Below are 57,671 nucleotides of genomic sequence, written 5' to 3'. Positions count from 1 at the left end.
GAGGATCATAAGCCCAAGTCCGAGGATTGTGCCAAATGTCAGGATCGTATGTACCATATCGTTGATCTTGTCACGCTGTTTCTGCCCGATCAGATTAGCGAGGACGGCATTTGGTCCCACAGCCAGACCGACGATCAGGTTGACAAAGATGCCGACCAGAGCCACACAGCTTCCGACTGCAGCGAGCGCATTATCTCCGGCAAATCTGCCGACAACAGCGACATCTGCGGAGTTGAATAATTGCTGCAAAATGCTGCTGAATGCAAGTGGCAGTGAAAAAAGGATCAGCTTTCCAACTAATCCCCCGTTTAACATATCCATTTCTTTTGACTGTATCGTTTTCATATCTATAATCCCAAAGTAGTATTTTAAAATGTTTTTTCACACATTAGAAGCAGAATCTATTTAAACACTATCGACAAATGTCGTCAAGATGGGATTATAAAAAATACGCTTTTCTGTAATGTTTTTTCAGTTGTGTTGTCATATAAGCGATGGAAGGTGAATAAGGAATTAAAAACACTTTGCAATACAACATTAAATATTATTAATGTGATATTAATGTCAGATTTAACATTTTTTTCAAACGTTGTGATATACTAAAACAGATATTGGCAAAGACATGGTAAAGAAACAGTAAAAATGCTTCATGCATAAGGCAGTGAAATTGGAAATGAGGACGTATGGAGAGTAAGAAAAAATGGATATTTAATATAATTTTTTTGCTTCTGATCTTTGCGGCAACTTTTTATGGTGTGTTTCATGGCAAGGATATGGGGCGGATCATCGAAATAATTAAAACTGTGAACCCGTTTTGGTTGATTCCCGGCGTTATCTGTGTAATAATCTTCATATGGGGAGAATCTATCATTATTCATTATCTGATGCATTCACTTGGTATAAAGGTAAAGAAATGGATCTGCTTTTTATTTTCATCCGTTGGCTTTTTCTTTAGCTGCATTACTCCGTCTGCATCAGGCGGTCAGCCGGCACAGGTTTACTATATGAAGAAAGAAGATATACCGATTCCAATCTCAACGATGGTATTGTTGATTATAACCATTATCTACAAGATGGTACTGGTACTGCTTGGTATTGCATTGGTGATCTTCGGGCAGGGATTTATACATCGGTATTTATCGGATGCAATCTTCTGGTTTTATCTCGGAATGGGATTGAATGTGGTGTGTGTAGCGATTATGGTTGTATTTGCATTTCATCCGAATTTTGCGAAGTCAATTATGATCAAAGGGCATATTTTGTTAGAACGAATCCATATATTAAAACATAGAAAGTCAAGAGCAAAGAAGCTGGTTCAGTCGATGGATCAGTATCGGGGGGCTGCTGTTTATTTGCAGGAAAATAAAAAGGTGCTGATCGTTGTATTCCTCATTACGATGGTGCAGCGGTTTGCGTTGTTTGCAGCAACCTGGTTCGTATATCTTGCATTTGGATTAAAAGGAACATCAGCGTTTACCGTGATACTTCTTCAGGGCTCGATCGCGGTTGCAGTTGATATGCTGCCGCTTCCGGGCGGAATGGGAATCAGTGAGAAGATATTCCTTGATATCTTCCTTCCGGTATTTGGAAGCATGCTTCTTCTGCCGGGTATGGTATTGTCCCGTGGCTTGGGGTATTATACAGAACTGATCCTCAGTGCGATATTTACGATTGTTGCAAATTTTACTATTGGAAGAAAAAAGAAAAGTGTGGTAGAGAAATGTTAGGTGTTTATGATTATACAGTAATTCTTACATATATCAGTCTGATGGTGTCCATTGGTGGTATGTTATTTTCATTAAATGGAGACTGCCGGATGGCGCTTGTATGTCTGGCAATTTCCGGTTTGTGCGATATGTTTGACGGCAAGGTTGCACGGACAAAGAAAGATCGTACAGAGGCTGAAAAACGATTTGGAATCCAGATCGATTCTCTGGCGGATATTGTCTGCTTTGGAGTTTCACCGGCAATCCTTTGCTACCGCATGGGAATGCGTGGATTGACTGGTGTTGCGATCCTGTTATTCTATGTGCTGGCAGGCCTGATCCGTCTGGCATGGTTCAATGTTTCTGAGGAAGTCAGACAGGATGAGACAGAGGAAAAACGTAAATATTATCAGGGACTTCCGATCACATCTATGGCTGTGCTTCTGCCACTTCTGGCAGTATTTAAGCCGATGCTTGGTAAGCGGGAATTTATGCTCAGCCTTCATGCGTTGGTACTGCTGGTCGGTTTGCTGTTTATTACAAATTTCAAATTCCGTAAACCAAAGAACCGCACACTGGTGATCATCGTTGGCGTTGTAACGCTGGCGGTGCTTCGAATGCTCCATATATGGTAGGAGAAGATTGGAGAAAAGAAAATGAGTATCATATATATAGATCGAAAAGGACATAAAAGACAGGGCGAGACCGGTCAGGATCGCCTGCTTGCATTTATCTATGGACATGCAGTGACGAGGTGTCTGATCCGTCCCTTTCTGTCACCGATAGTGTCCCGCATAGGCGGGACATTTTTGGATACCCGGATTTCAGGACTGGCAGTTCCGGGGTTTGTAAAGAAGAATGGCATTGATCTGTCCTTATATGAGAAACAGATATTTGATTCATATAATGATTTTTTCACTCGAAAGATCAGAGCAGAAGAACGACCGGTTAATCCGGATGCAAATGCGCTGGTCAGCCCAAGTGATGGAAAGGTCAGTGTGTATAAGATCCATGAAAACGGACATTTTCTTATTAAACACACCGAGTATACATTGGAACAGTTGTTGCAGGACAAGAAGCTGGCTAAGAGGTATCTGGACGGACATATTTATGTGATCCGGTTGACGGTAGATGATTATCACAGGTATTGCTATGCAGCAGATGGAAGAAAATCCGAACAGCGTAAGATAGCAGGAATTCTGCATACGGTGAACCCGGTTGCAAATGATGTCTGTCCGATCTACAAGATGAATTCCAGAGAGTATTGTCTGATAAAGACGGAGCGGTTTGGAACGCTTCTTCAGATGGAAGTCGGGGCATTGATGGTTGGTAAGATCAGTAATAATCAGCAAGGCTTGGGATTTGTTCATAAGGGTGTTGAAAAAGGACGATTTGAATTCGGCGGTTCAACGATCATTCTGCTGACACAGAAGAATGTTGTGATACCGGATCGGGATTTATTGGAACATACCGGATCAGGAATGGAAACACTGGTGAAAATGGGAGAGCAGATCGGACGATCAGCGAACCGTTTGGATGCATAATTGGATATGCAGATATATATCGAAAGAATAGTCAGGTGATCATAAATGAAACCAAGATCAGAAGCAAGTAAAAACCTATATCAGATGATGCTTGACCGGGGCTATCCGGTGGAATTCTGCGAGGTTATAACACAGAATCTGAATACAGATTTTACAGCCGGTCGTATGATCGGCTATTTGTCACATTATCAGACCCTTCCTATGGAGGAGGTCGTAGATGAGATGCTCGCGATCCTCACAGACCGCAACCGCATCATGCAGAAAAAAGAACTGGAGCGTAACAACGCCAAGTGGAATGAATACCTGGCAAATGGCATTCCTAATGACGAGGAGTAATGCCGAGATTCAGATATTTTATATTTATAATAATACCCCTATTGATATAACATGAACGAGATTTCGTTGTGAGAATGCACATTGCCAGTAAATGCGGGTGCATGTTTGAGCCCAAAGGGCGAGTTTGCACAGGAGCATTTACGAATCAGGCATGTGCATCGAACAGAAATCGTAGTGTGTTATTCAATAGGGGTATTGTTATAAATAGAAGTATCTGAATCTCGCATTATCCCTGTTTTAGCCGATTCCGCCTAATGCGATTCCAAGTATTAAAACCAGAATGCAGATAGGGCAATAGACATATTTACAGATTGGCAGGAATTTGTCTGTGAACTTCTTTTCACGTCCAAGGTTTACCTGCTCCTCTACATATTTCTTACCGCATACCCAGAAGAACATGATTCCGGCAAGTCCTGCACCAAGCGGGCAGATATAGATGGACAGAACATCCATCCAGCCGGATACGATTCCCTGAATACAGATGGATACGATCACGCCGATTCCTGCGATCACACCACAGGATAATTTACGATTTAATCCAAGCTTTTCCTGAATCGTTGCGATCGGAGCTTCGTACAGATTGATCAATGAGGACAAGCCTGCAAAGAATACTGCAACGAAGAAGATCATGGCGATGATATGTCCGCCCGGCATAGATTTGAACAGGGCAGGCAGATAGATGAACATAAGTCCCGGACCACCCTGGTCTAACTGCGCACCGGTCGTTGCCATAACCGGAATGATAACGAGGGCTGCAAGTAACGCAGCGATCGTATCAAATAAAGCAACCTGTCCGGCAGCTTCCGGTATATTTTCTTCGTCCGGCAGATAAGAGCCATAGATCAGTGTCCCATTTCCTGCAACAGACAGGGAGAAAAATGCCTGGCCAAGTGCGTAGATCCATGTCTTTGGATCGGCGAGAACCTTTGGCTCGATCCGAAAGATATATTTATATCCTTCGGCAGCACCCGGCTGGCAGGCGGTATAGATCGCAAGAATGATAAACAGGATAAAGAACAGAGGCATCAGGATCTTATTTGCCTTTTCGATTCCGTTTCCGATACCAAACATCAGAATGATAATGCCGACAGCGAGTGCAATGATCTGCCACAGGTTATTGCCGAATGCAGAAGCGGTTGAGCCAAATGCGGCACCAAAGGATTCTACATTTTCCGGTGCAAGTGTTGAACCGGTAAATGCACCGATCATATATTTTAAGATCCAGCCCATTACGACAGTATAGCCGATCGCCATGGCAAGTGCGCCAAGTACCGGTATAAAACCAAGAAGTTCGCCAAGTTTTTGTTTACCCTTTGTTCCACAGGCATAGCCGAAAGCGTCGACCGGACCGGATTTGGTAGCACGTCCGAAACTCATTTCGCCGATCACACCGGTGAATCCGATCAGGATAACGAATATGAAGTAAGGGATCAGATAAGAGCCTCCGCCATAGAGGGATACTCTGGTTGGGAACATCCAGATATTACCCATGCCAACCGCTGAGCCGATACAGGCGAGGACAAATCCCCATTTGTTGTTAAATGATTCACGTTTTTTCATCTTTTGATAACTCCTCCAAACAAATTACATACCCATATACTATACAGGAAAATATGGGATTACGCCAGCAAACTTTTCGAAAGTTTTCATGGTGTGGCAGAAAAGAATGTTTTTATTGTCATATTATTGTAGAATTTATATAATAGGGGCATCCGAGAAAAGTATAAGGGGAGGTATGTTATGAACTGGCCAATTTGGGTTATAATAGGTTTTGCTGTAGCGGGTATATTAGTTGGATGGCTGCAGGCAAAGGTTAAAGGAATAATCGGGGAAAAGAAAGTATCGGTGGTTTTAGCGACATTACCAGATAGTGATTATATTATTTTAAATGATGTGATGCTGCCGACAGAAAAGGGAAGTACTCAGATTGATCATATTGTTGTTTCTTTATATGGAATTTTTGTAATTGAGACGAAGAATTATAAAGGATGGATTACAGGAAGTCCATATGCTGAGCAATGGACAAAAAATATGTATGGTAAAAAATATAAATTTTATAATCCAATACGACAGAATTATGGTCATATAAAAAATTTGAGCACAATATTGGGATTGTCGGAAGAAAAATTTATATCCATTGTTGCTTTTTCAGCAAATTCAACAATAAAAGTAAAAAGTAGAGATTATGTGGTTCATATCTTACAGGTGAAAAAGGTTATAAAATCATATAAAGAACCTGTTTTTACACAAGATGAAATCAAACAGTTGGCGGATCGAATTAAGACAATTAATGAAGCATCTAGCGACCTGAGAGTTGGGCATGTTAAGAGAATTAAGGAAGCACAGAATATCAGAAAAAATAATAAGGAAGTTCAGCGGATCTGTCCTAAATGTGGCGGAAAAATAGTATATAAAAGAGGAAAATATGGTAAATTTCTGGGATGCACGAATTATCCCAACTGCAGATATACAAAAAAGATGAAATGACAGGAGGAAATACATGAAGATAAGAGATATTATAGGGCAGGAGAAAGCAACATTGTCATTTGAGGTTTTTCCACCGAAGAAGGATACAGATTTTGCAAGTGTGGAAGCTGCGGCACTTGGAATTGCGGCATTACGGCCGAGTTATATGAGTGTTACATATGGAGCGGGTGGCAGCACAAAAGGACATACGATCAAGCTTGCAAATGAGATTCAAGAAAAATACGGAGTTCCGACGATTGCGCATCTGACCTGTGTATGCGCAAATAAAGACAGCATCCGGACAGCACTTTCTGAAATGAAAAATGCAGGGATTGAAAATATCCTGGCACTTCGTGGGGATATTCCAAAGAATTATGATGGACAGGTATTTACTGATTTTGCTCACGCATCGGAGCTGGTAAAATTAATAAAAGAGAGCGGAGACTTCTGTGTGGGCGGAGCTTGTTATCCGGAGGTTCATCCGGATTCTGCAAACAAGCAGGATGATATTGCAAACCTGAAAAAGAAAGTGGAAGCGGGATGTGAATATCTGACTACACAGATGTTTTTTGATAACAATATTTTCTTTAATTTCATGTATCGTATCAGAGAAGCAGGGATTGCTGTGCCGGTGATTCCGGGAATCATGCCGATCACGAAGCGGGTTCAGGTGAAAAATGCCGTCAAATTATCCGGCTGCAATGTGCCAGAACGTTTCAAGAATATTGTTGACCGGTTTGGAGATACCGAAGCTGCAATGAAGCAGGCAGGTATTGCTTATGCGACTGATCAGATCATAGATCTTCTGGCAAATGGCGTAAAGCACATTCATGTATATTCCATGAACAAGCCGGAGGTGGCAGCAGGAATTCAGGCAAATCTGTCTGATATTTTGCTGGTTTAAAAGATGTACGATTTTTTGTGCATATAAAACTGTAATATAAAGCCATAAACGGGTTGACTGTATAAAAATACAGGAAATTCAAAGAAAATCGGAACTTTATAGGACAGAACAAATGTACAGGAGATCGGAATTATGATAAAAGGATATTTTGTAACGGAAGGTTATATGGGATATGTAGATGGAAGATACCAGCTTTTTGCGGATGAAACAGATTATATTGAATACATGGAAGAATAGAATCTGGAAGCGTCATTCTTGCAGAGACATTTCTGTATAATCAGCTACTCACTATATATAACTCGCTGTGGTTTCTATTCCATGCACATGCCTGATTCGTAAATGCTCCTGTGCAACTCGCCTTCGGCTCATACAAGCACTCGCATTTACTGGCAATGTGCATGTCATAACGAAATCCTCGCTGATGTTATATTATAGTGAATAGCTGGTTATACGGAAATGCTTTTGCAAGAATGCCGCTTTTTATAATTCTTTTATAATTGAACCATTGTTTTATGCGAATGCTAATAGTAACATGTGTAGTATATGAAAATAATAAGAATATAATTTTGAACTTGATGAGTGCAAGATTGCAAAATTGAGAAAACAGGAAAGGATGATGGTTATAGATGTGTACAGCAGCGACGTATAAAACGAAGGATTTTTATTTTGGCAGAACGTTAGATTATGAATTTTCTTATGGGGATGAGATTACGGTGACACCGAGAAAGTTCCCGTTTGAGTTTCGTCATATGGGAAAGAGGTATTCTCATTATGCGATCATTGGCATGGCGCATGTGGCAGGTGGATATCCGCTTTATTATGATGCGATCAATGAAAAGGGTGTTGGTATGGCGGGACTTAATTTTGTTGGAAATGCAGTTTATCAGGCAGTAGAAGCTGGTAGGGATAATGTTGCACAGTTTGAATTTATCCCGTGGATACTTGGACAGTGTGCGGATCTGGACGAGGTACGGGCATTGCTTGACCGGATGAATCTGGTCGGAACACCTTTCAGCGAACAGCTTCCATCGGCACAGTTACACTGGATCATAGCAGATCGAAATGCTGCGATCACAGTTGAGTGTATGGCGGATGGAATGCATATACATGAGAATCCGGTCGGAGTTCTCACGAACAATCCACCATTTGAGACACAGATGTTTTTATTGAATAATTATCAGGGCTTATCTCCGAAGCAGCCGGAAAATACTTTCGCAGAGCAGCTGCAGTTACAGTCTTACAGCAGGGGCATGGGTGCACTTGGTTTGCCGGGTGATCTGTCGTCAGCGTCACGATTTGCGAAGGTCGCATTTACAAAAATGAATTCGAAATCCGGTGACAGCGAGGCTGAGAGTATCAGCCAGTTCTTCCATATTCTCGGATCGGTCGATCAGCAGCGTGGATGCTGTGAAGTGGCAGATGGCAAATATGAGATCACACTCTATACTTCCTGCTGTAATGCAGATAAAGGAATTTATTATTATACAACATACGACAACCACCAGATCACAGGTGTGGATATGCACCATTGTGATCTGGACGGTTCCGAGCTTTTTAGATATCCACTGGTTCAGGGAGAACAGATCCACTGGATGAATTGATATACCTATTTGGTAGAATGTAAACTGGTGAGAGGAAAAATGTCATAAGGACATTGCGAGGTGAAAACACGGAATGAATTATTATATCAGCGATCTGCATTTCTGCTGTGCCAGTCAGCTTGCAGGCAGCGGAAGCGGATATGATGAGAGAGATTATAAGACACTGGAAGAAATGCATACCGATATGCTTGCCAGATGGAACCGGAAGGTGACAAATGGTGATACGGTCTATATCCTTGGCGACCTCAGTAAGCGGGGAAAAAGTGAAGAATTGATTGCACTCGTTGCGCAGTTAAAAGGACATAAGATTCTTGTGCATGGGAACCATGATGATCTGTCAGATTACAGGCTCCGGCAGTTATTTGAGGAGGTTTGTAATTACAAAGAGATTACAGACAACATTCGAGGAAATGCATATAAGCTGGTGCTTTGTCATTATCCAATCCTGTTCTGGAATGGTCAGCATAGAGGGAATATCCTGTTGTATGGGCATACACACCGATCCCCGGAGGATGTGTTTTTTCAGGACTGCATAAAGCGGCTGAATGAACGCAAGGATCTTCATGAGGAAGACCAGGATTTCCTGGCGATCAATGTCGGTTGTATGCAACCGTATATGAATTATGAGCCACAGTCATTGAAGGAACTGTTAGAAGCAAGAGGAATCGAGATCCCGGAAAAAAAGAAAAAAGGAAGGTAATTTCAGATGAAAAGTACATTAATTAAAGACACAACAAAATCAGAACGAATTGCACTTGTAAAACAGTGGGAGGAAGAAGAAGGCTGTGAGAATTCCGGTATGAATTTGATGGAATATTTCAGAGATTACATTGATGGCAAGAAAGAAATTGCAGAAGTAAATGCTGCATTTCGCACAAATTATGTAGTAGAAACACCGGAGACAGAAGAAAAGCCTATGTGTGGCATGGGCGGAAGAAGATTTTAAGTGTATAATTATTATTCTTATCAAAATGACCGGAACGGCAAAAAAATAAAAAATTGCCGCTCTGGTCATTGATAGAGATAAAATACAAAAACGCAACAGGATGGAATGAGTTTATGCAGAATGTATATAAGCAGATCGCGGACAATTTGATCGCATGGTATCCGGAGCATGCCAGAGATCTTCCATGGAGAAAAGATAAAGAACCGTATCATGTATGGTTGTCGGAGATCATGCTGCAGCAGACGAGAGTGGAAGCAGTAAAAGAATATTACAGAACGTTTTTGCAGGAGCTTCCGACGATTGAGGCGCTGGCAGAGGTAGATGATGACCGCCTGATGAAACTTTGGGAAGGACTTGGATATTATAACCGTGCAAGAAATCTGAAAAAGGCAGCAGGAGAAGTGGTGATAGAATGGCAGGGAAACTTCCCTGCAGAATACGATGAGATCCTGAGCCTGCCGGGAATCGGAGAATATACGGCGGGAGCAATCGGCTCGATCTGCTTTGATCTGCCAACTCCTGCGGTGGACGGAAATGTTCTCCGGGTATATACCAGAGTGATGGAAGATCCGTCAAATATCGACAAGCAGGCAGTAAAGAAGAAAATCCGGGAGGAGCTTCTGCAGGTGTACCGGTATGGACATTGCGATATGCTGACACAGAGTCTGATGGAGGTTGGAGCAACAATCTGTCTGCCAAATGGTGCGCCAAAATGTGAGGTATGTCCACTACAGGAATTGTGTAAAGCTCATAAGCATGATTCCTGGCAGCAGTATCCGGTTCGTGAAGCAAAGAAGAAACGGAAAGTGGAAGAAAAAGCGGTGCTGATGCTTCGGTATGAAGATAAGGTTGCGATACGGAAGCGGACAGAGAAAGGGTTGTTACATGGATTGTGGGAATTTCCGAATCTTCCCGGAAGCTACAGCACACAGGAGATCCTTTCGTATGTAACGTCAAAAAATCTCCACCCAAAAGAAATCTGGATGGAGACAACATATACACATATTTTTTCCCATGTAGAATGGCATATGAAAGCCTTTTATATGGAATGTATGGAACAGCAGGCGAAAGATCTTCGTTGGGTTACATTAGAAGAGCTGAAGCAGGAGATTGCGATTCCATCAGCATTTGCACCGTTTAAAGATCTTTTAAATTCCGGTGCCTGATGACCGGGCGTTAATAAAATCCAGAAGCAGACGTTTTACCTGAGTATATTTCTTTTCCGGGATTGGGATTACAAAGCCATCGGACATTGTAAGTTTAAAACGTTCAATTGATGATGCGAAATCAGGATTGATCAAATAACTCTGATGGCAACGCAGGAAATAATCCGGGAAGCGTTTTTCCAGAGAAAGCAGACTTTCTGTAATCTCGTAGGAATCGGAGATTGTATGGATATTGGAGTGTCTGCCATGGGATTCTATGTACAGGATCTGATTCCGATTCAGAAAAAGCAGAGATTTATCTGTACCCTTAAACGACAAACGTTCCGAGCGGGATACGCCGGCAAGCGGCATTCCGCGGAATTTGGAATCGTAATGCACCGGATAGATGGTATCTCGTTCATCGTAAGAGATAGCATTTGAGATATGGCAGAGCCGAATCTGAGGAACTCCGTTGTTCATGATCCAGGACAGATGAATCCTCTGATTAACCCGATTCATGCTGTTATCAGGCCATATCGTATCAACCATAAAGAACATAATGATCTCAACTACCCGGTTGCTGGTCGTAGCAAGAGGAGTAATAACCAGATCATGAAGAACAAATTTTAATTCGTGCTGTTCAGACAGAAATGTGTTGACCAGTACTTTTTTTGTGCGAATCACCTGTTTTTCGGCAGGACCGATCCACAGAATATCTTCATGGCATGCATCGAGAAATGGCGTAATGTTGTTGTCATAATATTGTGTCAATATCTCGCCTGAAAGAGAAACAAAATCCTGAATTGTCATGGGGTGCTCCTTTCTTTTTTTCTATTTTAATCAGAACTATATAAAAATACAACCCGCAAATTGGACAGTGCGTGTATGTTTGATTCGATAAGAAGAGGTAAAAAAGATAAAAATAAATGAAATAAATGGCAAATACTATCCGTTTGGTTAGTGTACAAAAAGTGGTGCAGGGTGATATAATTTGACTATGATCGATAATAGATCAGTGCATTTGGGAATTTAGTATAAAGAAAAGAGCGTGAGACCGATGTGGGGATATCGGTGATGACCGGCAGATTAGGGACTGCCGGTTTTTCCTTTTTATACAGCATGATTTTTCAAAAAGTGATTTGTGAAGTAATATCCGATTAAGCGATAATTAATTCTCAATATAATAGAAACAGAATTGACATATACCCATGTGGGGTATATATTAAATGCGACATAATGAATACGAAAGAAGGAATTGAGATGATAAAGACAACTTTAAAAATTGATGGAATGATGTGTGGTATGTGCGAAGCCCACATGAATGATGTGATCCGTAAGAATTTCAAGGTAAAAAAGGTAACTTCTTCTGCCAAGAGCGGGGAAACGGTGATCATCAGCGAGGACAATATCGATACTGAGGCTGCAAAGAAGGCAATCAAGGATATCGGTTATGAGATGCTTTCCGCAACCAGTGAGCCATATGAGAAAAAGGGCTTATTCCATTTTGGAAAGTAGCAAAAATTTCGCAATCAAAATAAACTGTTTATAAGCAGTATAACATTAGACAGATATATCCACTCTGAAAATATCAATGCATTTTCTATTCGATACACATGTCTGATTCACAAATGCTCCTGTGTGAACTCGCCCTTTGGGCTCAGACATACACCCGCATTTGTTGACAATGTGTATCTTATAACGAAAAATGCATTGAATTCTTTTCCGGGTGGATATATTTGTCTAATGATTAAATGTATGCGTACAGGCAGTTTATTTTGATTGCGAAGTTTTTTTGTAAATTTCAAATTGCATATAAAGATAGAATTTTGTCGAAAGAGATAGTATAATCAGGCTAACGCTTTTGATAGGAGATATGGAAATGTTAGTTTGTGATTATATTGTAAAACAGATTGATGGAGAATATGCGCATCTGCAGAATCTGGATGGTTCCGAAGAGATAAGCTGGTTGCAAGAGCCTTGCTGCCGAATGGGATCGCAGAGGGAACGAAGCTGCACTACGAGCTGTTACAGTATGAGATTATACAGTAAGCAGAGCTGGAGGAGAGCATAAGAATATGAACTGGAATCGAAAAGAACTGAGAAAAGGCGCGTGGAACACGGTGTTTAAGCGTGGAACGATGGCGTGGCTTGCACTGGTTGCAGTCTGCTTCATCTTTGCATTTTTAGGTGTCGATGAATTTGCACAGTCGACATTTGTAAATGGGATTGACAAGGCAATCGGACTGGATACTTCGCATGTAGCAAGTAACGTGGAAATCTTAAAAGACTATGCTGTAAATACACCGATTGTAAAGGATGTTCCGTTTATACATTCGGATTTTGTGATCGGACTGATCGATGTTGCTTCCAAGAGTCAGACATGGATCATTAAGCTGTTAGGCGCAAATGCCGCCTATCTGGAACGTAATACCGGAGAAGTGATCATTGCACTTCTGTTATCCGCATTTATTATGATGATCGTGCATTTCTTTATTCAGAGTGCAGCCATCGTTGGAAAGAATCGGTATGCGATGGAGTGCCGGTACAGTGATAAAGTATCAATCAACCGTATGTTTGCACCATTTCATTTTAAACATTTATTGAGATTGATCTGGACGATGTTCGTATATAAGGTGGTTCTGTTCTTATGGAATCTTACGATCGTCGGTGGTATATACAAATTCTATCAGTACCGGATGATTCCGTATCTGGTTGCAGAGAATCAGACACTTAGCTGGAAAGAGGCAAAAGCTTTATCCAAAGAAATGACAAATGGATACAAATGGAAGATGTTCGTAACAGATCTGTCATGCATTCCTGTTATGCTGTTAAAGCTTGTTCCGATTGCCGGTCTGTTAGTAGCAGTACCGTTTGATGTAGAGATCGACGTGGAGATGTATTTTCATCTTAGAAAGAGAATAGACAGTGAAGCATTTGTTGAGCGTGCATTTGACGGAGCACCATACTGTAAAGGTATAGAAACTGCTGTGCCGGTATATCTCTTGCAGGATGCAGCAGTAGAAGTACCAAAGGGAATCAAGATTAAGAGTGAATACCGGTTGACGGATTTCATCTTTTTCTTCTTCTCATTCTGTTTTGTCGGCTGGGTGTGGGAGGTTATGCTCCATATCGTCAGAGATCATGAGCTTGTAAATCGTGGAACAATGTATGGACCGTGGCTTCCAATCTATGGTGTCGGAGGTGTCGTTATCATCTTCCTGTTAGACCGATTTAAGGCAGATAAATTGAAATTATTCTTGATGTCTATGGGTATCTGTGGCGTGCTCGAATATATCGCAAGCTGGATCCTGGATTTCTTCTTTAATTCCCACTACTGGAATTATAAGAAATTCTTCCTGAATTTAAATGGAAGGATCTGTCTGGTCGGCTTACTTGCATTTGGCATCGGAAGTCTGTTCGGTGTCTATATCGCGGCGCCGAAGCTCAGCCGCTTTATGCATAAGAAGAGCCGGAAAACACAGATCCTGATCTGCGCTGTCTTAAGCACGGTCTTTATCATCGACCTGATCTGTTGTGCGTTATTTGGCTTCAATGCCGGATCCGGCGTAGGTGGAACCTATAACTAAGGAAACGAATCCCCTCCGACAGATAAAACCACATATATATAATCATCTGCCGGAGGGGTTTCTATGTTAGTGATTCTGGTCCCGCCAGTTTTTGGGGGAGACACCATATATATTTTTAAAAGCTCTTGAGAAATGCAGTTGGTTTGGATAGCCGACTGCATTTCCTATATCTGCAATTGATAATTTAGTCATTTTCAGCAGCTCTGTTGCTTTGGACATCCGATAGTTTATCAGGAATTCCTGTGGCGTTTTGCCAATGGAATCATGAAATATCTTTCCCAGATAGCTGCGGTTGATGCCGCAACAGGCAGCTATATCTTCGATAGAGATGTCATAAGGAAAATTCTGCTCTACGAAGTTGATTGCTTCTTTTATATAGTAATCGCTCATTTTACCGGTTTTTATCATCTGGGTAGAGGCGGTGGAACGGGTGAGTGCATCCAGAAAAAGGTAGGAATGACCGATCAGGTGAAATGGCGGTTCGTTTGGGTGATTGGCAATATAGAGCATTTCGTTCATCATGATTTCCCGGTATTCCTTTGAGGTAGCATGATAGATGGGCTGGTCTTTTGAAAAACCGGCAATGTCCAGTGCTTCTTTTACCCGTAATCCATCAAATTCCAGCCAGGTATATTCCCATGGGTTTGTCTCATCTGCGATATAGGTGCTGATCTGTCCCGGATACAGAAGAAAGCCCTGTCCGCTTTTGATCGAATAATTTCTAGTCTCTCCTTTTTTGTCCTGTGCCATTAAAAGTCCGGTTCCGGAGATGACATAATGAAACAGATAGTGGGTTCTGGCAGCCGGACCGAACTGATGGGCCGGTGCACAGCGTTCCCATCCGTACTGGTATAGTCCAAGATCTATAAATTTCTCATTTGGAAATATAGAAAAAAGGTATTCATGCATAAAAAAACCTCCCAAAATTAGAACAAATACACAATATAAACTCTACTGTTTTTTACTATATACCAAAATGCTAGATAAATGCAATAGTGAGACAAAAATAATGCATTTTGGTATAAAAATGGAATTATTACGATATTTTAACAAGCATTATGATATGTTAGAATGAAAATAACTTAAAAAAGCATATTATAAAAGAAGGGAGAAATGTATTTATGCTAAAAGGGAAAAAACTATTATTTGTACTTACAATGATGACTGGTTTCTGCTTACTGGCGGGGTGTGGCAAGAATAATAAAGACGGAAAAACAGTGATCGAACTGGTACAGTACAAGCCGGAAGCAACCTCTTATTTTGAAGAAGTTGAGGAACGGTTTAATGCCAGTCATGATGATATTGAATTGAAGATCAGTTCTCCGAACGATGCAATGACGGTGTTGAAGACCAGATTTGTTCGTGAAGATAATCCGGATATCATTGGTATTGGCGGTGACATCAATTATTCGAATTTTATTGATGCCGATATGTTGATGGATATTTCTGATTTTGATGGACTGGCAGATATAAAGGAAAATTATCTGACGATCTGTGAGAATCTGAAATTTATTCCAACAGAAGGAACATACAGTGTTCCATATGTGGCAAATGCTGCCGGTATCCTGTACAACCGGGATATGTTTGAGGAGCATGGCTGGAAGATCCCGGAAACATGGGATGAGCTTCTTGCATTATGTGATGAGATTAAAGCAGAAGGAATTCTTCCGTTTTATATGGGCTACAAGGATACATGGACCTGTCTTTCTCCATGGAACAGTGCAGTAGCTTCATTGACATCTTCGACCGTATGTAAGGATGTTAATAAGGGAGAAACGACATTTTCCGATCAGTATGTTCAGGTTGCGGAAGAAATGAAAACCCTGCTTCAGTATGGAGAAGCCAATCCGGTTGCATATTCTTATAATGATGCTTGTACAGCATTTGCAAAAGGTGAGTCAGCAATGTATATGATCGGAAGCTATGCTGTACCACAGATCCAGTCAGTAAATCCGGATATCAATATTGATTCATTTGTATTCCCGGCTTCTAACAATAAGGATGACATGGTTCTGACATCCGGTGTAGACCTTCAGTTCTGCGTGATGGAAGACTGTCCGAATAAGGAAGCAGCCTATGAAGTCCTCCGTTTCCTGTTAGAGGATGAAAATGTACAGGACTATATAGACAATCAGAATGCAGTACCTTGTAAGAAAGGTGATTTCAAGCTTGCATCTATGTTAGACGGTATGCAGGAATATCTGGACAACGGAATCGTGACTGATTATCAGGATCATTTTTATCCATCTGAGATGGCAGTAGATGCATTGATTCAGACTTATCTGTTAGATGGAGATACAGAAGCGTTTTTGAAGAAATTTGATACGGAATGGAAACGGTACAATCGTGACCTGATCACAAAGGTTCGCAAATATGAGCAGGAGCATTCCGGAGAGGAGGAATAGAAATGGATACAAAAAAGACAGAAGATATGAAGTTTGCTAAAAAGAAAAAGAAAATGTCCGGGAAATCCAGAACATTTATGTTGATCACAATTCCTATCGTAGCATTGTTCTTTACATTCAACACATTGCCTTTGATTCAGGGTGCGATTTACAGCTTTACCAATTTCCGTGGGTATGGCAGCTATGAGTGGGTTGGTTTTCGAAACTATATTGATCTTTTTCATGATGCCAGAGTTGGTTCATCCTATCTGTTTACATTTAGACTGGCTATAGTAACAACGATCATCGTAAATGTTGTCAGCCTGATCCTTGCGATGGCATTAAACAGCAAGATTCGTTTTAAGAGCGGTCTTCGTGGACTGTATTTCCTGCCAAATATCTTAGGCGGTCTGGTTGTTGGTTATATTTTTAACTATTTCTTTACTTATATTCTGCCACAGATTGCAATCATGCTCGGTTTTGAGGGAAACAGTATGCTGGCAAGTTCTAAAACGGCCTGGCTTGCGATCGCAGTAGTATGTGCATGGCAGTCGATCGCGATGAATACGATCATTTATATATCCGGTCTTCAGACAGTTCCGGAAGATGTATACGAAGCAGGATCTTTAGATGGTGCAACCGGATTTGCAAAATTCCGTTATCTGACATTTCCGCTGATCCTTCCGTTTTTTACAATTAATGTAGTCCTTTGTATGAAGAACTTCCTGATGGTATTTGACCAGATCATGTCATTGACAAAGGGTGGTCCTGCGCAGAGCACAGAATCCATTTCCTACCTGATCTACAACAATGGTATGAGTGGCGGACAGTTTGGATTCCAGAGTGCAAATGCAGTCGTGTTCTTTATAGTAATCGTAGTGATATCTGTATTACAGATGCGTTTCCTGGGTAAGAAGGAGGAACAGTTATGAAAAAATCGCAGAGACAGATCAGAAAAGAATATAAAGAAAAGGGGATTAAGACAGGAAAAGAACGATATAATATCGGGGTTACGATTCTGTTGATCCTTGGTCTTATAACCATCCTGTTCCCATTATATATGACGGTTATGATCGCATTTAAGCAGCCGTCTGAGATGACAAATGATATCCATGGAATCTTATCTCTTCCACAGCACTGGAGTCTGAGTAATTTTAAGGAAGCTATGGAGGTAACAGATTTCTGGCATTCTCTCGGTAACAGTTTATTTATCACACTGGCAACTATCGCATTATCGATCGTAATACATTCCCTGATCGGTTATGTACTTGGACGAAGCAAGAAAAAGAATCGGATCTATAATGGAATTTATCTTTATCTTGTCAGTGGTATGTTCGTGCCATTTGCTATTTTGATGATGCCGCTTGTAAAACAGACAGCAAAAATGGGACTGGCAAATATGATTGGTGTGGTATTACTTTATACAGTATTTTATCTTCCGATGAACACAATGTTATATGCAGGATATCTGAATAATCTTCCGCTTGAACTGGAAGAGGCAGCTTGTGTTGACGGAGCCACTACATGGACGACTTACTGGAAGATCATCTTCCCGAATATGAAACCAATGCATGCAACGGTTGCGATCCTTACAGCTCTTGGCACATGGAATGACGTTATGACACCGCTTGTAATTATGTCCGGTGATCAGAATACACTTCCGCTTGCACAGCTGAATTTCCAGACTCAGTTTGGAACAAATTACAATCTGGCTTTTGCATCTTATCTGTTAGCGTTACTTCCGATTCTGATCTTCTATATTATTTGTCAGAAACAGATCATATCAGGTGTGGCAAACGGAGCAGTAAAATAAAAGGAGACTTAATTTATGGCTATTATATATAACAAAGAGAAAAGAATATTTTCTCTCCATACGGAACATACCACTTATCAGATGATGGCCGATACACATGATTATTTGCTTCATCTGTATTACGGAAAACGCTTGGATTCGGAAATGGATTATATACTGACTTACTATGATCGAGGTTTTTCAGGAAATCCATATGATCTTGGAAACGATCGTACTTATTCCCTAGATGCACTTCCTCAGGAATTCCCTGTTCTTGGAACCGGTGATTACAGAACAACGGCAGGAAAGATCCGTGAAGCAAATGGCTGTATGGCACTTGATCTTCGCTATACAGGATATCAGATTCAGGATGGTAAGTATGATCTCCCGGGACTTCCGGCAGCACATTCTGAAGCTGCACAGACTCTGTGCATATATCTGAAGGACGAAAGAGTCGGTGTAGAGGTAACATTATTATATGGCGTATTACCTGACTGCGATGTAATAACCAGAAGTGTAAAAGTTACAAATGTCGGAAAGAATGAAATCTATCTGGAGAAGCTTTCCAGCGCATGTCTTGATCTTTTGTATGGAGATTATGATGTACTGACATTTTATGGACGGCATGCAATGGAACGGAATATGCAGCGAACACCGGTAACACATGGCAGACAGGTGATCGGAAGTAATCGTGGTACGTCCGGACATCAGTATAATCCATATATGATCCTTGCGGAACATGGCACAACAGAGACCGCCGGAGCCTGTTATGGTGTATCACTGGTGTACAGTGGAAGCTTTGAAGGAAGCGTAGAATTAGATCAGTTTGATCAGATCCGTCTGGTTATGGGTCTTCAGGAGGATTTCTTTTCCTATCAATTAAAGCCGGAGCAGACATTTTATGCCCCGGAAGCAGTTCTGTCATATTCAGCGTATGGAATGGAACAGCTATCCAATCAGATGCATCATTTGGTGAGAGAGCATATCTGTCGCGGGAAATATAAAGATCAGATCCGTCCGGTTCTTGTAAATAGCTGGGAAGCCTGTTATTTTGATTTTAATGGTGAAGCGATCGTTAATCTTGCGGAGCAGGCTGCAGCACTTGGTGTAGAGCTTCTGGTCATGGATGATGGCTGGTTTGGCACAAGAGATGATGATAATTCATCCCTAGGTGACTGGATTGTAAATGAAGATAAGCTGGGCTGTTCTCTTACGGAGCTGACAAAACGGGTTCATGACAAAGGTGTTCAGTTTGGTATCTGGATAGAACCGGAGATGGTTTCAGAAAACAGTGATCTTTACAGAAAACATCCGGAGTGGGCAATTCAGGTTCCCGGTAAACATCCGGTACACGGCAGAAATCAGCTTGTACTTGATTTTGCAAATCCGGAGGTGGTGGATCATATCTATGAACAGATTGCAGCTGTCCTCAGGCAGGGCGATATCAATTATGTGAAATGGGATATGAATCGAAGCTTATGTGATATATATTCCGACAGTATGGTATGGCAGGGAAATGTAATGTATGACTATATGCTTGGTGTATATGACCTGCTGGAACGTCTGACGCAGGCATTTCCGGATATGTTATGGGAAGGCTGCTCCGGCGGTGGCGGAAGGTTTGATATGGGTATGCTGTATTATACACCACAGATATGGTGCAGTGATAATACAGATGCCGTTGACCGTATCCGTATCCAGTACGGTACATCGTTTGCTTATCCTTTATCAACGATGGGAGCCCATGTATCTGCGGTGCCGAATCATCAGACCGGCAGAGTGACGGACATGAAGACCAGAGGTGTGGTTGCCATGACAGGTGCATTCGGATATGAACTGGATCTTGGAAAGTTATCTGAGGAAGATAAGACGGCAGTCCGTGAACAGATCAAAACCTATCATGAAGCAGCACCGGTTATTTTAAAAGGGGATTATTACAGATTAAGTAATCCGTTTGAGGCGGAATATGGAGCATGGATGTCTGTCGATGAAGAAAAAAAACATGCAGTTGTAGGTGCTGTTTTATTAAATACACATGGTAATCATCCTGTATTTTATATTCGATTGAGAGGGCTTGCGCCGGAACGTTCCTATCGGGATAAGAAAACAGGTACTGTTTATTCAGGAGCTGCTTTGATGGAGCTCGGTATGCCGTTTACGGTAGTATCCGGTAATTATCCAAGCTATCAGATCCTGCTTGATGCAGTAGAATAAGAATAAATAGGACTCCCCGGTTTCTGTTTGCAGAGATCGGGGAGTTTGGCAAAAACAATAGAATAAAAGATATATAAGATGATCAGAAATGAGGTGACGGACAGATGGATACGAAAGAAATTACAGTATCGGATCTGGCACAGGAACAGATCAAAAACGCAGAACGATTATTTCCGTTGATCCGGAAAAAAACAGAAGAAAGAAAAGAGAAAAAAACAGTCATATCGGTATCCGGAGGTTCTGGTGTTGGTAAGACCGGAATGGCTTTCTTACTTCAAAATATGTTTGAAAAACAGGGAAAGAAATCACTTATTATAAGCGGGGACAATTATCCGCATCGGATTCCCATATATAATGATGCAGAACGAATTGCGAGATTTCGTATGTCCGGGTTAAATGGACTTATAACTGAAAGGCTATATACAGATGAAATAAAAGAAAAATTATTAGAGCTTCAAAAAGCCGGAAGGGATGCAGAAGAACAAGAGGACATGCAGTGGTTATCCATATATCAGAAGTATGGAGACAAGGCTCTTATAGACTATCTGGGTACGGATCAGGAACTGGATTATGAAGCTATATCGAATCTTCTCATGCAGTTTCATGGAGGAACCTCACAACTGCTGCTACGTCATATGGGAAGAACCCCGGATGATATCTGGTATGATCGCAGGGATGTATCAGATACAGATATTCTGATCCTTGAATGGACACATGGAAACAGTGCATACCTGCAGGGGGTGGATGTATCTGTTGTATTGATCAGTACGCCGGAAGAAACACTTGAAAACCGAAAGAAGAGGAATCGTGACACTGCCATTGACAGTCCCTTTGTAGCCAGAGTATTAAGAATTGAGCAGAAGAAGATTAATGATGGATTGGATCGGGCAGATATCATTCAGGATATGCATGGCAGGATTTATACGGAATAGTAAGTGAACAGGAGGTTATAGAATATGAGGAAAACAGAGATAGAAGAAACAACTATGACAGATATAAATAAAATTGAAAATGGTCCAATGCTGAATCTGTATCCGGACAGTCTTGGCGGAGATCTGGAAGCTGTTGCGGATTTATTTGAAAGAGATGGATTTGCAGATGCATTTTCCTCAATGTATATACTACCGAGTATTTACCATTCTGATCTGGATCGTGGTTTTTCTGTAATCGACTATGATCTTGAGGAGACATTTCATTCTGAAAAGGCACTATTACGGTTGGGTAGACAGAATATAGATCTGAAGCTGGATTTTGTGTTAAACCATGCGTCTGTACAGTCGCCACAGTTTCAGGATCTGTTGGAGAATGGCAGTCAATCGGAATATCGTGACTTTTTTATTAACTGGAATACATTCTGGGAAAACTGTGGAGAAATGACAGAAGACGGCTATATACAACCGGAACAGAAGTATCTGGATCCAATGTTCTTCCGCAAACCGGGATTACCTCTGTTGATGGTGGAAATGGCAGATGGCAGTCGGATTCCATACTGGAATACGTTTTATCAGGAGATTCGGGATACTGATGATTATCATACCAGATATTTAGGACAAATGGATCTCAATATTAAATCAGAAAAGGTTTGGGACTTTTACCGTGAAACCATAAAAAAACTGGCAGGTTACGGAGCGAAGATAATCCGTCTGGATGCATTTGCATATGCCCCAAAAGCACCGGGACGCGCCAATTTCTTAAATGAACCGGAGACATGGGAATTCCTTGAACAGATCCATAAGCTTGCAAAACCATATGGAATCCGTCTTCTTCCGGAGATTCATGCCGGATATAAAGAGAAAAAGTATAAGATGATAGCAGAGAAGGGATATCTGACATATGACTTTTTCCTTCCGGGATTGATCCTGGATGCTCTTTACAGAGGCGATGGCTCTTACCTGGAGCAGTGGGCAAAGGAACAGATAAAAGAGAATATTCATACTGTGAATATGCTTGGATGCCATGATGGAATACCGGTATTGGATCTTGCCGGATTGTTGCCGGACAACAGGATTGAAGATCTGATCCGACTGCTTGTGGATCGTGGTGGTTTTGTAAAGGATCTTCACGGTAATAAAAAGATGTATTATCAGGTAAATACGACATATTATAATGCACTTGGCGAAAATGAACAGGCATTGTTATTAGCCAGAGCATTACAGATATTTATGCCCGGAAAACCTCAGGTCTGGTATCTGGATCTGTTTGCCGGATCTAATGATTATGAGGCAGTGAAGCGTGCGGGTGCAGGTGGACATAAAGAGATCAACCGGACGAATCTTTCACAAAAAGATATAGAGTCAGGCCTTGAAAAGGAGGTCGTAAAAAAGCAGCTTGAAATGTTGAAATTCCGGAAAGAATTTCCGGCATTTGGATTTGATGCGGAAATGACAATCCGGACAAAGCCTGCAGCGCAGATCTCCGCTCAGGCAGAAAATGTTTTGCATTTTGCAGAAGTACCGGCGGACCAGATGTATAACCGTATTTATATCACCTGGAAAAAGGACGGTTATCTTGCCCGTCTGTCCGCAGACCTTAAAGCCCATACCTACCGGATTCAGGCTCTTGATCCATCCGGTAACCTGGTCTGGCAGTCGTAATGTGTAAATCCCCTTCGACAGATGGTTATACATATGGGGCTTTATCTGTATTTCCTATCTGGCAGTCAGCCGTTTTTTACTATGACTTGCTATGATTTCTGTTTGCTGCATATGCCTGATTCGTAAATACTCCTGTGCCAACTCGCTCTTTGAGCTCGAACAGGCACACGTATTTACTGGCAATATGCAGCTCACAACGAAATCTTCGCAAATGTCATAGTTAGAAAACGTCTGATGACCATATAAGAAATACAGGTAAAACGTTACGCATATAACCATCTGTCGGAGGGGATTCTCTAATTTCATAATATAAATAATGGATTCGGGTGATCCGGGCAGACTGGCACTTCCTACATATGATATTAGCGTATTTTCGTTATGAGGTTTGCACTAGCTATCAGCATCAAGCCCATGTTTGAGTCCGTAAGGACGAGTTTGGGCGACTGCTGATGAATAAGCGTGCGAACCGAATAGAAAATAAAGCGGATCATATGTAGGAAGTGCCAGCCTGCTCGGATTGCTCGAATCCATTGTTTATACAGACTTATTTCTCTGGAAAAATCTTGCGAAAGATCAGACGGATAAATGGACCGCAGTAAAAAAGCTGCCAGAAGAAAGCTACCGGGAAGTTTAAGAAGGTGGTCTGGAGCCACACGGCTGCAAACTGACGACCGGCATGCTTGAATAAAATAGTGGCAACAAGGCTCATGCAAGGACACATAATACAGATGATCATGGTAGAAATTGCAAGCGTGATGATGATCGGGCGGTCATCCGGCTTCACGAAGCGGAATGCAAGAGCATGTGCAGCCTTATCTACAAACAGGAATTCAAGTAAAAAGGCAACCGGCCACATGATGATAAGCTCATGAAAGGCGGCTAAGAAAACGGAGTTTGACATTCCACCCGTGTTTAGGGAAATGTTGTAGCAGATCATGGCATAGACCATAAGAAAAGACATCATTAAAGTGAAAACAATGTTTTGAAATAAAGTTTTTGGCATAAAATAAATCTCCTTTTTGATAAATAATCTGAATAAATGCAGAACCAAAACTGCAAATATCTTAAAAATAAGCACAAAAAAGACACATGTGTTGTTCGTTATCAAGTGATATGCTCATCCGTCGGCAAACGAGGTGAAATATCAGGAGCACACTTGTGTCGTTTCCAATTTTATACCAAAGCTTTTTCTTCAATTTTTACAACGTCGGTCATTATACTAAGCTTTTAGTAAAAATGCAAGTGAAAATTTCATATTCAAATTTATAAAATTTCATATGCAGGTATAAAGAATATCATAGGTGAAAACAGATAATTGTATACGCAATAATACATGGATTTGTTTGACTTATAAATGGGTAGATGCTAGTATCATAGTTATGATCATTATGTGGGAGGCAGATGGATATGAACAGTGCACAGAAGATATGTATGATTGTCGGAGTGGGTTTTGCAGGAATAGGGCTTTTTATGACATTGATCTTTTTATTTGCATTTGGTAAGCCCGGGGCATTTATATTAATTCCATTAATGTTTGTGGTACTTGGATTATGTTTTATCGTGACGATCCTTGTTATGCTCCATAACAAGAAAATGATCCGTGTACATGGTGAAAAGTATACAGCGAAGATTTATGGTTATGTAAAAAATACATCTTATATGGTAAATGGCAGATTTCCTTTAAATGTAAAGGTGCATTATTTTGATAATTATGGTATCGAGCGGGAAGTGATCCTGCCGACTTCGATCAGTGGAGGAGCGGATTCCATGTTCCCGATCGGAATGACGATCGATATCTATGAATACAATGGTAAGTACAGTTATGATCCTGCTTCTGTCCGTGGAGAACGGCTCAGAAGAGAAGAAGAGCTGATGGACAACAAGCCGATCGATCCGGAACAGCTTCACCTGATCGCAGTCCGATGTTCGAACTGCGGTGCTTCTTATAAGGCAGCAACCGGATATGCCAGCCGCTGTCCTTATTGTGGTGGTTACCAGAATGTGTGATAAAGCACTGATGTTTGCCGGAATGTGTGATGAAGCTCTGATGTTTGCCGGAATGTGTGATGAAGCTGTTGCCGGAATGGGATGATGCCGACTGACTGTTTAGCTGCGCCCGAGGATCGCATCCATATCCTGTTCAGGAGCCGTGATCGGCTGCAGGTTGTAGGTGTCAACCAGAAAACGGACAACGGTTTCTGTCATAAATGCCGGAAGGGTTGGACCGAGATAGATGTTTTTGACACCGAGTGCAAGCAGAGTTAAAAGGATGCAGACAGCCTTCTGTTCATACCATGAGAGAACGAGGGTCAGAGGAAGTTTGTTGATATCACAGTTAAAAACTTCTGCCAGTGCAAGGGCAACTTTGATCGCGCTGTAAGAATCATTACACTGCCCCATATCTAAGATCCTTGGAATTCCATCGATCTCACCCAGGTCGAGATCGTTGAACCGATATTTGCCACAGGCAAGTGTCAGAACGAGAGAATCCATAGGAGTCTGTTTTACAAATTCCGTATAATAATTTCTGCCCGGATGGGCACCATCACAACCGCCAACTAAGAAGATGTGTTTGATATCACCATTCTTGATGGCGGTTGTAAGTTTATCTGCATGGGAGAGGACTGCGCCATGAGCAAATCCTGTTGTCAGGATATGACCGCCATTGATACCGCTCATGCTGTGATCGTGTTCATAGCCGCCCAGCTTTAGGGCATGCTTGATGATCGGAGTAAAATCCTTCTTGCCATCCTTTGTTCCCTCGATATGCACCATTCCTTCATAGCCGACAACAGAGGTAGTGTAGATGCGATCCTCATAGCTGGGGCGTGGCGGCATCAGGCAGTTGGTTGTAAAGAGGACGGGTGCAGGGATATTATCAAATTCCGTCTGTTGGCTCTGCCATGCAGTTCCGAAGTTACCGGCAAGATGCTTATAGGCGGCTAATTTTGGATAGCCGTGAGCCGGAAGCATTTCGCAATGTGTATAGACATTGACACCGGTTCCTTCGGTCTGTTTTAAGAGCAGATCCAGATCGCGGAGATCATGACCGGATACAACGATGAAAGGTCCCTTTCGGATATCGGTGTGAACCTTTGTCGGCGTTGGTGTGCCGAAGGATTCGGTATTTGCCTTATCGAGCAGTTCCATGCACTGATAGTTCACTTTTCCAAATTCCATAATAAGCTCGATCCATTCTTCTACCGAGTGTTCGCGGTTCACTTCACACAAGCCCTTATAGAACCAGGTTGTTACATTATCATTTTGATAGCCGAGATTCATTGCATGATGCGCATACGCCGCCATTCCCTTTAAGCCGAACAATAACGTGGAGCGGAGTGACACGATATCGTCCGTACCATCCCACAGGCTGATTACCGGTATATCATGTGGATCTTTCAATCCACAAGTCAGAGGATTGATATTTGCTGTTGATAAATTCTTATCTGTATCTGAGAAGTTACTGTTTGTAGTTGGTGAATTCATATTTGTATCTGAGAAATTCATATTTGCAGTTGGTGAATTCATATCTGTAGTCGGGAAGTTCTTGTATGCGATATCTGATATGTGACATATGTCTGTAGGCATACAGCGCATGATATCCTTCTGGTTTTTCTGCACTTCGTTGATGTAATCTTTGATTGATTTATCATCAAAATTCACATTTGTAAGTGTTGTAAATAAACCATCGATCAGCAGACGGTCAGCGGATTTTCGGTTGTTCAGGTATCGGGACAGAAGTTTGGGATCTGTCTCTTTTTTCTGTTGTATGGATTTCTTTGTAAGCTCGGCTGCTTCGGCAAGTCGTATCAGTTCACAGATTAATTCGTCCTGCAGATTGGATGTCGAGGGCTGCTTACCGCAGACTCCGGTATTCACACAGGCTTTATTGCCAGCCGTCTGCTGGCACTGAAAACAAAACATATTTGACATGGGATAACCTCCTGATGGAATTTTATTGATGATTGCGGAAGTGCATATATACTGTGCTGGTAAGGCATGCTGTTCATGTATATGCACTGTATTAATACTGCAATTATCTTTTTAAACATATATATTATTGTCGTGTATTTCTGGAATTATACAGGCGAAACCTTTCATTCAGTGTAAGTGTTATTTGAGGAAGATATCTGATAGTATAAATATTGTCAGATATGGTGGGTATGAAATTAAGAAATAAATTATGATACCCACAGGAGCCGGGCAGCAGCGGGTATGAGAGAGCGAAGGAAACCATGATACCCCAAGAAGTCAAACAACAGCAATTAAGAAAGTACAAGGAGGCGGCAGCATGGATGCATTATTAGAGATAGAAGATTTGAAAAAATATTATGGAAAGGAACCGAACCAGACAAAGGCATTGAACGGAATCACATTTCAGGTGATGCCGGGCGAGTTTTTAGGAATTATGGGAAGCAGCGGTTCCGGTAAGTCAACGTTATTAAACTGTATCGCAACAGTGATCCAGCCGGACAGCGGCAAGATCCGGATGAAGGGTACAGAGATCCAGAGGTTGAAGGGCAAGAAGCTGGCAGGATACCGTGGCAAGGAGATCGGATACCTGTTCCAGAATTTTGAACTGCTAGATAATCTGACCGGACGTGAGAACATCATGGTTCCATTGTCGATTCATAACATATCGGAGGCAGAGGGCGGAAAGCGTCTGGAGCAGTTAGCGAAATATCTGGAGATCACCGAGGTACTGGATAAGTTCCCATCGCAGATGTCAGGCGGACAGAAGCAGAGACTGGCAGCAGCCAGAGCACTGATCCTGAATCCGGGCATCATTCTGGCAGATGAACCAACCGGAGCGCTTGATTCCAGAAATGCTAAAGCCTTAATGGAGAAATTAGCCGGTCTGAACCGGGATGAGAAGGCAACTGTTTTGATGGTAACGCATGATTCCAATGCAGCAAGCTATTGCAAGCGTATCCTGTTCATTCAGGATGGCGTGATCTTCCATGAATTAAGACGGGATCTGCTCGCAGAGACACAGCAACAGTTCTATGAAAGAATCCTGCAGGTCATGGCACAGTTGGGAGGGGGCAGCGCAAATGTTCTTTAAACTGATCCGAAAAAACAGTAAACGAAACAGAAAAGAAAACGGTTTGTTTTTCTCTTCGTTAGTAATATCCATCGTGGCATTCTATATTATCCTGTCACTTTCTTCACAGGATGTTATGGTATTCCTTAAGAAAATGGAGAGTGATGCGGTAGATCGTCTGTTCCAGATCATACCTGCATTTTTTGTAATGACACTGGTGATCTTATTCTTCCTGATCTACTATGCAAGCAAATTCCAACTGGAACGAAGAAAACACGAATTTGGTGTTTACCTGATGATGGGAATGCGGAGAAGCAAACTTTTCGGGATGCTTCTTGCAGAAGATATAGGAAGCAGTCTGGCAGCACTTATAACAGGACTTCCGATCGCTGTTTTATTATCCGAACTGATCAGTCTGATCACAGCCAAATGTGTAGGACTTGGTATCGTCGGACATCAGGTAACATTTTCCATTCAGGCAATCATAATAACTGCTGTTGGATTTTTTGTGATCAAGCTGGTTGCATTCCTGATCTTAAGCGGGAAGATCGCAGGACAGGAGATCGGTGCATTATTAGTTGATACACCGGAGGGAACAAAGAAGCAGTTCCCGGCTGGTGTCTATGCGGTAAGCTTCGTCCTCGGTATTATCTGCCTGGCTGTGGCATACAGCATGGCGATCGGAGGAATATCATGGACGACACTTTGTAAGATGTCTGAGACAGTATTGATCGGTTTTGTCGGTATGCTGCTTTTATTCTATGGCATGCGGTTTTTTATCGACCGTCTGGTAAGACACAGCCATGGGGGAGCTGCCCTTCGGGTATTTAATTTCCGTCAGGTGCAGGAAAATGTCATAAGAAAATCCAGTACCTTATCGATCAGTTCCGTTCTGATCCTTGCAGCCCTCTGCTGTTTTGGAGCAGGAATTGTGATCGCATTTTCCTATGGAAATGAAAAGGGAAATATCCATATCATGGATTATACATTTGAAAATTACGAAGAAGATCAGAAACAGGGTGTGGAAAATGTAAAAAAGCTTCTGACAGACAACGGACTGGAACAGGATTTTTCCGATCTGTTTGAGGTGCGGGTCGGTCATCTTATTCCGGGTGCAAATGATGATTATGATGTATTTGATCTGTCATCCGTTATGAGCCGGGTAGAACAACTGCCGGATTCAGAGGATAAAGATATTCTGCTTAACAATCTGGAATATGTGTCATATCCATATCTGATCTCTTTGAGCGGATATAATCATGTACTCGAACTTGCAGGGAAAGAACCTCTTGCATTGTCAGACGATGAGGCGGCAGTATTTAAAAGTCTGGAATTTACATCGGATAGTATGAATCAGAATATAAATGATATTCTGGCAGACCGCCCGGAGGTGGCATATCTGGATCATAAGATGTATCTGACCGGTAAGATACAGAACACACCGCTTATTACCGACCGGGCAATTACATTATCCTTTGCCCTGATCGTGCCGGATGAAATATTTGACAAATATACATGGGACAGCACGATCTATCTGAATGGTGTGCTGGATCAGTCAAAGGTCAAGGGAGATAACCTGCTTCAGTCGGTCATGCAGATGAATGATAAACTTGCGCAGATCGATTTTGCAGCAAAAAATATTGAATATGAAAGTTATCTGAAAAATATGGGACGCCGGATGTTCTATATCGTAGCAGCAAGTTATATCACGATCTATCTGGCGATCATTTTCCTGATCATTGCAAATACTGTGATCGGGGTACAGTTCCTGATGGGACAGCAGAAATCCGGCCGCAGATATAAGACACTGATCCGGCTTGGAGCAACCTATGAACTGCTCTGCCGTTCCGCAAGAAAACAGATCAACTGGTACTTTGGTATGCCGGTTGTCGTTGCAGGCATCAGCAGTATCTTCGGTGTGCGCGCCGTCCTTACACTGGTTTCCGGTATGATCTCAAATAGTATCCGAGATGCCATGCTGCTTGCTGCAGCTATGATTTTGTTGCTCTGTGTGGTAGAATGCATTTATATGGCATTTGTAAAACGGTCAAGCAACCGGTATCTTCTGACACTGATGGTACCGGAACGTGAGGAGTAGATTCAGAGCAGATGAAGATCAATGGCGATGGCGTGAAACCTTGACTGATAGATGAGGAGTAGATATGAAGCATATAGCAGTGGTAGAAGATGAAGATATGATGCGGGAAGAACTGGAAGCTATATTGCAGAAGGCGGGCTATCAGACCAGCGGTATCACGGATTTTGAGAATGCGGCAGCAGCTATTCTTGCGGCATCCCCGGATCTGGTGCTGCTCGATCTGAATCTGCCGGGCATGGGTGGATTCCAGATCTGCCGGGAACTGAAGCAGAAAAGCTCCATACCGGTTCTGGTTCTGACGTCGAGGGATCAACTTCAGGATGAACTGCATGCCCTGGATCTGGGCGCAGATGAATTCCTGACGAAGCCGTGCAGAAAAGAACGTCTGCTCGCCAGAGTATCCAATGTGTTGAAACGGTACGAGGGAAGAAATAACCTTTTGGAAGGAAATGGATTTCTCCTTGACCGCCAGACCTATACTTTATACATTCATAACCAGTCTGTTATCCTGCCGCAGAATCAGGGAAAGATTCTTGAGATATTCTTAGAGCACGGATCGGATATTGTGACGAAAGAAGAGCTTTGTATCGCCTTATGGGGAACGGCAGAATTCATCGATGAAAATGCCTTACAGGTGAATCTTACAAGACTGAAAAAGACAATGGCAAATCTTGATATGCCACAGCAGATCATTCCTGTGCGTGGCGTCGGATATCGTTTTGTCGGACAGACATCGGAGAGGTAGAGATGGAACATATATCCATAAAGGAGATCGGACAGATCATAAAACAGAATAGATTCTGGCTGGGGATCATCGGACTGCTTGATCTGCTCAGTATCCTGCTGTTATGGCTGATCGATGCACAGGCATTTCAGGTGATCGCAATATCGGTAATTCTGTTCAGCCTGCTGGTATTTGTAACGGCTGTTCTTTATCTGGCAAAGAAAGAGAGAAAACGGAAGAAAGCATTTGATGAATTCCTTGCAGTGCCGGATTCCTATCATGAGGAACAACTGTTTCATGATGCGGAGAATCTGCAGGCAGAGATCAGAAGCTTCAGTCAGATATTACATGAACAGATGGATCAATGCGCACAGACGAAGTTACAGCTAAATGATTATGAGGAATATGTGGAAGCATGGGCGCATGAGGTAAAGACGCCGCTTGCCCTGTTGACATTTATGCTGGACAATCACAGAGACGAGCTGTCAGAAGATGTGGTATGCAAGCTTGACCGGATCAACTGTCAGATGCAGAGATATATCGACCAGATGTTATACTATGCCCGTTTAAAGGGGGCGAGAAAAGATTACAGGTTTGAGTCGGTCGATACGGAAACCTGTGTAAAAGAAGTGCTGGAGGATTTCACACCACTGTTAGAAGAACAGAAGATACAGGTTCAGCTTGATATAAAGGAGAACACATTATTTACCGATAAACGTGGCTTTGCTTTTATGCTTGGACAGTTTATCAGTAATTCAATCAAATACAGCAAAGGAAAGGATAAACAGCTCCGGATCTCCTGTATCAGAGAACATGAGAAGATTATTTTATCTGTCCGGGATAATGGCATGGGTATTAAAGCCTGCGATCTTCCGTATGTATTTGAGAAAGGCTTTACCGGAGATTCCGGTGACAGGCGGAAGAAAGCAACCGGGATGGGACTTTATCTTGCAAAAGAAATGGCACATGACCTAAATGTGGAACTGGATGTTTCCTCTGATGAAACTGCAGGCGGCTGTGAGATAAAAGTATATTTTCCGGTGGTAGAAGAATAAAAGTAAAGAAACCAAATGGGAATCCTGTAAGTTGGGATTTTCATTTGGTTTCCTTGCTTTTCTCTAAGATAATGTTCCGGTTTTGGAACATGACAGAGTTGGATTAATGTTCCTCTTCATTTGCTGTTGTATCATCATATATATCAGATGGTTCTAGTGCTTCTTCTGCTGAGGATGTTTCCAATTCTTCTATTACTGTGGTGTCATATGCAATTTGGCTTTCCTGAGCATGCAGATAGTCCAGATGAGCAAGAAACATCTTGAATCCGGTTACCAGTAAAATCGCAAGAATGCCTGTGATAACAAGTGATTTAATATAATGTGAAATATGTAATTCTTTTCGAATTGTATCAATGTCTTTTTCAGAAATATAATTGTTTACAAGTTCATGTGGGTCACCAAATTCAGTTACTAACGCCTCATAGGATATAGAAGATCTGGTCTGAGCCATTTCTTCTATATCCTGGCGTAAGTTGGTGATAAATTTACGTTCTGCTTTGTGCATGGTAGGCAACAGATGGCGCACTTTGCGCATATACCTGTTAATTTCCCCTTTTTTCTTCGTGTTCATCTGTTTGTTCATCTCCATTAAATCTTAAAATGTCCTGAATTGCCTGATTGGTCTGGTAGTAATCATGTAACAAAAGATCTAATCGTGTTTTCCCGCTATCCTCTAAGTGATAGTATATACGAATCATTCTTTTTCCCACTTGTTCCTTATGATCAGAGATATATCCGGCATCAATTAATTTGTATAATGCCGGGTATAATGAACCAATCGGAATATCAATGACGCCATTCGTTTCCTGTCTTATGATCTGTGTCAGCTCATATCCATAGTAATCCCGTAAGCTTAACAGATGTAAGACCATTAGTTCGACGGATCCACGTCGAAAGTTGCTTTTTCGATCCATTAGAACACCTCAATTTCAAGGTTTTAATATAACATATATCATTTATTTTGTAAATATACAGAAAAACTAAAATACTATTGACATATACACTTTGTGTTATTAATATATAGATAAAGCAAAACTGTATAGGGTATGAGGGGGAGATGACGATTAACCTTCTCGCTTCTTAATGTTACACGAATTATAAGTTGAAGTTTATGCTTGTATGTGGCTTTGACTGGTATCGTGGCAGCGTGGAAAACATGTAAAAAGTTTTTCATAGTTTATACAATCAGGAGGAGAATAAAATAATGATCAAAAAAAGAATTGGTAACAAAATAATTCTTGCTACAATTGCTGGTATGCTTGTTTTAACTGGTATGGGAATATCGGAGTCAGTATCAAGTGCAGCTAATACATCGGATACAAAATGGGAGGCCGTGCTAGATGAAAATTCTACGCAGGTAAAATATACCAATAAAAGGAGAAAGGATACTAATTCAAAAATTTATATCTACTGGAGTCTAACATATGGGTCTGGTCTTAGTGCAATTTCAGTAGGGGTTTATGGATGCACTGGCGATAGTGCAAAGAAATATCCTGCGGGTAGATTGGATGGAGACAGGAAACGTTTTTATGGTATAAATGGAATGGGAAAGTATGCAATGACTAACTATGTAAATGAATTAAAGTATTCTTATGCCAAGCTAGGTTTTAAGTCACTTTCGGGGTCAGGTGTAGCAAAAGGTGTATGGAGTCCAGATTGTGCTGGATCATATACAGTATTGAAATAGAAGAAAAATATTCTAAAATATATTTTCAACGAGAATTAAAAGGTGAAAAAGTTATGGACAGTTTGTAAAAGGATGTTAACTAGATTCCTATTTCAACTGGAAAAATTGTTGCTCATGAAGCTAATAATTTAATTATTCAGTTAAATCTATCTACCTATTGTCATGAATTTATGGAGAATATATAACGACTGAGCAGCATTTAATGTGAACAAGAATACAAAGCATATCTTTACCAGGATTGACTCATAGCATTATGAAAGAGATGGTTTTCTGCGGGGGACAGGAGACCATCTTTATTCATTTATTTATGCAGGTAATAAATCAGATATCTGCCAGGATGAAAGGAAAAAGGACGAAGTGAATAAAAAGAAGAAAATAGCAGGTATTGTATTGGCAATTGCTGTGTTTTTAATAATTGGAGCCCGGATCTGTTATGTAACTGCACATGCCAGACTGCCGGAACAGAATGTGATCGCACAGGGAGAAAATCTGACATACAGAGGATTAACTTATCAGATCAAAGACGCTGTTTTATGGAATTATGAGGATTATTTCAAAGAACATCCAGAATATCAGAGTTATCAGGAATCGCAGCTTACAGGAGAAAATACGAAGTTATTGATGGTCGCATATACAGTGGAGAAGATTCAGGACCAGAATGTGCTGGAAACGATGCCTTCAATTCAGTATTTCCATGTATTTAATCAATTTGATCCATTCTTTTTCAGTGATCTGAATCCGTCATTATCGGATGGAACATTTGTATCGGGGGATACCCTTTATATTCCTTATGAAATATATAAGGCGAACCTGACAAAGGAACAATGGGAACAGGTGGAGAATAATCAGGTGATATATGAGATGGTTCTCGGAACATATCCGGTGAAAAACAGATTACAGATCACAGATATTGAAATGGAGGGAGAACAGTGAGACAGGTTGTAAGCTTGGAATTAAAGAAAGCGTTCCGGACAAAGGGGTTTTATATTGCACTGATGGTTGGATTGTTGATCAGTCTGTACCATACAGTGTGGATTTACAGAAATGTGTACGCTCCGAATAATGTTGAATACGAAAAGGTTACGGAATTGGGGGAAATGGATAAGGAATATGGATACTGGTATGAGATCGGTGTTCTGGATGGATGGTTAGGAACAGAGCTGCTGTCGCCCTGCAATCAGCTATTCTATCTGTTGCTGCCATTTCTGGCAGTACTTCCATATGGAAGCCAGTTGTTTTCTGAATGGAACAATGGGTATGCCGGGCAGATGATCATACGATGTGGACGACGCAGGTATCTGACAGCCAGAGGAATTGCAGCATTTGTAAGTGGAGGATGTGTGATAGCAATACCATTGCTTGTTAATTTTCTGTCGATTGCCTGTTTTATGCCGATTATTGGAACAGACCCAATGGCATTACAGTCGGTTGTGCCGGGACGGGCACTTCTGGGTGACATTGTGTATGAAGCACCGGCGTTGTATGCAGCATGGTATATTTTTATAGATTTTATCTATGGCGGTTTATTTGCACTGATGGCGCTGGCAATCACACAATTCTGTTACAACCGGTTTGTATTGATGATCCTGCCACTGATGTTTAACTGCTGTATGTATTATGGAATCCACAATCTGATCCCGGATATAAATGCATATAATATCAGTCTGATCCCAAATCCTGCACAACAAGGCATGAAGCTTACCTGGCATTCTCTGTTCTTATCAATGTCAGGAATGTTTCTGATCCTTATAGTGCTGTTTGCTGCAAGTAACTATAAAAAAGATGTATTAAGAACTGGAGCAATGGAATGAAAATAGAAATTACTAATTTGAAAAAAGTGATAAAGGGAACTATCGTACTGGATGATATTAATTATACATTTTCTGGTGGCAGGATCTACGGCTTATGCGGGAAGAATGGATGTGGCAAGACTATGCTGATGCGTTTAATAGCAGGTCTGATCTATCCAAGTTCCGGAACTATACGGATCAAGGATAAAGTGCTTGGTAAAGATATTTCATTTCCGGAAAGTGTTGGTATGTTGATTGAGAATCCATCATTTCTAAATGATTATACAGGGAAACAGAATCTGGAGATGTTGGCTGGTCTTCAGAAAAATGTCGATAAGGCAGAAGTACGCCGGGTGCTGGAACAGGTGGGACTGGATCCGGATGATAAGAGAAAATTTTACAAGTATTCACTTGGTATGCGGCAGCGTCTTGGAATCGCAGCAGCGATCATGGGAAGTCCGGAACTGATCTTGTTAGATGAACCGATCAATGCGATCGATACAGATGGAGTGCAGGAGATCCGTGCAATTATTCGTGGGCTTTCGGCTGAAAACCGTATCATTATCGTTGCCAGTCATGATAAATCTGAAATGGATTATCTAGCAGATGAGAAAATTTATATGTCAGAGGGAAGGCTTATAAAGGAGACGGAGAATGATCGTTAAGTTTTTTCAACATGATATCCGGCAGGGGCTGGTAAAATATATTGGACGATATATTCTGGCTGTGCTGATTGGTGCGATCGCCTGTGGGATGGTCGATCAAGCTGGCGAGTACTTCTAGCAGTGGTATGGACAGAACCTGTCAATATGGGAATATGGTTTGAATCTGTTTCAGGGACAGAGTCCTTTTGTATTTACAAAAGGAAGCAATAATTCATTTGAGGTTCCAATGACGTGGTTTATGCTGTATCTGTGTCTGATGTTCTGTGTTGGAGATTATATCCGGCAGGATATGCATGGATTTGGTATGTATATGATGGTTAAGAGCAGGAAACGTTCAATCTGGTGGTGCTCGAAATGTGTCTGGTGTATTTGTGTGAATCTTCTGTATTTTGCATGTGCATGGCTTGGAACACTTGCGTATGCGTGGGCACGGTATGGAGAGATATCATTCAGGGATCATATAACATTGGCTAACATGATATACGGAACAGATTTTATAGGAGTCGGGGCATCAGATCTGCTTGTGAATCTGCTTGTTTTACCATTAATGGTTGGAATCATACAGTCTCTTCTTCAGATGATACTTACAGTACAGTACAGCAGTTCAGCAGGTATGGTTGTTGTATTTATGATGTTGGTCGTAAGCAGTTATTATGGCAGTCGTTATCTTCCGCATGGATATGCTATGATCACCCGTTTTTTCAGTAGTGATGGAGCAGATGCACTGTCTGTCAGGTTTGGATTATTGTATCTGACCATTTGGATCATTGCTTTGTGGGTGATCGGCTATATCATTGTCCGGAAAAAAGATGTATTTGGCAGGGAATAGGGAGCAATTTTGTATAAACGAAGTTGAATTTGTCCGTTTTCTGCAATATTTGTCCGTTTTATGCAAAGGAGGGTTGTTGGCGGAGTCGGCATACAGTATAGTATATAAAAAAGAACCCAATATGAAGGAGGAAATCAAATGAAAAATGTATTAAAAACTTTAACTGGTATCCTGTTGGTTTTTGCCATGGTGATAACAACAGGTATCAACAGCAATGCAGCGGGTATCAAAACGAATGATGGAGTACAGGCTGCGGAACAGACAACAGAGGCAGTATTGTGCGGAAATAATGTGCATGGAGGTGTTACAACACATGCATGGAAATTATGGATGGGTACAAACACAAAGGTAAGTTTTGATAACCTGCATGCTGTATATGGTGTATCAAATAAGCTTCGGAAGGCAGACTGGAAAGTATCCGATAAGAAAATTGCCAAGGTTGTAAAAACGAAGAATGGTATGCAGATTAAAACAGGCAAGAGGGCAGGTTCTGTAGTTTTACAGGCAAAGTACAGAACATCATCAGAAACGGTTGTTTATAAGCTGAAGATCAAGGTTGTGAAATCAACCTCTGCATACAAGGGAAAAGCTGTGAAAACAGAACTTGTTGAATTTGATCCGGAGTATATGGTAGTTACTTATGTATTGTACAATGGAACAAATAAAGAACGTACATTCAGCAATATGAGAGAACTCAGAAAATATGAAAATGGCAAATGGAAGAAGGTAGACGAAAAGAATATAACGATATCAGAGGGATATGTTCTTCCGGCACATAGCTGCAAGTATTGGACATTCAATCTGGCAGGCCGGTATGATCTTTCAAAGTTAGAGAAAGGTCAGTACCGTCTGTATGTTGGATATAGCAACAAGTATGTATCATTTAAGATAAAATAAACAATGCAGGGAAACGGTTTACTACCGCTTCCGGTATGCTCCCGGAGTGATGCCATATTTCTTCTTGAAGCTCCGGTTGAAGTAGGACAGGTTAAAGAAACCGCAGCTTTCTGCGATGGACAGGATGCTGTCATCGGTTGTGACAAGAAGTCTGGCTGCGATATTTAACCGGAAGTCACACAGATAGGTGGTAAAGGATACACCCATCGTATTCTTAAAAAAACGCATAAAATGGGATTCAGAGAATCCACAGTAAGAAGCAATGTCCGCAATGGATATTGCTTCTTTGTAGTTTCGGTCGATATAAGACAAGATCGCTTTGGTACGATCCAGATTCTTTGCATGATTCTTTCGGTCTGAGGTCTCTGCCTTTTGCTCTGCATGGGCATACAGGGTATAGAAGAATTCAAAATAACAGCTTTTTAGAGCAAGCCGGTATCCTTTTGGAGTAGATGAGCAGAGCACATCCACCCGGTTCAGGCAGGAGGACAGGGCTTCATATAAAGGATCGTCGCGATCATAGATGCTTTTGATATTTAGTTCATCAGAGAGCAGAGGCAGAAAAAACTCACTGTCCAGAGTATCGTGGTTTCTGGATCGGAACAGGTCAACTGAAAAGATGATATTCTCATATTCCATTGAATAGGAGGCATACTGGGAGATGCCGTGGATCCTGCCCGGCAGGATCAGAATGATATCCCCTTCCTCTACATAGTGCGTCGTGAAATCCAGCGTTACATTTCCTTTCCCTTTCTTAATATAAATGATCTCCATATATGGATGCCAGTGAAGTGGGACGGCATTGAAGTCCAGTGGTATGGAGCACAGATAGGTGTTGTAAGGAAACAGTGGATCCACATGTGCTTTGGTCTCCATGTAATTTTCATATTCTAAGCTGTTCATATATAACCTCTCTTTCCTGCCTTTTCTGCTATTTTATTCCTGACAAACAGGTGGAGATGTATGATCGTATCCACTCCATGTAACATTAAATGAATCTTGATAAAATCAAACATGATAGAATAGTATCATAAAATGCTCTTATTATGCAAGAAAGAACAGAAAAAAGATACTAGAATACAAACCAGAACAGACATTCCGTATATAAGACCTTTACCTTACCTTTACCTTTATTAAATGCAGGCAACTGGATAGCTGTTCAATAGAAAATTTAATAAAGAGGTATCAGATATGAAGAAAGCGTTAGAGCGTGGTGCAGGAATCCTACTGCCGATCAGCAGTCTCCCATCCCCATATGGAATCGGATCTCTGGGGAAAGAGGCATATGAATTTGTTGACAGGTTGAAGGAGGCAGGCCAGCGTTACTGGCAGGTGCTTCCGATCGGACCAACCAGCTTTGGCGACAGTCCGTATCAGTCATTTTCAGCATTTGCAGGCAATCCTTATTTTATCGATTTCGACATTCTGATTCATGAAGGTTTACTGACACAGGAGGAGGTAGATGCATACAGCTGGTACGATCAGCCGGATGACATCGATTACGCCCGTCTGTACAGACAAAGGTTTGAGGTATTGAGAAAAGCATATGGTAGATCGAAGCATGAGGCATCAAGGCAGTATGCAGAATTTCTTACGGAAAATGAAAACTGGCTTCCGGATTACGCCCTTTATATGGCGGTCAAGGCAGACCATGAGAACAAAGAATGGTTAAGTTGGGAAGAACCGGTTTTAAAGAGAGAAGAAACAGCACTTTGTAAGTGCAGGGAACAGTTACACGACGAGATCGGATTCTATATGTTCCTTCAGTTCAAATTCGATGAGCAGTGGAAGACACTCAAATCTTACGCCAACCATCATGGTATCAGTCTGATCGGCGACATTCCAATCTATGTAGCACTGGACAGTGCAGATGTATGGGCAAATACAGAACAATTTCAGTTAGATCATGATCTACAACCTGTGTGTGTAGCCGGTTGTCCACCGGATGCATTCTCCGATTACGGTCAGAAATGGGGCAATCCTTTATATAACTGGGATCGTATGGAACAGGATGGGTTCTCCTGGTGGAAGAACCGGATCCGTAAATCAGCCAGTCTCTATGATGTGATCCGTATCGATCATTTCATCGGCGTTGTGCGGTATTACAACATTCCGGCAGACGGAGAGCCAAAGAACGGATTCTATCTGGAAGGTCCGGGAAAGAAGCTTGTAGATGTGATCGACAGTGCCAGAGGAAATGCAAAGGTGATCGCAGAAGATCTGGGAGTCGTTGTGCCGGAGGTACAGAAGCTGGTGAAGGAATCCGGATATCCGGGAATGAAGATCTTACAGTTTGGATTTGACGGAAATGCGGAGAATGAACATGCACCGCATAATCACGAAAAGAATTACGTTGTCTATATCGGAACACACGATAATGACACATTAAAAGGATATATCGAGAATGCATCAAAGGACAATCTTACATTTATGATGGAATATCTGGGAGCGGCAAATGAACAGGAGATCCCGGAGAAGATGATGCAGGTATTATATATGAGCCCTGCCGATACCGTTATCGTTCAGATGCAGGATCTGCTTGGAAAGGATAACGAAGCACGGATGAATCTTCCGTCTACGATCGGTACAAACTGGCGCTGGCGGATGAAGAAGGGTGAATTTACAGACGAGATCAGAGACAGATTAAGGGAATTAACAAGAGTATATGGAAGAAATGCTGTGAAGCAGTATTTTTGTAAGGAGGATATAATGTTAACAGAGATTTGTAAGAAGAAATATAATAAAACGATCAAGGAATGCAGCAATGAGGAGATCTATTTTGCGCTGCTTGATATGACAAAGGAATTAGCAGAAGACAAGGTTACAGAAGATGGTAAGAAAAAGGTTTACTATATATCAGCAGAGTTCCTGATCGGTAAGCTGTTATCCAATAACCTGATCAATCTTGGAATCTTTGATGAAGTAAAACAGGTGCTGGCAGAAAACGGCAAGAGCATCTATGATATCGAAGAAGTAGAGCCGGAACCATCCCTTGGAAATGGCGGACTTGGACGACTGGCAGCCTGCTTCCTTGATTCGATGGCAACACTCGGACTTCCGGGAGATGGTATCGGGTTAAATTACCATATGGGTCTGTTCAAGCAGGTATTTGAGAATAACTACCAGAAGGAGACTGCAAATCCATGGATCGAGGCAGACAGTTGGCTGACAAAGACCGATGTAAGCAACACGATCCGGTTTGGAAACTGTACCGTACAGTCCAGAATGTATGACATCGATGTGACAGGTTATGAGAACCGCACAAATAAGCTGCATTTATTTGATATTGAGAGCGTGGATGAGAGCATCATGGAGCCGGATGGCATTAGCTTTGATAAGACAGATATCAAGAAGAACCTGACACTCTGTCTCTACCCGGATGACAGTGACGAAGCCGGCAACTTACTTCGTATCTATCAGCAGTATTTCATGGTTGCAAATGGTGCAAAGCTGATCCTTGCAGAGGCAAAGGAGAAAGGCTCGAATCTGCATGACCTTGCAGACTATGCTGCCGTTCAGATCAATGACACACATCCGTCTATGGTGATTCCTGAATTGATCCGTCTGTTGATGGAAGAGGGTATCTCCTTTGATGAAGCAACAGAGATTGTAACCGATGTATGTGCTTACACAAATCATACGATCCTTGCAGAAGCATTGGAGAAATGGCCGGTCGCTTATCTGGAGAAGGTCGTTCCACAGCTTATGCCTGTGATCCGTATGCTGGATAAAAAGGTCAGAAACCGTTATAAGGATGAGCGTGTTTATATCATAGATGGAGATTCCCGTGTGCATATGGCACATATCGATATGCATTACAGCCACAGTGTAAATGGTGTTGCTTATCTGCATACCGAGATCCTGAAGAATTCAGAGCTGCATCCATTTTATGAGATCTATCCTGAGAAATTCAACAATAAGACAAACGGTATCACATTCAGAAGATGGTTATTACACTGCAATGAAAAGCTGGCAGCCTACATCACAGAGCTGATCGGACCGGACTACAAGAAGGATGCCGATAAGTTACAGGAGCTGGCTTCTTACTATAAGGATAAGAACGTATTAGAAGAGATCCTTGCGATCAAGCAGAGCAATAAGGCAGTCTTAAAGGACTACCTGAAAGAGACACAGGGAATCGACATCAACGAGAATTCAATCTTTGATATCCAGGTCAAGAGACTGCATGAATACAAGCGTCAGCAGATGAATGCCCTCTGGGTGATCTACAAATATTTTGAGATCAAGAAGGGACATCTGCCTGAGACTCCGATCACAGTTATATTTGGAGCAAAGGCTGCACCTGCTTATACGATCGCAAAGGACATCATTCATCTGATCCTCTGTCTGCAGGAGCTGATCGACAATGATCCTGAGGTAAGTCCGTACTTGAAAGTTGTCATGATCGAGAATTATAATGTATCAAAAGCAGCAAAGATCATTCCGGCATGCGATATCTCAGAGCAGATCTCACTGGCATCCAAGGAAGCATCCGGAACAGGAAATATGAAGTTCATGCTAAATGGTGCGGTTACTCTTGGAACCCGTGACGGTGCAAATGTAGAGATCGGAGAACTGGTGGGCGAGGATAATATTTATTTCTTTGGTGAATCCAGTGAAGAAGTGATCGAGCACTATGCAAAGGCAGACTATGTGGCAAGAGAGTATTATGAGAAGCCGGAGATCAAGAAGCTGGTAGACTTTATTGTGAGTGATGAGCTGCTTGCGATCGGTCAGAAGGAATCACTTGCCAGACTTCATAACGAGCTGATCGTAAAAGACTGGTTTATGACGCTTCTTGATGTCTGTGATTACATTCAGACAAAGGAACAGGTGCTTGCCGATTATGAAGACCGTATGGGCTGGGCTGAGAAGACTCTGGTAAATATCAGCAAGGCAGGCTTCTTCTCCTCCGATCGTACGATTGCAGAATATAATAAAGATATCTGGAAGCTGTAAAATGTGTTAAAATAAGATATATATTTCCACCATAGAAAGGCGTTGATAGATATGTACAAGATATTGATCGTAGATGATGAGAAGATAGAAAGAAACGGTATTCGGTTTCTTTTAAAAAAACTGAATCTGGAATTTGAGATTGCAGAGGCGGTAAATGGTGTGGATGCACTGGAGAAGCTGGAGAAAGAAGATTTTGATATCCTGCTTACAGATGTAAAGATGCCTTTCATGGATGGAATCCAACTGATCGACCATGTTGTGAAGGAAAAGAAAAAGCTGCGCACAGTCATATTCAGCGGATGCAATGAATTCGACTATGCAAAGAAAGCGATCCGGCTGGGGGTTGTTGATTATATCTTAAAACCGGTCGATCCAAATGAATTCAAGAATACTCTGAATAAGGTTGTAAATGAACTGGAAGAGGCAAAGGCTTCGGACGAGCTGAAGAACAAGAGCATGGAATTCTTATATGAGCATGCGCTCTATATGCTGTTGAACGGAACGGATGTTACGAAGCTCAGACAGGAATACAGCGGATTATCGCTTGATCTGGGTAAATTCAAGAATATGCTTTTGATGGAATTCAATCATGATTTCTTCGGCAGACGTGGAGTGGATTTCAAAGAGAACGAGAACTTAAAGTCAATTGGAATCCTGCAATATCTGAACCTGAACCAGCAGCAGGAGATCTTATTCTTAGGGGATGAGATGAATATTCTCCGTAAGGCAAATGAGATCGTAAAGATCATCAAAGCCGATTATGATGCTGACTGTTACATAGCGATATCCTCTGATATCGGTGATCTGTCCGAAGTGGCAGATAAGATGGAAGAGCTCGAAGTGCTGATGGAGAACAAATTCTACCATCCGGAGATCCATGTATTTTATCCGAACATGGAGGGCGAGACTCCGGGTATTATCCAGTTCGATGATGATACCTTTATGAAGCAGATGAAACAGGATATCAAGATGAAGGATGTGGAAGCACTCCGGGAGCATTTCCAGAGATTCTGTGAGAAGTACAGACATAAGACAGAGTACTCCCAAATCTATATCAAGTTCCTGTTCTCGAATCTGATGAAGGATATCTACGGAAGCATCGATGAGACTGACGAAGCAGAGTTAAATAAAGACATTGAGAAATTATATATGGCGACAGATTTTCAGGTGTTGACGGATCTTGTCGAAGAAGCGATCCGGAGACTGGAAAACTGTTTTGCAGGAAAAACACAGACAGCTCATCGGGAAGTAGAATTGGTGAAGCAGTATATTTACCGGAACTATGGAAGCGAGCTTGGAATCGATATGCTGGCGGATATGGTACATCTTGCACCGAGCTATCTAAGTACGGTATTTAAGAAGGAGACCGGACAGAATCTAAGCAAATTCATCAAGGCATACCGGATGGAACAGGCAAAGGATATGTTAGAGAACAGCATGACGAAGATCGTAGATATCAGTGTGGCATGCGGATATCCGAATGTGTCTTACTTCTGTTCCAGCTTCCGTGAGTTCTTTGGCGTGAGCCCGCAGAAATTCAGAGAGAGCGGAGGACAGGCGGATGCATAAAGAACGGATAGATAAAAGGGTAAAAAGAGGGTTCCAGAATCTGCGATTATCCGGCAAGCTGTTGGTTATTTATATACTTGCCGGGTTTCTGCCGATCATGATCACGCTAACGATCACCTACCATGAGATGAAGAAGATCCTGTGGGATCGTGAGACAATGATCCTGGAATCGTATCTGACACAGACGACAGATGCGCTTGATAATGAGTTAGAGATTTATAACAATCTTTCTAATTATATATCCTATAATCAGTCGATCGCGAAGATCTTAAGCTCAGATCAGAGTACATATCAGAATTATGAGCAGGTGGCAAGTGTTATAGATCCCCTGCTTTCTTCTATTATGTATTTTCATGATGATGTAAAGCAGGTAACGATCTACACGGATGCCTGTCAGGTGAAGCACGGCAGTACGATCGCCCCCATTACCACGATTGAAAATGAAGAGACGAACTATGGAATAGTTGACGATAACCAGATCCACTGGATCGTGAATGCGAAGGATAAGACTGCGTATTCGTTAAACCGCATGGCCATGCTGGAGCAGAAAAAGGCGAAGGGTCTGCTCTATGTAGGGGTGGATTATGACAGCGTATTCCAGCCGTTTAATAACGAAACGGTATTTGATAATTATGGCGTTGTGATAGAGGATGCAGAAGGTAACTGCATCTTTAAAAAGAGTGTATTTACAGAAGAAAAACAGCCGTATGAATTATCAGAGGAACAGTTCTTTGCAACAGTAGGGCAGAAGGATTCCGGTTATCAGTTTATTAAGCGGGAGTCGAAGGCATCCGGCTGGAAGATCTGGATCTATAAGCCGGATCGACTGATCATTTCTTCGATTCAGCCAATCTTAATAATTGCTGCAGCAGCAATCCTGGTCAGTCTGATCGCAGCAGTCGCATGTATCCGTATAATTTCCGAGTTCATAACGAAACGTATCAGTAAGCTTCAGAAGAAAATGCGTAATCTGGAAACCGGGAATCTTGGTATGGAGATTGAGAATGACAGTACGGATGAGATCGGTGATCTGATCAATGGTTATAACAGTATGACGAAGCGTCTGGATGCAACGATCAATGAAGTATACCGAAGCAAGATCAAAGAAAAGGAATATGAGATGCGGGCGTTGCAGGCGCAGATCAATCCGCATTTCCTGTATAATTCCCTGTCTATCATTAACTGGAAAGCATTAGAGGCAGACCAGGAGGATATCAGTCGTATCACGTTGTCGTTGTCCACCTTTTACCGGACAGCGTTAAATAAGGGAAAGAATATCCTGCTTGTCCGGGATGAGATCGCGAACATCAAAGCATATCTGGATATCCAGCTTACGATGCACGATGACAGTTTCGATGTTATCTATGATATCGATGATTCCATTTTAAAATATGAAACACTGAACCTGATCTTACAGCCGATCCTCGAGAATGCGATCCATCATGGCATAGATCTGAAACAGGATGGCAGAGGAGAGATCTGCATCAGTGGAAAAGAGGACGATAAAGATATCCGGTTTGCGGTATCCGATAATGGTGTCGGTATGACCCAAGAACAGGCGGAGCTGATACTGACTGCCGATTCGAAGGGCTATGGTGTGCGAAATGTCAATGAACGTATCAAACTGTATTATGGCGCGGAATATGCGGTTTGTATCGACAGTGAAGTTGGCAGGGGAACGACTGTCACGATCCATTTTCCAAAAGAACTGCATGCAGAAATCAAACATTCATAAAAAACCAACATGTTTCTGAAATTATTGATATATACGGTGAAACGGTTCCTTTTTATAATAATGTCATAAGGTAAAGGTACTGCAAAAGTATTAAAAAACAAAAAAACATGATTTATTTAAAGGAGGAACGGTTATGAAGTTTAGAAAGTATGCAGCGATTGCACTGGCAGGAGCTATGTGCATGTCATTACTCGCAGGATGTGGAGATAAGAAGGATGATACATCTAAGGATTCCACAACAGCATCAAATGCAGAGGCAACATCAGGAGAGAGTACTGATGCATCTGCAGAAGAAGAAAACATTAAAGCAACAATTACAGTATGGGGACCTGCTGAGGATCAGTCACCGGATTATGGTGAATGGCTTCAGGGAAGATGTGAAGCATTTAATAAGGAACATCCAAATTGGGATCTTTCATTTGAATATGGTACATGCAGCGAGGCAGATGCAGGAAAGACCGTAACACAGGATGTATCCGCATCAGCAGATGTATATATGTTCGCAAACGACCAGTTACAGACACTGATCGATGCAAATGCAATCTCGGAGTTAGGCGGAAGCACAGCAGACTATGTAAAGTCAACAAACTCACAGGCAGTTGTGGATTCTATCACAGTAGATGGCGGAATCTATGGTGTTCCGTTTACAACAAATACATGGTTTTTATACTATAACAAGAAAGTATATTCAGACAGCGATGTAAAGAGCCTTGATACAATGCTTGAAAAAGGAAAAGTTGCTTTTCCTCTTACAAACAGCTGGTATGATGCAGCATTTTATCTTGCAAACGGATGTACATTATTCGGTGATGGTACAGATAATGACGCAGGAATCAACTTTGGCGGAGATAATGGAAAGGCTGTTACAGATTACCTTGTAGATCTTGTAGCAAATAAGAATTTTGTAAATGATGAATCCGGTGTCGGTATTTCCGGTATGACAGATGGATCTATCGCAGCTATGTTTTCCGGTTCATGGGATTATAAGGCATTACATGATGCACTTGGTGATGATCTTGGAATCGCAGCTATGCCTACAGCCAAGATCGGCGGATCTGACAAGCAGTTACTTTCATTTGCCGGTTCAAAGGCAATCGGTGTAAATCCAAACTGTGAATATCCACAGGTAGCAGTAGCACTTGCCCTGTACCTTGGTAACGAAGAATCACAGCAGTCACATTATGAAGCAAGAAGCATTGTTCCTTGTAACACAAATCTTTTAGAGAGTGATACGGTAAAGAATGATGCATTAGTAACAGCTCAGAACGATACCTTCAACAAGACATCTATGATCCAGCCATTTGTACCTAAGATGAGTAACTTCTGGACACCGGCAGAGAATTTTGGTAAGGCACTCTTAAACGGTGAAGTTACACATGATAATGCTGCTGAGCAGACAGAAGCATTCAATACATCATTGAACACAGATGTAGCAGAGTAAAAATAAACAGATCATAAGATAGAGTGTTCCATTTCCACAGGGGTGGTGGAACACTTTATTTTATGAAAGAGACGTAAAAACGCAACATTTACTTTGAGACGGAGGTGTCAGGATGGCTGAAGCGACAGTAAGCAAAAAGAAAAAAATAAGACGAAGTGATTATCCATATACTGTTTTCAAGGCCATGAGAAATGGTGACTGGATCACCAGATTATCGTTCCTGATCATGGGATTCGGAAACATTGTCAGAAAACAGTTTGTAAAAGGTGTATCATTTCTGGTACTTGAAAGCATATTTATTTATTTCATGATAAAAAACGGTGCATCTCTTCTGACCGATTTCTTCCATCTGGGAGGAGCAGAACAGGAGAAGGTGTGGAATGATGCAAAAGGCATATTTGAATATACACAGGGTGACAATTCTCTTTTGATGTTATTATATGGAGTAGCCACGGTATTTATCATATTTGCATTTGTATGCCTCTGGGTAGTCAGTGTCGAGAGCGCATATCGTGCACAGTGCCTGCATGATGCAGGGAAGAAAGTTCCGGGATTCACAGATGATATTAAGAGTTTATTTGATAAAAATCTTCATATGTTTCTGCTTCCACTTCCGGTACTCGGGATTGTTGTCTTTACGATCCTGCCGCTCGTATTCATGATCTGTATGGCATTTACAAATTACAGTAAGCTGGATTCACATACGGTATTGTTTAACTGGGTAGGACTGAAAAACTTTGCTAAGATTTTGAATTTTAATGACGCAGTCGGTAGTACATTCTGGTCTGTTCTTGGATGGACACTGGTATGGGCGGTTGCTGCGACATTTACCAACTATATCTTCGGTATGATCCTTGCAATGGTCATCAATCGAAAGGGAACAAGATGTAAGGGTGTGTGGAGGTCGATCTTCATGTTATCCGCAGCCGTTCCACAGTTTGTATCCCTGCTTTTGATGCGTACGATCTTCAGTCAGAATGGTATCGTAAATACCTTATTACTGAATCATCATATCATCGACAATGCAATTCCGTTCTGGAGCAACGCAACCATTGCCCGTATCATGGTTATCGTGATCAATATCTGGATCGGTATTCCGTTTACCATTATGCAGGTGACCGGTATCTTACAAAGTATACCGGAAGATATCTATGAGGCCGCAAAAGTAGATGGAGCCGGACCGGTGAAGATCTTCTTTAAGATCACACTTCCATATATGTTATTTGTAACAGCTCCGTATCTGATCACGACCTTTGCAGGTAATATTAATAACTTTAATGTAATCTATCTTCTGTCAAACGGAGCACCGATTCCGGTTGGAAAGACAGCAGGAAAGACCGATCTTCTGGTTACCTGGCTCTACAAGCTGACAGTTGATAATCAGTATTATAATCTGGGTGCGGTTATCGGTATCATGACATTTATCGTTCTTGCGATCGTATCTCTGATCACCTATCATAATACAACATCTTATAAAGACGAGGAGGGATTCCAGTAATGACTAAAACAGGTAAGAAAATAAATGGAAAACAGAAGCTTACACCATCGGATATCGTTGTTCATATTATACTGGTAATTCTTTCCGTGATCTGGGTGATCCCGATTCTGTGGATCGTTCTGATCAGCTTCCGTGGAGAAAAAGGACAGTATGTTTCTACATTGCTGCCAAAGGCGTATACTCTTGGCAATTACACAAAGTTATTTACAGATACCGGTATCCTGAATTTTCCGAAGATGTTCATGAATACTTTGATTATTGCGATCTTCTCCTGTATAATATCTACAGTATTTGTATTGGCGATGTCATACTGTATGTCGAGAATGCGTTTCCGACTGAGACGCCCATTTATGAATGTAGCATTGATCCTTGGTATGTTCCCGGGATTCATGGCTATGATCGCAGTTTATTATATCTTAAAGGCGATCGGACTGTCAGAAGGATCCTTGATCCGTGTTGCACTTATCCTGGTTTATTCCGGTGGTGCAGGCTTACAGTTCTATATTGCAAAAGGCTTCTTTGATACGATTCCGAAGTCGATCGAGGAAGCAGCTTATCTGGACGGAGCAACCAGATGGCAGTCGTTTACTAAGATCATTATTCCGTTAAGCCGTCCGATCATTGTATATACGGTTCTGAATTCCTTTCTTGCTCCTTGGATTGATTTCGTATTTGCAAAGGTTATCTGCCGTGCAAATAAGGATTACTATACCGTATCTATCGGACTTTGGAATATGTTAGAGAAAGAATATGTGTATCCGTGGTTCAATTCCTTTGCAGCCGGTGCGGTGCTGATCTCAATTCCGATCATCATTCTGTTCATGTTTATGCAGAAGTGTTATCGTGAGAGCTTCTCCGGTGGTGTAAAAGGTTAAGGGATCATATGATTATTTGCTTATAGTTTGGTTGAAACAGAGGAATGTATATGATTACAGGTTCGTATTTAAAAAAGATTATTTCATGTGTGCTGATTATAAATTTATTGATCTTATGTGGATGCGGTGATTCCGGGGCTACCCCCTCCACCCGGGAGAATGCAGAGACAAAAGAAGAATATGAAGCTGCGTTATATACAGCCCGCACGACACCTTACGGAAAATATCCGGAACAGCTTACCTACACATTGGGTAAGCTGTCCGGAGCAAATAATTCCAATCTCCCGGATGGCGAGACGTATGAAAATAATGCTTATACAAGGCTGTTGAATGAAAGGCTAAATGTTCAAAACCAGGATGTGTTTGAGGCTATGGATGAGCAATATACCGATAGTGTGACCATGGTGATCGCACAGAATGATCTTCCGGATGTGATGATCGTGGAGGATCTGGATGAGCTTCAGTATCTGGTGGATAATGATATGATCGCAGATCTGACAGACAGCTATAATAACTGTATGAGCGATACGATCAAGAATATATATGGAAGCTATGGTCGGGATATCCTTGATGTTGTAACCTTTGGCGGGAAGATCATGGCGATACCGGAAACGAATATCTCAGACGGACCGAATCTGATCTGGCTTCGTAAGGATTGGATGGATGCACTTGGGCTGTCCGCACCGAGAACACTCTCGGATGTAGAAGAGATCATAAGACAATTTAAAGAAAAAGACCCCGGACATAATGGGGCAGGAAATACCGTAGGGCTTGTATGTGATACCAGTCTCTGCGGCGGTTGTGGTTATAGCAGCGAATACACATTAGATATTATATTTGCTGCATATGGTGCATTTCCGAAACAGTGGATTTATGATGAGGACGGCAATGTTGTCTATGGTTCGGTTCAGCCGGAGGCGAAAGAGGCACTTGCCCATATCCATGAGTTGTATAAAGAGGGAATTCTGGATCAGGATTTTCTGATGCGGACGAGCAGTAACCTGATCGAGCTGATCGTGGATGGTCAATGCGGTTCTTTCTTTGGCCCTTGGTGGGCGCCGAATAATCCACTGATGCAGGCAGTGGAACAGAATAAAGATGCCGAGTGGCAGCCTTATCTGATCGCAACAGAGGAATCCGGACTTACCAGTTATCATACACAGAATCCTTCCAGTAAGTATATTGTAGTGCGTAAGGGTTATGAATATCCGGAGATTGCATGTAAGATTGTTAGTGTATTATTTGACTATTTGCGGTATAATGACAGAGACAATCAGGAGATTGTCGATTATTATAAAGAAAATGTAGACCCTACCGCCAGACCGTTTGCGATTAATGTAGATTACAACAATGCTTTGCAGATCTGCTATGGAGAATTGAATCATGTATTTGCGGGGGACAAATCCGCAGATGATCTGAACGTACTGGAATATTCCTATTATGAGGCATGCGAATCCTATCTGAAGGATGCGGAGAATGCCAGTGCGGAAGATTGGGCGGCGTACGCTTCCCGTATCACAGCCTGTAAGATCTTAAACGATGGAAGGACAAACAAAGTAGAGTCGTTATATTTTGGAGAAACGGAAACGATGGTCACAGACTGGTGGAGCCTTGAGAATCTGGAAAGTGACACCTATCTAAAGATTGTAACCGGCGAGAGCTCACTCGATGAATTTGATCGTTTTGTCGAGAATTGGTATCAGAATGGCGGGGAAACGATTACAAAAGAGGTACGGGCTGAGATCGAATAAGAAGTTTCCAGTGCTTTTATACGGAGGCATATTAAGATGACAGAAAGAGAAAAAATGATAGCAGGATTCGTTTATGATCCATCTGATGATGAATTAATACAATTAAGACAGAATGCGCATCGGTTGAGTAAGGAGTATAATGACTGCTTTGAGACGGATGAGAAACGCGAGAAGATTCTGGCAGAGCTGATTCCGAATAAGGGTAAGAATGTATATCTTCAGGGACCGGTTCAGTTCGATTACGGCTGCTTTACCGAGATAGGCGAGAACAGTTATGCGAATTTTAATTTTACCTGTCTGGACTGTGCACCTGTTAAGATCGGCTGCAATGTATTTATGGGACCGAATGTTTCTCTGCTGACACCGATGCATCCGTTTCGTTTTCAGGAGCGTAACATTTATAAGAGGGAAGACGGCGCGTATACAGACCGGGAGTATGCGAAGCCGATCACGATCGGAGATAACTGTTGGCTGGCAGGAAATGTAACAGTATGTGGCGGTGTAACGATTGGCAGCGGTTCTGTGATCGGAGCGGGAAGCGTGGTTACGAGAGATATCCCATCGGGAGTACTGGCTGCCGGAAATCCATGCAGAGTCATTCGCGAGATCACGGAGGAAGACTGTTTAAAGTAGAATTATATTGTTGAGAAAAAGAAATGGGAGTCTGTCAATGAAAAAGTTGACAGGCTCTTTTTGAATCATTAAACTGAAAGAAGAGTAATTTTTGTAAAGGAGTATGAAACATGAAAATAGGTATTTTAGGATATGGAAATCTTGGACGAGGTGTTGAGTGTGCAATCAAGCAGAATCCGGATATGGAGCTTGCAGCGGTATTTACCAGACGTGCACCTGAGACAGTATCGATATTGACAGAGGGAGCAGCCGTTTGTTCTGTAAATGATGTGGAGCAGTGGAAGGATAAGATCGATGTTATGATACTCTGCGGCGGCAGTGCTACCGATCTGCCGGAGCAGACACCAAAGTATGCAGAGATGTTCAATGTTGTAGACAGCTTCGATACACATGCAAGAATTCCGGAGCATTTTGCAAATGTAGATGCTGCCGCAAAGAAGAATGGTCATGTCGGCATCATCTCAGTAGGCTGGGATCCGGGTATGTTCTCTTTAAACCGTATGTATGCAAATGCAATCTTACCGGAAGGCCGTGATTATACATTCTGGGGAAAAGGTGTCAGCCAGGGACATTCCGATGCAATCCGTCGTGTAGAGGGTGTTAAGGATGGCAAGCAGTACACGATCCCTGTAGAAGCAGCACTGGAAGCAGTCAGAAATGGTGAGAATCCCGAACTTACAACCAGACAGAAGCACACAAGAGAGTGCTTTGTTGTATTAGAGGACGGTGCCGATCCTGTAAAAGTTGAAGAAACGATCAAGAACATGCCAAACTATTTTGCCGATTATGATACAACGGTTCACTTTATCAGTGAAGAAGAATTAAAGGCAAACCACAGTGGAATTCCTCATGGTGGATTTGTGATCCGTTCCGGTAAGACCGGCTGGAATCTGGAAAATAATCATGTGATCGAATACAGCCTGAAGCTGGATTCCAATCCGGAATTCACATCCTGTGTCATCGTGGCTTATGCAAGAGCAGCATACCGCCTGTACAAAGAAGGACAGAGCGGATGTAAGACCGTGTTCGATATAGCACCGGCGTACTTGAGCGCAAAAGACGGAGCGGAACTCCGCAAGAGCTTGTTGTAATAAGGAGGATTTTGAGATGAGCGTTGTTTTGGATGAGATGAAGACGAGAAGAAGTATCCGGAAATTCAAACCGGATATGGTTCCGGCAGATGTTCTGGATCAGATCATTGAAGCAGGAACATTTGCTGCAAATGGCAGAGGCTTGCAGTCTCCGATCATTATTGCGGTAACAAATAAAGAGATGCGGGATAAGATCATGGAGATGAACCGTAAGATCGGCGGCTGGGAGGAAGGCTTTGATCCGTTTTACGGAGCACCTGTTATATTGATCGTACTGGCAGATGCATCCTGTCCGACTGCTGTCTATGACGGAAGCCTGACGATGGGAAATCTGATGCTTGCCGCACATGATCTTGGAATCGGAAGCTGCTGGATTCATCGTGCAAAAGAAGAATTCGAAAGCGAAGAAGGAAAGCAGATCCTTGAAGGCCTTGGAATTACCGGCAACTATATCGGTGTCGGACATTGCGCACTTGGATTTACGGATGGAGCGTATCCTGATGTTATTCCAAGAAAGGATAACAGAGTATACTATATTCGCTAAGCAGTTATTGACATTCTGAAAAAATATGGTAGAATACCAACGAAAACGAATGAAGTGGATTTTTCCGGATAATAAATAAGTCATCTTTTCGCCACACAGCTATAAGTGAAACCATTTATAACTGTGTGGCGTTTTTATGTAGAGAGGGAGAAATGTATGAACGAAGAATTTATGAAAGAACGACCGGTGCTGCCGCTGCTTTTGTCAATGGCACTTCCGATGATATTATCGATGTTGGTCAATTCTCTGTATAACATTGTGGACAGCTTTTTTGTAGCGAAGATCAGCGAGGATGCAATGACAGCTCTGTCGCTTGTTTTTCCGATCCAGAATTTTGTAAATGCGGTAGCCATCGGTTTTGGCGTGGGAATCAATGCGGTGATCGCGTTCTATCTCGGCGCAAAGGAACCGGACAAGGCAAATGCAGCAGCGTCAAAGGGTACTCTTCTTTCTGTTGTTCATGGTGTGATCATGACAGTAGTCTGTATCCTGATCATGCCGGGATTTCTGCGGATGTTCACATCGAATGAGACAGTTGTTCAGATGGGAATTCAGTATTCGATGATCGTATTTGCATTTTCTGTTATTATTTCCATTGATCTGTCATTTGAGAAGATCTATCAGGCAGTTGGAAGAATGGTTGTTACAATGGTCGGACTTGGCGGTGGATGCCTGATGAACATTGTATTAGATCCCCTATTGATCTTCGGTATCGGACCATTTCCGAAAATGGGAATCCGGGGTGCTGCACTTGCAACCGGACTTGGACAGGTGTTTACCCTGTTGATCTATCTGTTTGTCTATGTGTTCCGTCCAATATCCGTAAAGATCGGCAGACGATATCTGCATACGGAGGATTATCTGACAGGGAAGTTGTATGCGATTGGTATTCCGGCTATTCTTAATATGGCACTTCCGTCCCTGCTTACGACTGCACTGAATGCGATATTAAGCACCTATTCACAGATCTATGTTGTGATCCTTGGAATCTATTATAAATTGCAGACATTTTTATATCTTCCTGCAAACGGCATGATCCAGGGTATGCGTCCGGTAATTAGCTATAATTACGGAGCGGGAGAGCATAAGCGTGTCCGCAGCATTTATAATATTACACTTACGATCATTGGTCTGATCATGGTATTTGGAACAGTGATCTGTCTGATCTTCCCGGCTAAATTGATCGGAATGTTCTCGGATAATCAGGTAACGATCACGGAGGGCGTGACGGCACTTCGGATCATCTGTGCCGGATTTATTGTTTCTTCGGTATCCGTGACTTCATCCGGTGCATTAGAGGGACTTGGCAAGGGTACGCCATCATTGATGATCTCCCTGCTTCGCTATGTGGTTGTCATCATTCCGGCTGCATTTGTACTCAGTCGTATCTTTGGTGTTGTCGGTGTCTGGAATGCGTTCTGGGTAGCAGAACTGATAACAGCAGTTGCCGCACTTTTCATTTACCGACAGGCAGTTAAGAGAAAAAGTTAAGATTTCATAGATTGCACAGTTGCATGAAAAAGAAGATAATAAAAGAAGAAAGAAGGATTTATATGTGGTTTGTATTTGCATTGTTGTCGTCTGTATTTGCGGCATTGACATCAATTCTTGCAAAGGTAGGTATTGACGGAGTAAATTCGAATCTTGCAACAGCGATCCGAACAGCAGTTGTGCTTGTGATGTCATGGGGTATGGTGTTTCTGACACATACACAGTCCGGAATCAGCGCGATCGGGAAGAAAAGCTGGTTGTTCCTGATTTTATCAGGACTTGCAACCGGAGCATCGTGGTTGTGTTATTATAAAGCACTTCAGATGGGAAATGCATCCAAGGTAGTGCCAATCGATAAATTAAGTGTCGTTATTACATTGATTCTTGCATTTGTATTCCTGCACGAAGAATTCACGATGAAGTCGATCATTGGCTGTGTACTGATCGGACTGGGAACTTTGATGATGGTGTTATAAATAGATTAAGATAAGAGCGCAGACGGCACAGATAAGGTGTATATTTTAGTAGAAGTCCGGATATGGCAGAAATGCTGTATCCGGAATTTTTTATGGTTAAACTTGTTTTCCGTTCGGATATCCGTTACAATCAAACTTGGAGAGACGGAGGCAATATACAAAGCTAAAATATGCATGATATTCTGTTCTATCGGGAAAGGAGATGGGACATGGATAACGAAATTGTATATTCCTCCAAGGCTACTGATCAGAAAGCACAGTATGATGCCAGTGCCAAGCGCCTGCTTGGACAGAAAATCATATTGGCGCATATACTGATCAGGGTAGTAGAAGAATTTAAAAGTATGGATGCAGATACGGTTGCATCATTGATTGAAGGTGAACCGTATATCAGCCAGATTTCGGTTGAACCCGGACTAACGAACAAAGATATGGTGGATGCCAGAACCGGTGAACGGATTGTCGGGTTGAATACTGAGAATTCTGAGATTGATGAAGGAAAGATATATTTTGATATTATCTTCTATGTACGGATGCGGGATGGACTGGCGAAAATGATCATCAATCTGGAAGCACAGAAAAATGAACCGACAAAGTATCATATCTTAAATCGGGCAATCTTCTATACGGCAAGGCTGGTGTCATCCCAGAAAGAGCGGGAATTTATCGGTTCTGACTATAACGAGATCAAACAGGTATATTCGATCTGGATCTGTATGAATATGGAGAAGAACAGTCTGAGTCATATCCATATGGTGAAAGATGATCTGGTAGAGGAACAGGACTGGAAAGGCAATCTGGATATTTTAAATATCGTAATGATCGGACTGGCAAAGGAGATTCCGCCAAAGGAAGAACAATATGAACTGCATCGCTTGCTTGGAACGCTATTGTCACAGACAATGACGGCAGAACAGAAATTGAAGCTGATGAAACAGGAGTATGACATACCGGTAGATAGACACAGTATAAGGGAAGAGGTGAAGATCATGTGCAATCTGAGTGAAGGCGTAGAAGAAATGGGATATGTAAAGGGCGAAGCCGCGGGCATAGTCAAAGGTGAAATAATAGGCGAAGCACGAGGAAAATCGGAGATTATCCTGAAAATGCATAAGAAAGGCTATTCCTTAGAGCAGATCATGGATGTAACCGATATGAGCAAAGCGGAAATTAAGGCAATCATAGGATAAAGACATAAGCAGAACAGATAACATGTATATTTTAGTAGAAGTCCGGATATGGCAGAAATGTTGTATCTGGATTTTTTTGTCGAAATTTAAATAATTAAGAAATATTTTGTGAACTATTGACAGTTATTTTTTTTTTATAATGTTTATGCTTTTTTAGAGACATCAAACAAAAAGTGTCAGATACAGATAAAATTGTGTTTATTTGTACCTGGCACTGTTTCTAAAAATGGGAAAAAGCAATGTAACTTATAAAAACAAGGAGCGTAAGAGAAAAGGAGAGATGAATGAAAATGATGCAAAGGAAGATAAGAAGCCTGATCTATGCGGGCTTGGGATTGATTTTATGTGTGTTGCTGTGTGGCGGGGGCGGTATGACAGCACAGGCGGAAGAGTCAAAGACATATGGTGAT

General features: G+C 41.8%; 54 protein-coding genes and 1 pseudogene (2 of these 55 only partly in view). 46 read left to right on the top strand and 9 right to left on the bottom strand.

Annotation, left to right across the window (positions count from 1 at the left end; genetic code table 11):
- Positions 1–345, bottom strand: the start of a protein-coding gene (locus tag DWY07_RS03135; protein ID WP_117822179.1) for an MATE family efflux transporter. Its footprint begins 1,020 nt before the window's first position; 345 of the gene's 1,365 nt are visible here — the first part of the coding sequence; its start codon is at positions 343–345; its stop codon lies beyond the left edge, outside the window.
- A gap of 338 nt (positions 346–683) precedes the next feature.
- Between DWY07_RS03135 and DWY07_RS03130 the strand changes: the two genes are divergently transcribed.
- Genes DWY07_RS03130 through DWY07_RS03115 form a run of 4 tightly spaced genes read left to right on the top strand, consistent with a single transcriptional unit; the run spans position 684 to position 3,586 of the window.
- Positions 684–1,727 carry a lysylphosphatidylglycerol synthase transmembrane domain-containing protein gene (locus DWY07_RS03130; RefSeq protein WP_117822178.1) on the top strand — a complete coding sequence of 348 codons (1,044 nt, stop codon included), beginning with the start codon at positions 684–686 and terminating at the stop codon, positions 1,725–1,727.
- A complete protein-coding gene (locus tag DWY07_RS03125; RefSeq protein ID WP_117822177.1) occupies positions 1,721–2,341 on the top strand; it encodes a CDP-alcohol phosphatidyltransferase family protein in 621 nt (206 codons plus the stop codon). Before DWY07_RS03130 ends, DWY07_RS03125 begins: the two co-directional genes overlap by 7 nt.
- A 21-nt stretch (positions 2,342–2,362) precedes the next feature.
- Entirely contained in the window at positions 2,363–3,250 is an 888-nt protein-coding gene (locus DWY07_RS03120) for a phosphatidylserine decarboxylase (RefSeq protein ID WP_117822176.1), read from the top strand.
- A 45-nt stretch (positions 3,251–3,295) separates the two neighbouring features.
- Positions 3,296–3,586, top strand: a complete 291-nt coding sequence (locus DWY07_RS03115) for a hypothetical protein (protein WP_117807107.1) — start codon at positions 3,296–3,298, stop codon at positions 3,584–3,586.
- A 237-nt stretch (positions 3,587–3,823) separates the two neighbouring features.
- Here the strand turns inward: DWY07_RS03115 and DWY07_RS03110 are convergent, their stop codons facing one another.
- Positions 3,824–5,146, bottom strand: a complete 1,323-nt coding sequence (locus tag DWY07_RS03110; RefSeq protein ID WP_117807108.1) for a sodium-dependent transporter — start codon at positions 5,144–5,146, stop codon at positions 3,824–3,826.
- A 180-nt stretch (positions 5,147–5,326) separates the two neighbouring features.
- Between DWY07_RS03110 and DWY07_RS03105 the strand changes: the two genes are divergently transcribed.
- From DWY07_RS03105 to mutY, 6 genes are all read left to right on the top strand, one after another.
- Complete coding sequence (locus tag DWY07_RS03105; protein WP_117822331.1) at positions 5,327–6,073, top strand: NERD domain-containing protein; 747 nt, start codon at positions 5,327–5,329, stop codon at positions 6,071–6,073.
- A gap of 13 nt (positions 6,074–6,086) precedes the next feature.
- Entirely contained in the window at positions 6,087–6,956 is an 870-nt protein-coding gene (gene metF / locus DWY07_RS03100; RefSeq protein ID WP_021943305.1) for a methylenetetrahydrofolate reductase [NAD(P)H], read from the top strand.
- A gap of 626 nt (positions 6,957–7,582) precedes the next feature.
- A complete protein-coding gene (gene bsh / locus DWY07_RS03095) occupies positions 7,583–8,557 on the top strand; it encodes a choloylglycine hydrolase (protein WP_021943306.1) in 975 nt (324 codons plus the stop codon).
- Positions 8,558–8,630: 73 nt separating this feature from the next.
- Positions 8,631–9,257 (top strand): metallophosphoesterase, encoded by a 627-nt coding sequence (locus DWY07_RS03090; protein WP_021943307.1) that lies wholly within the window; start codon positions 8,631–8,633, stop codon positions 9,255–9,257.
- Positions 9,258–9,263: 6 nt separating this feature from the next.
- Positions 9,264–9,503, top strand: a complete 240-nt coding sequence (locus DWY07_RS03085; protein WP_008399828.1) for a hypothetical protein — start codon at positions 9,264–9,266, stop codon at positions 9,501–9,503.
- A gap of 113 nt (positions 9,504–9,616) precedes the next feature.
- On the top strand, positions 9,617–10,669 hold the full coding sequence (gene mutY / locus DWY07_RS03080; protein WP_117807112.1) for an A/G-specific adenine glycosylase: 1,053 nt from the start codon (positions 9,617–9,619) through the stop codon (positions 10,667–10,669).
- On the opposite strand, the gene DWY07_RS03075 is transcribed toward mutY, so the two are convergent.
- Complete coding sequence (locus DWY07_RS03075; RefSeq protein WP_117822175.1) at positions 10,652–11,458, bottom strand: LytTR family DNA-binding domain-containing protein; 807 nt, start codon at positions 11,456–11,458, stop codon at positions 10,652–10,654. The genes mutY and DWY07_RS03075 overlap by 18 nt on opposite strands.
- A gap of 450 nt (positions 11,459–11,908) precedes the next feature.
- Between DWY07_RS03075 and DWY07_RS03070 the strand changes: the two genes are divergently transcribed.
- The 3 genes from DWY07_RS03070 (at position 11,909) to DWY07_RS03060 (ending at position 14,235) form a co-directional block, all read left to right on the top strand.
- Complete coding sequence (locus tag DWY07_RS03070; protein WP_021943313.1) at positions 11,909–12,163, top strand: heavy metal-associated domain-containing protein; 255 nt, start codon at positions 11,909–11,911, stop codon at positions 12,161–12,163.
- Between the two features lie 364 nt (positions 12,164–12,527).
- Positions 12,528–12,719 carry a hypothetical protein gene (locus tag DWY07_RS03065; RefSeq protein WP_330584350.1) on the top strand — a complete coding sequence of 64 codons (192 nt, stop codon included), beginning with the start codon at positions 12,528–12,530 and terminating at the stop codon, positions 12,717–12,719.
- Between the two features lie 4 nt (positions 12,720–12,723).
- Entirely contained in the window at positions 12,724–14,235 is a 1,512-nt protein-coding gene (locus DWY07_RS03060; RefSeq protein WP_117807115.1) for a DUF975 family protein, read from the top strand.
- Positions 14,236–14,301: 66 nt separating this feature from the next.
- Here DWY07_RS03060 and DWY07_RS03055 read toward each other — a convergent pair whose 3' ends face one another.
- Complete coding sequence (locus DWY07_RS03055) at positions 14,302–15,144, bottom strand: AraC family transcriptional regulator (RefSeq protein ID WP_021943318.1); 843 nt, start codon at positions 15,142–15,144, stop codon at positions 14,302–14,304.
- A gap of 212 nt (positions 15,145–15,356) precedes the next feature.
- On the opposite strand from DWY07_RS03055, the gene DWY07_RS03050 reads away from it, so the two are divergent.
- The 6 genes from DWY07_RS03050 to DWY07_RS03025 all read left to right on the top strand — a co-directional run bounded on the left by DWY07_RS03050 (position 15,357) and on the right by DWY07_RS03025 (position 23,219).
- On the top strand, positions 15,357–16,640 hold the full coding sequence (locus DWY07_RS03050; protein ID WP_117822174.1) for an extracellular solute-binding protein: 1,284 nt from the start codon (positions 15,357–15,359) through the stop codon (positions 16,638–16,640).
- A 53-nt stretch (positions 16,641–16,693) separates the two neighbouring features.
- Positions 16,694–17,551, top strand: a complete 858-nt coding sequence (locus tag DWY07_RS03045) for a sugar ABC transporter permease (RefSeq protein WP_347465184.1) — start codon at positions 16,694–16,696, stop codon at positions 17,549–17,551.
- Positions 17,548–18,432 (top strand): carbohydrate ABC transporter permease, encoded by an 885-nt coding sequence (locus DWY07_RS03040; RefSeq protein ID WP_173783791.1) that lies wholly within the window; start codon positions 17,548–17,550, stop codon positions 18,430–18,432. Before DWY07_RS03045 ends, DWY07_RS03040 begins: the two co-directional genes overlap by 4 nt.
- Before the next feature lie 15 nt (positions 18,433–18,447).
- Entirely contained in the window at positions 18,448–20,625 is a 2,178-nt protein-coding gene (locus DWY07_RS03035; protein ID WP_117807120.1) for an alpha-galactosidase, read from the top strand.
- Positions 20,626–20,729: 104 nt separating this feature from the next.
- Positions 20,730–21,557, top strand: coding sequence for an adenylylsulfate kinase (locus DWY07_RS03030; RefSeq protein ID WP_117822173.1), 828 nt, complete (start codon positions 20,730–20,732; stop codon positions 21,555–21,557).
- A gap of 24 nt (positions 21,558–21,581) precedes the next feature.
- Complete coding sequence (locus DWY07_RS03025; protein WP_117822172.1) at positions 21,582–23,219, top strand: alpha-amylase family glycosyl hydrolase; 1,638 nt, start codon at positions 21,582–21,584, stop codon at positions 23,217–23,219.
- Positions 23,220–23,763: 544 nt separating this feature from the next.
- Here the strand turns inward: DWY07_RS03025 and DWY07_RS03020 are convergent.
- A complete protein-coding gene (locus DWY07_RS03020) occupies positions 23,764–24,222 on the bottom strand; it encodes a DUF2798 domain-containing protein (protein ID WP_117822171.1) in 459 nt (152 codons plus the stop codon).
- Positions 24,223–24,626: 404 nt separating this feature from the next.
- Here DWY07_RS03020 and DWY07_RS03015 point away from each other — a divergent pair, with 404 nt between their 5' ends.
- Positions 24,627–25,226, top strand: a complete 600-nt coding sequence (locus DWY07_RS03015) for a zinc-ribbon domain-containing protein (RefSeq protein ID WP_021943325.1) — start codon at positions 24,627–24,629, stop codon at positions 25,224–25,226.
- 99 nt (positions 25,227–25,325) lie between these two features.
- Here the strand turns inward: DWY07_RS03015 and hcp are convergent, their stop codons facing one another.
- Positions 25,326–27,152 (bottom strand): hydroxylamine reductase, encoded by a 1,827-nt coding sequence (gene hcp, locus DWY07_RS03010; RefSeq protein WP_330584349.1) that lies wholly within the window; start codon positions 27,150–27,152, stop codon positions 25,326–25,328.
- A gap of 358 nt (positions 27,153–27,510) precedes the next feature.
- Here hcp and DWY07_RS03005 point away from each other — a divergent pair, with 358 nt between their 5' ends.
- The 4 genes from DWY07_RS03005 (at position 27,511) to DWY07_RS02990 (ending at position 32,140) form a co-directional block, all read left to right on the top strand.
- Positions 27,511–28,284: an ABC transporter ATP-binding protein gene (locus DWY07_RS03005; RefSeq protein ID WP_117785600.1), complete on the top strand. Its 774-nt coding sequence runs from the start codon at positions 27,511–27,513 to the stop codon at positions 28,282–28,284.
- Positions 28,274–30,361 carry an ABC transporter permease gene (locus DWY07_RS03000; RefSeq protein WP_117822170.1) on the top strand — a complete coding sequence of 696 codons (2,088 nt, stop codon included), beginning with the start codon at positions 28,274–28,276 and terminating at the stop codon, positions 30,359–30,361. The genes DWY07_RS03005 and DWY07_RS03000 overlap by 11 nt, the downstream gene beginning before the upstream one ends.
- 64 nt (positions 30,362–30,425) lie before the next feature.
- The gene (locus tag DWY07_RS02995; RefSeq protein ID WP_117822169.1) at positions 30,426–31,106 is read left to right on the top strand and encodes a response regulator transcription factor; all 681 of its coding nucleotides are present in this window, start codon (positions 30,426–30,428) and stop codon (positions 31,104–31,106) included.
- 2 nt (positions 31,107–31,108) lie between these two features.
- The gene (locus DWY07_RS02990; RefSeq protein WP_117822168.1) at positions 31,109–32,140 is read left to right on the top strand and encodes a sensor histidine kinase; all 1,032 of its coding nucleotides are present in this window, start codon (positions 31,109–31,111) and stop codon (positions 32,138–32,140) included.
- 103 nt (positions 32,141–32,243) lie between these two features.
- On the opposite strand, the gene DWY07_RS02985 is transcribed toward DWY07_RS02990, so the two are convergent.
- Together DWY07_RS02985 and DWY07_RS02980 are read right to left on the bottom strand one after the other, a co-directional pair.
- On the bottom strand, positions 32,244–32,711 hold the full coding sequence (locus DWY07_RS02985) for a DUF6120 family protein (protein WP_117822167.1): 468 nt from the start codon (positions 32,709–32,711) through the stop codon (positions 32,244–32,246).
- Entirely contained in the window at positions 32,683–33,012 is a 330-nt protein-coding gene (locus tag DWY07_RS02980) for a PadR family transcriptional regulator (RefSeq protein ID WP_242997295.1), read from the bottom strand. The genes DWY07_RS02985 and DWY07_RS02980 overlap by 29 nt, the downstream gene beginning before the upstream one ends.
- A gap of 332 nt (positions 33,013–33,344) precedes the next feature.
- On the opposite strand from DWY07_RS02980, the gene DWY07_RS02975 reads away from it, so the two are divergent.
- From DWY07_RS02975 to DWY07_RS02950, 7 genes are all read left to right on the top strand, one after another.
- Positions 33,345–33,827, top strand: coding sequence for a hypothetical protein (locus DWY07_RS02975; RefSeq protein ID WP_117785607.1), 483 nt, complete (start codon positions 33,345–33,347; stop codon positions 33,825–33,827).
- Positions 33,828–34,184: 357 nt separating this feature from the next.
- Positions 34,185–34,760, top strand: a complete 576-nt coding sequence (locus tag DWY07_RS02970) for a hypothetical protein (RefSeq protein WP_117785608.1) — start codon at positions 34,185–34,187, stop codon at positions 34,758–34,760.
- Complete coding sequence (locus DWY07_RS02965) at positions 34,757–35,638, top strand: hypothetical protein (RefSeq protein ID WP_117785609.1); 882 nt, start codon at positions 34,757–34,759, stop codon at positions 35,636–35,638. The genes DWY07_RS02970 and DWY07_RS02965 overlap by 4 nt, the downstream gene beginning before the upstream one ends.
- A complete protein-coding gene (locus DWY07_RS02960) occupies positions 35,635–36,282 on the top strand; it encodes an ATP-binding cassette domain-containing protein (RefSeq protein WP_117785610.1) in 648 nt (215 codons plus the stop codon). The genes DWY07_RS02965 and DWY07_RS02960 overlap by 4 nt, the downstream gene beginning before the upstream one ends.
- Entirely contained in the window at positions 36,272–36,400 is a 129-nt protein-coding gene (locus DWY07_RS13505; protein WP_264293243.1) for a hypothetical protein, read from the top strand. Before DWY07_RS02960 ends, DWY07_RS13505 begins: the two co-directional genes overlap by 11 nt.
- A 39-nt stretch (positions 36,401–36,439) precedes the next feature.
- Positions 36,440–37,111, top strand: a complete 672-nt coding sequence (locus tag DWY07_RS02955) for a hypothetical protein (RefSeq protein ID WP_117822166.1) — start codon at positions 36,440–36,442, stop codon at positions 37,109–37,111.
- A 138-nt stretch (positions 37,112–37,249) separates the two neighbouring features.
- A complete protein-coding gene (locus tag DWY07_RS02950) occupies positions 37,250–38,008 on the top strand; it encodes an immunoglobulin-like domain-containing protein (RefSeq protein WP_117822165.1) in 759 nt (252 codons plus the stop codon).
- 21 nt (positions 38,009–38,029) lie between these two features.
- Here the strand turns inward: DWY07_RS02950 and DWY07_RS02945 are convergent, their stop codons facing one another.
- On the bottom strand, positions 38,030–38,911 hold the full coding sequence (locus tag DWY07_RS02945) for an AraC family transcriptional regulator (RefSeq protein ID WP_117822164.1): 882 nt from the start codon (positions 38,909–38,911) through the stop codon (positions 38,030–38,032).
- A 288-nt stretch (positions 38,912–39,199) separates the two neighbouring features.
- On the opposite strand from DWY07_RS02945, the pseudogene malQ reads away from it, so the two are divergent.
- The 15 genes and pseudogenes from malQ to DWY07_RS02875 form a co-directional block, all read left to right on the top strand.
- Positions 39,200–40,669 (top strand): annotated as a pseudogene (gene malQ / locus DWY07_RS13355) (4-alpha-glucanotransferase); the annotation flags it as partial.
- Positions 40,670–40,717: 48 nt separating this feature from the next.
- Positions 40,718–42,967 (top strand): glycogen/starch/alpha-glucan phosphorylase, encoded by a 2,250-nt coding sequence (locus DWY07_RS13350; RefSeq protein ID WP_226801062.1) that lies wholly within the window; start codon positions 40,718–40,720, stop codon positions 42,965–42,967.
- A 51-nt stretch (positions 42,968–43,018) separates the two neighbouring features.
- On the top strand, positions 43,019–44,536 hold the full coding sequence (locus DWY07_RS02935; RefSeq protein WP_117822162.1) for a response regulator: 1,518 nt from the start codon (positions 43,019–43,021) through the stop codon (positions 44,534–44,536).
- Positions 44,529–46,271 carry a sensor histidine kinase gene (locus DWY07_RS02930; RefSeq protein WP_117822161.1) on the top strand — a complete coding sequence of 581 codons (1,743 nt, stop codon included), beginning with the start codon at positions 44,529–44,531 and terminating at the stop codon, positions 46,269–46,271. The genes DWY07_RS02935 and DWY07_RS02930 overlap by 8 nt, the downstream gene beginning before the upstream one ends.
- Before the next feature lie 133 nt (positions 46,272–46,404).
- The gene (locus DWY07_RS02925) at positions 46,405–47,712 is read left to right on the top strand and encodes an extracellular solute-binding protein (protein WP_117822160.1); all 1,308 of its coding nucleotides are present in this window, start codon (positions 46,405–46,407) and stop codon (positions 47,710–47,712) included.
- A gap of 112 nt (positions 47,713–47,824) precedes the next feature.
- Positions 47,825–49,210, top strand: a complete 1,386-nt coding sequence (locus tag DWY07_RS02920; RefSeq protein WP_117807138.1) for a sugar ABC transporter permease — start codon at positions 47,825–47,827, stop codon at positions 49,208–49,210.
- Positions 49,210–50,085 (top strand): sugar ABC transporter permease, encoded by an 876-nt coding sequence (locus DWY07_RS02915; RefSeq protein WP_008399798.1) that lies wholly within the window; start codon positions 49,210–49,212, stop codon positions 50,083–50,085. The genes DWY07_RS02920 and DWY07_RS02915 overlap by 1 nt, the downstream gene beginning before the upstream one ends.
- Before the next feature lie 50 nt (positions 50,086–50,135).
- Complete coding sequence (locus DWY07_RS02910) at positions 50,136–51,836, top strand: extracellular solute-binding protein (protein WP_242997294.1); 1,701 nt, start codon at positions 50,136–50,138, stop codon at positions 51,834–51,836.
- A 36-nt stretch (positions 51,837–51,872) separates the two neighbouring features.
- Complete coding sequence (locus DWY07_RS02905) at positions 51,873–52,469, top strand: sugar O-acetyltransferase (RefSeq protein WP_117822159.1); 597 nt, start codon at positions 51,873–51,875, stop codon at positions 52,467–52,469.
- 110 nt (positions 52,470–52,579) lie between these two features.
- The gene (locus tag DWY07_RS02900) at positions 52,580–53,560 is read left to right on the top strand and encodes a diaminopimelate dehydrogenase (RefSeq protein WP_117807141.1); all 981 of its coding nucleotides are present in this window, start codon (positions 52,580–52,582) and stop codon (positions 53,558–53,560) included.
- A 16-nt stretch (positions 53,561–53,576) separates the two neighbouring features.
- A complete protein-coding gene (locus tag DWY07_RS02895) occupies positions 53,577–54,104 on the top strand; it encodes a nitroreductase (protein WP_117822158.1) in 528 nt (175 codons plus the stop codon).
- 156 nt (positions 54,105–54,260) lie between these two features.
- Positions 54,261–55,595 carry an MATE family efflux transporter gene (locus DWY07_RS02890; protein WP_117822157.1) on the top strand — a complete coding sequence of 445 codons (1,335 nt, stop codon included), beginning with the start codon at positions 54,261–54,263 and terminating at the stop codon, positions 55,593–55,595.
- Positions 55,596–55,657: 62 nt separating this feature from the next.
- Positions 55,658–56,071: an EamA family transporter gene (locus DWY07_RS02885; RefSeq protein ID WP_117822326.1), complete on the top strand. Its 414-nt coding sequence runs from the start codon at positions 55,658–55,660 to the stop codon at positions 56,069–56,071.
- A 209-nt stretch (positions 56,072–56,280) separates the two neighbouring features.
- Positions 56,281–57,261, top strand: coding sequence for a PD-(D/E)XK nuclease family transposase (locus DWY07_RS02880; RefSeq protein ID WP_117822156.1), 981 nt, complete (start codon positions 56,281–56,283; stop codon positions 57,259–57,261).
- A gap of 284 nt (positions 57,262–57,545) precedes the next feature.
- Positions 57,546–57,671, top strand: partial view of a leucine-rich repeat domain-containing protein gene (locus DWY07_RS02875; RefSeq protein WP_242997293.1) — the beginning only. 1,116 nt of this gene lie beyond the right edge of the window; 126 of the gene's 1,242 nt are visible here — the first part of the coding sequence; it begins with the start codon at positions 57,546–57,548; its stop codon lies off the right edge, out of view.

It is taken from the genome of Clostridium sp. AF23-6LB, from assembly GCF_003461085.1.
GTDB classification, from domain to species: Bacteria; Bacillota; Clostridia; order Lachnospirales; family Lachnospiraceae; genus Coprococcus; species Coprococcus ammoniilyticus.
This window is presented reverse-complemented; position numbering and strand designations above follow the sequence as displayed.

Bases quoted from the DNA above. Each gene is read 5' to 3' on its own strand.
- DWY07_RS03085 (WP_008399828.1), top strand. From the start codon at position 9,264: ATGAAAAGTACATTAATTAAAGACACAACAAAATCAGAACGAATTGCA.
- DWY07_RS02915 (WP_008399798.1), top strand. From the start codon at position 49,210: ATGACTAAAACAGGTAAGAAAATAAATGGAAAACAGAAGCTTACACCA.
- DWY07_RS03000 (WP_117822170.1), top strand. From the start codon at position 28,274: ATGTTCTTTAAACTGATCCGAAAAAACAGTAAACGAAACAGAAAAGAA.
- DWY07_RS02880 (WP_117822156.1), top strand. From the start codon at position 56,281: ATGGATAACGAAATTGTATATTCCTCCAAGGCTACTGATCAGAAAGCA.
- DWY07_RS03065 (WP_330584350.1), top strand. From the start codon at position 12,528: ATGTTAGTTTGTGATTATATTGTAAAACAGATTGATGGAGAATATGCG.
- DWY07_RS03120 (WP_117822176.1), top strand. From the start codon at position 2,363: ATGAGTATCATATATATAGATCGAAAAGGACATAAAAGACAGGGCGAG.
- DWY07_RS02945 (WP_117822164.1), bottom strand. From the start codon at position 38,911: ATGAACAGCTTAGAATATGAAAATTACATGGAGACCAAAGCACATGTG.
- DWY07_RS03015 (WP_021943325.1), top strand. From the start codon at position 24,627: ATGAACAGTGCACAGAAGATATGTATGATTGTCGGAGTGGGTTTTGCA.
- DWY07_RS02900 (WP_117807141.1), top strand. From the start codon at position 52,580: ATGAAAATAGGTATTTTAGGATATGGAAATCTTGGACGAGGTGTTGAG.
- DWY07_RS03070 (WP_021943313.1), top strand. From the start codon at position 11,909: ATGATAAAGACAACTTTAAAAATTGATGGAATGATGTGTGGTATGTGC.
- DWY07_RS03020 (WP_117822171.1), bottom strand. From the start codon at position 24,222: ATGCCAAAAACTTTATTTCAAAACATTGTTTTCACTTTAATGATGTCT.
- DWY07_RS02930 (WP_117822161.1), top strand. From the start codon at position 44,529: ATGCATAAAGAACGGATAGATAAAAGGGTAAAAAGAGGGTTCCAGAAT.
- DWY07_RS02905 (WP_117822159.1), top strand. From the start codon at position 51,873: ATGACAGAAAGAGAAAAAATGATAGCAGGATTCGTTTATGATCCATCT.
- DWY07_RS03035 (WP_117807120.1), top strand. From the start codon at position 18,448: ATGGCTATTATATATAACAAAGAGAAAAGAATATTTTCTCTCCATACG.
- DWY07_RS03115 (WP_117807107.1), top strand. From the start codon at position 3,296: ATGAAACCAAGATCAGAAGCAAGTAAAAACCTATATCAGATGATGCTT.
- DWY07_RS03045 (WP_347465184.1), top strand. From the start codon at position 16,694: ATGTCCGGGAAATCCAGAACATTTATGTTGATCACAATTCCTATCGTA.
- DWY07_RS02885 (WP_117822326.1), top strand. From the start codon at position 55,658: ATGTGGTTTGTATTTGCATTGTTGTCGTCTGTATTTGCGGCATTGACA.
- mutY (WP_117807112.1), top strand. From the start codon at position 9,617: ATGCAGAATGTATATAAGCAGATCGCGGACAATTTGATCGCATGGTAT.
- DWY07_RS03090 (WP_021943307.1), top strand. From the start codon at position 8,631: ATGAATTATTATATCAGCGATCTGCATTTCTGCTGTGCCAGTCAGCTT.
- bsh (WP_021943306.1), top strand. From the start codon at position 7,583: ATGTGTACAGCAGCGACGTATAAAACGAAGGATTTTTATTTTGGCAGA.
- DWY07_RS02925 (WP_117822160.1), top strand. From the start codon at position 46,405: ATGAAGTTTAGAAAGTATGCAGCGATTGCACTGGCAGGAGCTATGTGC.
- hcp (WP_330584349.1), bottom strand. From the start codon at position 27,152: ATGTCAAATATGTTTTGTTTTCAGTGCCAGCAGACGGCTGGCAATAAA.
- DWY07_RS02890 (WP_117822157.1), top strand. From the start codon at position 54,261: ATGAACGAAGAATTTATGAAAGAACGACCGGTGCTGCCGCTGCTTTTG.
- DWY07_RS02895 (WP_117822158.1), top strand. From the start codon at position 53,577: ATGAGCGTTGTTTTGGATGAGATGAAGACGAGAAGAAGTATCCGGAAA.
- DWY07_RS13505 (WP_264293243.1), top strand. From the start codon at position 36,272: ATGATCGTTAAGTTTTTTCAACATGATATCCGGCAGGGGCTGGTAAAA.
- DWY07_RS03075 (WP_117822175.1), bottom strand. From the start codon at position 11,458: ATGACAATTCAGGATTTTGTTTCTCTTTCAGGCGAGATATTGACACAA.
- DWY07_RS03030 (WP_117822173.1), top strand. From the start codon at position 20,730: ATGGATACGAAAGAAATTACAGTATCGGATCTGGCACAGGAACAGATC.
- DWY07_RS02950 (WP_117822165.1), top strand. From the start codon at position 37,250: ATGAAAAATGTATTAAAAACTTTAACTGGTATCCTGTTGGTTTTTGCC.
- DWY07_RS03055 (WP_021943318.1), bottom strand. From the start codon at position 15,144: ATGCATGAATACCTTTTTTCTATATTTCCAAATGAGAAATTTATAGAT.
- DWY07_RS02980 (WP_242997295.1), bottom strand. From the start codon at position 33,012: ATGGTCTTACATCTGTTAAGCTTACGGGATTACTATGGATATGAGCTG.
- DWY07_RS03105 (WP_117822331.1), top strand. From the start codon at position 5,327: ATGAACTGGCCAATTTGGGTTATAATAGGTTTTGCTGTAGCGGGTATA.
- DWY07_RS03050 (WP_117822174.1), top strand. From the start codon at position 15,357: ATGCTAAAAGGGAAAAAACTATTATTTGTACTTACAATGATGACTGGT.
- DWY07_RS02920 (WP_117807138.1), top strand. From the start codon at position 47,825: ATGGCTGAAGCGACAGTAAGCAAAAAGAAAAAAATAAGACGAAGTGAT.
- DWY07_RS02990 (WP_117822168.1), top strand. From the start codon at position 31,109: ATGGAACATATATCCATAAAGGAGATCGGACAGATCATAAAACAGAAT.
- DWY07_RS03125 (WP_117822177.1), top strand. From the start codon at position 1,721: ATGTTAGGTGTTTATGATTATACAGTAATTCTTACATATATCAGTCTG.
- DWY07_RS03005 (WP_117785600.1), top strand. From the start codon at position 27,511: ATGGATGCATTATTAGAGATAGAAGATTTGAAAAAATATTATGGAAAG.
- DWY07_RS03130 (WP_117822178.1), top strand. From the start codon at position 684: ATGGAGAGTAAGAAAAAATGGATATTTAATATAATTTTTTTGCTTCTG.
- DWY07_RS02960 (WP_117785610.1), top strand. From the start codon at position 35,635: ATGAAAATAGAAATTACTAATTTGAAAAAAGTGATAAAGGGAACTATC.
- metF (WP_021943305.1), top strand. From the start codon at position 6,087: ATGAAGATAAGAGATATTATAGGGCAGGAGAAAGCAACATTGTCATTT.
- DWY07_RS02985 (WP_117822167.1), bottom strand. From the start codon at position 32,711: ATGAACACGAAGAAAAAAGGGGAAATTAACAGGTATATGCGCAAAGTG.
- DWY07_RS02910 (WP_242997294.1), top strand. From the start codon at position 50,136: ATGATTACAGGTTCGTATTTAAAAAAGATTATTTCATGTGTGCTGATT.
- DWY07_RS03025 (WP_117822172.1), top strand. From the start codon at position 21,582: ATGAGGAAAACAGAGATAGAAGAAACAACTATGACAGATATAAATAAA.
- DWY07_RS02975 (WP_117785607.1), top strand. From the start codon at position 33,345: ATGATCAAAAAAAGAATTGGTAACAAAATAATTCTTGCTACAATTGCT.
- DWY07_RS02935 (WP_117822162.1), top strand. From the start codon at position 43,019: ATGTACAAGATATTGATCGTAGATGATGAGAAGATAGAAAGAAACGGT.
- DWY07_RS02995 (WP_117822169.1), top strand. From the start codon at position 30,426: ATGAAGCATATAGCAGTGGTAGAAGATGAAGATATGATGCGGGAAGAA.
- DWY07_RS03040 (WP_173783791.1), top strand. From the start codon at position 17,548: ATGAAAAAATCGCAGAGACAGATCAGAAAAGAATATAAAGAAAAGGGG.
- DWY07_RS03110 (WP_117807108.1), bottom strand. From the start codon at position 5,146: ATGAAAAAACGTGAATCATTTAACAACAAATGGGGATTTGTCCTCGCC.
- DWY07_RS13350 (WP_226801062.1), top strand. From the start codon at position 40,718: ATGTTAACAGAGATTTGTAAGAAGAAATATAATAAAACGATCAAGGAA.
- DWY07_RS03060 (WP_117807115.1), top strand. From the start codon at position 12,724: ATGAACTGGAATCGAAAAGAACTGAGAAAAGGCGCGTGGAACACGGTG.